Below are 49,132 nucleotides of genomic sequence, written 5' to 3'. Positions count from 1 at the left end.
CCTTCTCCATTTGCGGGCTTCCCCGGCACTCCGGTCTGGGCTACAGCCCGGCTGACGCAACAGGCCCGGCCACGACAGGAATGCAGCACCCCGACACCGCAAACGCGCCGCTTCTCCTCGGCATCGACACGGGCGGTACCTACACCGACGCGGTTCTTTACGACGAGGCCGCGGGTGTGATGGCCAAGGCCAAGGCGCTGACCACGCGGCACGACCTTGCCGTGGGGATTGCCAGAGCGGTGGACAAGGTGCTGGCCCCCGGAACCGGGGGGCGCGGGATCGGCCTCGTCTCCATGTCGACCACGCTGGCCACCAATGCGCTGGTAGAAGGCCAGGGCGGGCGCGTGGGGCTGGTGATGATCGGTTTCGAGGAGGCCGATCTGGCACGCGACGGACTGCGTCAGGCGCTCGGGCGGGACCCCGTGCTCTTCCTTGCCGGCGGGCATGACGGTCTGGGCAACGAGCGCCCGCTCGACACCGCGCCGCTGGCACCGTGGCTGGAGAAGGTCGCGCCGGCCGTCACCGCCTTCGCGATCTGCGCCTACTTCGCCGTGCGCGATCCGGCGCACGAACAGGCCGTCGCCACGACCATCCGCGCGCGGACCGGCCTGCCGGTGACCGCCAGCCACGAGTTGTCGGTCCGGCTCGGCGGGCCGCGCCGTGCCCTCACGACGCTTTTGAATGCCCGCCTGATCGCGCTCATCGATCGCCTGATCGCCTCGGCGGGCGGCTTTCTGGAGACGCGCGGCATCACCGCGCCGCTGATGGTCGTACGCGGAGACGGGGCGCTGGTTTCGGCCGATCTCGCCCGTGTCCGGCCCATCGAGACCATCCTGTCCGGTCCGGCGGCAAGTCTCGTCGGCGCACACCACCTGACCGGAATCGATGAGGCGGTCGTGGCCGATATCGGCGGCACAACGACGGACGTGGCGCTGCTCTTTAAGGGGCGGCCGCGCCTCGACCCGCAAGGCGCCATGGTGGGCGGTTACCGCACCATGGTGGAGGCGGTGGCCATGCGCACCTTCGGCCTGGGCGGCGATTCGGAGGTTTCGCTGGAAAACGGCACGCTGGATCCCGTCCTGCGCCTCGGCCCGCGCCGCCTCGTGCCCTTGTCGCTGGCGGAGACGCTCTTTCCCGGCGCCGTGTTGCCGCAACTGGAGCGCCAGCTCCGGCGCGGGCAGCCGGCGCGCCTCGACGGCCGGTTCGCCTTCTCGACCGGATTGCCGGAGCGTTACGCGGCGGGTTTGAGTGCCAGCGAAGCGCGGCTTTATGCCCGCCTGGGCCCGGCGCCGCTGCCGCTCGACACCGTTCTGGGAGGGGGCACGGAATTGGCCGTTCTGGAGCGGCTCGTCGCCCGCGGATTGGTTCAGACATCCGGCTTTACGCCGTCGGATGCCGCCCATGTGACGGGAGGGCAGGAGGGCTGGGAAATTGCGGCCGCGCGCGTCGGCGCGGCCCTTTTTGCGCGGCGGCCGGATGGGCGCGGGCGTGCGTTGGAAAGCGATGCCGATGCTCTTTGTGCGCGCGTCCTGCGTCTGCTCGAGCGCCGTTCGGTGGAGGCGGTGCTGGAGACAGCCTTCGTGGAGGACGGCCTGGAGGGCGCGGTTTCGGTGGCGCATCCCCTGGTCGTCAGGGCGCTCGATAAACGGGAGGGCGTGGCGCGCCTTTCGCTGACGTTGGACAGGCCGGTGATCGGGCTCGGGGCCTCGGCGCCGCTGCATTATGCCGCGCTGGGGAAGCACCTTGGAACGGAATGCATCCTGCCTCGCCATCTGGACGTCGCCAGCGCCATCGGCGCGGTGGCCGGCCAGGTGCGGGTTACGGTCGAGGCCGAGGTCGTGCAGCCGCAGGAAGGGCTTTTCCGCGTCTCCGTGGGATCGGAGACGGGCACCTTCCCGACGGAAGAGGACGCCCTCTCCTTCGCCGAAGAAGAGGCGCGCGCGCAGGCTGCCGCCCGCGCGGCGGCAAGCGGCGCCGAAACACCGGTGTTGCATTCGCAACGCCGGGTGCAGGCGGTCGAGGCGGAGGGCCGGCGCCTTTTTCTCGGGGCCACGATCGAAGCTGTCGCGACAGGGCGCCCGCGCACCGCCTGCGGCGATTGACCGCACGTCGCCGGCGTGATCAAACCGCGCCCAAGTGAATCGAGTGGAGATGTACTGATGAGTGATCGCGTCGAGATTCACGGGCTGAAGATTGCCCGAGAGCTCTACGATTTTGCCATGAAGGAGGCCTTGCCTGGCACGGGCGTCGAAGCGGACGGCTTCTGGAAAAGCCTCGCCGCGATCGTTGACGCGCTCACGCCGGAAAACCGCGCGTTGCTTGAAAGGCGTGACCAACTGCAGGCGACGCTCGATGCCTGGTACCGTGAAAACGGCCTGCCCGCCGATGCGGCGTCCCACGAAGCCTTCCTGCGCGAGATCGGCTACCTGCTGCCGGAAGGCCCGGGTTTCAGCGTCACGACGGAGAATGTCGATCCGGAGATCGCCGAGGTCGCCGGCCCCCAGCTCGTCGTGCCGTTGATAAACGCGCGCTATGCGCTGAATGCGGCGAACGCCCGCTGGGGCTCGCTCTACGATGCGCTCTACGGCACGGACGTCATTGCCGAAAGCGACGGGGCGGAACGGGGCAGGGGGTACAACCCGAAGCGCGGCGAGAAGGTGGTCGCCTGGGCACGCGCCTTCCTCGACGAATGCGCACCGCTTGAAGGCGCACGCTGGGCGGATGCGATCGGCCTTGCCGTCGAGGACGGAAAGCTGGTCGTGAAGACCGCGACGGGGCGTGCCGGCTTGCAAGAGCCGGCCCGGTTCGCCGGCTACGAAGGCGAGCGCGAGGCGCCGTCCGGGATCGTTCTTCGGCGCAACGGTCTGCATGCGCGCGTCGTCGTCGACCGTGACCACCCCATCGGCCGGACCGACAGTGCCGGCATCGCCGACGTGGCCCTGGAATCGGCGCTGACGACCATCATGGATTGCGAGGATTCCATCGCCGCCGTCGATGCGGAAGACAAGGTGCTGGCCTACCGCAACTGGCTGGGCCTGATGAAGGGCGATCTGGCAGCCGAGGTGCGCAAGGGAGACGAGATCTTCACCCGCCGGCTCAACCCTGATCTGTCCTACCGCGCGCCGGACGGTGGCGAACGCATGCTCAAGGGCCGTGCGCTCATGCTGGTGCGCAATGTCGGCCACCTGATGACCAGCCCGGCGATCCTCGACCGCGACGGCAACGAGGCGCCGGAGGGCATCGTGGACGCCATGTTCACCGCCATGATCGCGCTGCACGACATCGGCTCCGGGGGTCGCCACTTGAACAGCCGCACCGGGTCGATCTACATCGTCCAGCCGAAGATGCACGGCCCCGAGGAGGTCGCCTTCACGGTCGACCTCTTCGGCCGCGTCGAGGATGCGCTCGGGCTATCGCGCAATACACTGAAGATGGGCCTCATGGACGAGGAGCGGCGCACCACCGTCAACCTCGCGGAATGCATCCGCGCCGCCTCCGAACGCGTGGTCTTCATCAACACGGGCTTCCTCGACCGTACCGGCGACGAGATCCACACCTCCATGGAGGCCGGGCCGATGATCCGCAAGAACGACATGAAGTCCTCCGCCTGGATCGCCGCCTATGAGGACTGGAACGTCGATGTCGGGCTAAAATGCGGGCTTTCCGGCCGGGCGCAGATCGGCAAGGGCATGTGGGCGATGCCCGACAGGATGGCGGCCATGCTGGAGCAGAAGATCGGCCAGCCGCAAGCCGGCGCCAACACCGCCTGGGTGCCCTCGCCCACGGCGGCCACGCTGCACGCCACGCACTATCACAAGGTGGACGTGAAGGCCGTTCAGGAAAAGCTGAAGGGCCGCCCGCGTGCCAGCCTTTCCGACCTCCTGTCCGTGCCGGTCGCCACACGGCCGAACTGGGCCGCGGACGAGATCAAGCAGGAGCTCGACAACAACGCGCAGGGAATCCTCGGTTATGTGGTGCGCTGGATCGACCAGGGGATCGGCTGCTCCAAGGTGCCGGACATCAATGATGTCGGCCTGATGGAGGACCGCGCTACCCTGCGCATCTCCTCCCAGCACATCGCCAACTGGCTGCACCACGGCGTGGTGACCCCTGAGCAGGTGATGAACACGATGAAGCGCATGGCCGAAGTCGTCGACCGGCAGAACGCCGGCGACCCCAACTACACGCCCATGGCGCCGGATTTCGACGCCTCCATCGCCTTCCAGGCGGCTTGCGACCTCGTCTTCAAGGGCCGCGAGCAGCCGAACGGCTACACCGAGCCGGTGCTGCATGCACGCCGGCTGGAGAAGAAGGAGCGGGACCGGGCCAGGTAGAGTTATGCTTGTCCGAGATAGCGCTTCTGCTTTAATACGGCTGTCCCATGAAAATCCTGGCCATCGATACCGCTGCCTCGCTCTGCGCGGCCTGTGTTTACGATAGCGACGCCCGAGCGGAAGCCGGGCGCGCCGTCATCGACCTGGGCAAAGGCCACGCCGAGCACGTCATGCGCGTCATCGGGGAGGCGCTGCAGGCGGCGGACACCGCCTACGACGCGGTGGACGCGGTCGCGGTGTCGGTCGGCCCCGGCTCCTTCACCGGCGTGCGCGTGGGCGTGGCGGCGGCACGCGGGCTTGCATTGGCGCTGAAGATACCCGCCATCGGCGTGACCACGCTCGAGGCGCTCGCGGTCGAGGCGCAGGACTCCTTTCCAGGCCGCCCCGTCCTGGTCGTGGTAGGCAACCGGCCCGACAGCCTCGCCGCCGCACTTTACGACGCCACCGGCGCTTGCACCCAAGCGCCTGCGCTTGCCTCTCTGGACCGGCTGGCGGAGAGCGCGCGTGCTGCTCGGCCCGTTCTGGCCGGCAATGCGGCGCCCCTCGTGGCCGAAGCCGCCGCGGGCGATGTCGACCTGGGTCCGCAGCGCGCGACGGCGGATATCGGCGTCTATGCCCGGATCGCCGCCGGTCGACCGGCGGGTGAAAGTCCGAGGCCCCTTTATCTGCGCGCGCCCGACGCCAGGCCGCAGACAGCCTATGCCCTGCCCCTGAAAGAACGCTGATGGCCGCGTCGTTTTTCCCCTTCCGCCGCCGGAGCTACACGGTGCGCGCGCTGGAAAGCGCCGACAGCGAAGCGCTTGCGGCGCTGCACATGGAGGATTTCACCCGCCCCTGGACGGAAGATGAATTCACCGCCCTTCTCGGGGAGGGGGCGGTCTTCGGCTTTGCCGCGGTGGAGGAGGGCGCCCCCGGCACGAAACCCTGCGGTTTTGTCCTGGCGCGCATGGCTGCGGGCGAAGCCGAGATTCTCACGCTGGCTGTCGGCCACGCCTATCGTCGCCGTGGACTCGGCTACATGCTGATGGATGCGGTCCTGCGCCATCTTCATGCCGAACGCGCCGAGGCGCTGTTCCTCGAGGTGGACGAGACCAACCACCCGGCGATCGCCCTTTACCGCCGGCTCGGCTTCCGCGAGGTGGGCCGTCGTCCGGAGTACTACGAGCACAAGGCCTCGGGCCGGACGGCAGCGCTGGTGATGCGCCGCGATTTGCGGTAGGAATACCCGTGTCCATTGGAAAATTCCTCCGCTTTGTGAAGTATCCGGCGATACTTCTGCTCGTTGCCGTCTACACGTTGCCCCTGATGCTGATACAGGAGATTGCGTTGCGCACCGGCTGGTGGAGTGATCGCATCGCCCCGCGGCTGTGGCACCGGCTGACGTTGAGGCTTCTGGGCATACGCGTTCATGTGCGAGGCGGGGTAATGCCGGAGCGGCCGCTGCTGATCGTGGCGAACCACGTGTCCTGGACCGACATTCTGGTTCTCGGGGCGCTCGACGGCGTCCATTTCGTCGCCAAGGCGGAGGTGCGGGACTGGCCGGTGATGGGGACGTTCGCACGGCTGCAGCGTTCGGTCTTCGTGGAGCGCGAGCGCAGGCGCGCTTCGCCCGGCCAGGTGCGCGAGATCGCCGCGCGGCTCGCCGACGGCGATCCGATGGTCCTGTTCGCCGAGGGCACGACCGGCGACGGCAACCGCGTGCTGCCCTTCAAGACCAGTCTCTTCGGCGCCGCGCAGGCGGCGCTCGCCGCACTTCGGTCCGAACGGGTGCTGGTGCAGCCCGTCGCCATAGCCTATATGCGCCGCAATGGTCTCCTGCTCGACCTGCGCGAGCGTGCCGATATCGCCTGGATCGGCGATATGGCGTTGCTGCCGCACCTCAAGATCCTGCTTGCCGCGGGCACGGTGGACGTCGAGGTGTGCTTCGGCGAACCCATTCCCTTCTCTGCGGGATCGGACCGCAAGACGGTCGCGCGCAGGGCAGAGAAGGCGGTGCGCGCCATGCTGGTCGGCGCGCTTCGCCGGCGGGAGGCGGAAACTGAATCGGACGAAGGGCAAAAACCAGCTGTTTTTTGACCCGCAAAAACGTTAGGAAACCGGCATGGAACAGAACACGGCGCCGGAGATTATGAGCGGCAAGGAAACGCCCGGGACGGGCACGGTCGACACCGCTACCAAGAAGGTCTTCGTGAAGACCTATGGCTGCCAGATGAACGTATACGATTCCCAGCGCATGACCGACGCGCTGGCGGCGGACGGCTACTGCGCAACGGATGTCATCGAGGATGCCGACCTCGTACTTCTCAACACCTGCCACATTCGCGAGAAAGCGGCCGAGAAGGTTTATTCGGAGCTCGGGCGCATTCGCCAGTTGAAGGAAGAGCGCGCCAAAGACGGGCGCGAGACGCTGATCGGCGTGTCGGGCTGTGTCGCCCAGGCCGAGGGGCGCGAGATCCTGCGCCGCGCGCCGGCGGTCGATCTCGTCATCGGGCCGCAGACCTATCATCGCCTTCCCGCCGTGGTGAAGCGCGCCAGGGGCGGCGAGAAGATTGTCGAGACCGAATACGCCATCGAGGACAAGTTCGCGCATCTGCCGCACCCGGAAGGCCGGATAGTGAGGAGCCGGGGCGTCACCGCCTTCCTCACCGTACAGGAAGGCTGCGACAAGTTCTGCACCTTCTGCGTTGTGCCCTATACGCGCGGCGCGGAGGTATCTCGCCCGGTGTCGCAGATCGTGGCCGAGGCGGAGCGCCTGGCCGCATCCGGCGTGCGCGAGGTGACGCTGCTCGGCCAGAACGTGAACGCCTGGCACGGCGAGGGTGTGGACGGGCGCGAATGGGGGCTCGGCGAGCTGCTGTTCCGGCTGGCCGAAATTCCCGGCATCGACCGGCTGCGCTACACCACGAGCCACCCGCGCGACATGGATGACGCGCTGATCGCCGCCCATCGCGACCTCGACAAGCTGATGCCCTATCTGCACCTGCCGGTGCAGGCCGGCTCCGACCGAATCCTGAAGGCCATGAACCGCCGGCATACGGCGGAGGAGTATCTGCGCCTCATCGAGCGCATCCGCGCCGCCCGCCCGGACATCGCCATGTCGGGCGACTTCATCGTCGGCTTCCCCGGAGAGACGGAGGAGGATTTTGCGGAGACCATGCGCCTCGTGCGCGCGGTCGGCTATGCGCAGGCCTTCTCCTTCAAGTATTCGCCGCGGCCGGGCACGCCCGGCGCCGATATGGCCGATCACGTGCCCGAAGCCGTGAAGGGCGAGCGCCTGCAGCGCCTGCAGGCGCTTCTCACCGAACAGCAGCGCGATTTCGCCCGAAGCCTCGTCGGCACCGAGATCGACCTGCTTCTGGAGAAGCCCGGCCGCGAGGCCGGCCAGCTCGTCGGCCGTTCGCCCTGGCTGCAGCCGGTGATTGTTGATGACGCGGCGGGCAGAATCGGCGACATTGTGAAGGTGCGGATCGCGCGGGCCGGACCCAACAGCCTGTTTGCCGATCCTGTTGGTGAGATCGGCGCGCCGGAACGTGCCGAGGCCACAAAGGGGGTGTACGTTTGAACGCGGGCATGGAGCTGCGGAATGCGCCCTCCGGGGCCTCGGACATGGCACACATCGTGCTGACCTTCGACAACAACAAACTCGCCGGGGCGCTTTACGGTCCGTTTGACGAGAATCTGGCGCGTATCGAGCAGAAGCTCGGCGTCGACATCAACTCGAAGGGCAATCAGCTTTCCATCAAGGGCGAGACGACGGCGGCCGAGCAGGCCCGCCGCGCCCTCGACTATCTCTACGGGCTGGTGCAGGGCGGCACGGAGCTGTCCGCCTCCGAAGTCGACGGCGCGGTGCGTCTTGCGCAGGCGGCGGACGACCAGTTGAGCCTGCCCACCCTGGAATCGAAGGGCAAGCTTGCCGCCGCGCAGATTTCCACGCGCAAGCGCACCGTCTATGCCCGCTCGGCCAACCAGGACGCCTATATGCGCGCCCTGGAGCGCGCGGAACTCGTTTTCGGCATCGGCCCGGCCGGCACAGGCAAGACCTTCCTGGCCGTTGCCTACGCCGCCATGCTGCTCGAGCGCGGCATGGTGGAACGCATCGTCCTGTCGCGGCCGGCGGTGGAAGCGGGCGAACGGCTCGGCTTCCTTCCCGGCGATATGCGCGAGAAGGTCGACCCCTATCTGCGCCCGCTCTATGACGCGCTCTACGACATGATCCCGGCCGACAAGGTCGAGCGCGCGCTCGCCGCCGACGTCATCGAGATTGCCCCGCTCGCCTTCATGCGCGGGCGCACGCTCAACAATGCCGTGGTGATCCTCGACGAGGCGCAGAACACCACGCCGATGCAGATGAAGATGTTCCTGACCCGCCTCGGCGAGAACGGACGCATGATCGTCACCGGCGACCCCAGCCAGATCGACCTGCCGCCCAACACGAAATCCGGCCTTGTCGAGGCCCTGCAGGTGCTGAAGGACATCGAGGGGATCGTCACCGTGCGCTTCAACGAAAAGGACGTGGTCCGCCATCCGTTGGTGGCGGCGATCGTCGAGGCTTATGACCGCAAGGCCCCAAGCACGCCGCCGGCGGCCCGGAAAGATGGATAATCGAGACGCCGCGGCCGGTACTGCGCTCGCCATCGACATGACCATCGAAGCGGGCGGCTGGCCGCCCGAGGAGGCGTTGGGCGAGCTGGCGCGGCGCGCGGTGGCCGCGGCCTCGGCCGTGACCAAGATGGACACGCCGCACACGCTCGGCATTCTCTTTACGGAAGACGAGGAGATCCGCGCTCTGAACGCCCGTTTCCGCGGCAAGGACAAGCCGACCAACGTGCTGTCCTTCCCCGCACCCGACAATGCCGGCCTGCCGGGCGGGCCCCCGCATCTGGGCGACATCGCGCTTGCCTATGGGACGGTTGTCCGCGAGGCCCGGGCGGAGGGGAAGCCCTTCGATCATCATCTTAGCCATCTCATCGTTCACGGCTTTCTGCATCTCGTGGGCTATGATCACGAGACGGATCGGGAGGCGGACGAGATGGAGGAACTCGAACGCGCTGTTCTCAAGGGCCTTGCCATCGCCGATCCCTATGCCTAATTGTGTGGTGCAAACGACTGAAAGACGATGACTGACACTTCAATGATCGCCGTCGGCGAGCCGCCGGACGGCGAAAGCGGATCCCCTGCGGAGGGGGAAGAGGGGTCGAGTAGACCGCCGCAGCGCGCTCAAGCAGGTCCATCGCTGTTCAACCGGCTGGCCGCCTTCTTGGGTTTGCGCAACGGCACCTCCCTGCGCGAGGATCTTGCCGACGCGCTTCACGAACACACCGCCGATACGACCTCCTTCTCGCCTGGCGAGCGGGCGATGCTGCAGAACATCCTGCGCCTGCGCGAATTGCGCGTGGAGGATGTTATGGTTGCGCGCGCCGAGATTCAGGCGGTGGACCTGTCGACCAGGCTGGGTGACCTTCTCAACATTTTCGAACGTGGTGCGCACTCGCGCATGCCCGTCTACGCGGAATCGCTCGACGATCCGCGCGGCATGGTGCACATCCGCGACGTGGTGGGCCATCTCATCCGCGCAGCGCGCCAGAAGAAGGGACGTGGCAACCGCAAAACCGAAGCCAACGCGCCGCTCCTTCTGGGTGACGTCGATCTCGACCGCCCCATCGAGGAGCTCAACATCGTGCGTCCGCTCCTCTTCGTGCCGCCTTCCATGCTGGCCTCCGACCTGATGGCGCGGATGCAGGCCGGCCGCATTCAGATGGCGCTTGTCATCGACGAATATGGCGGCACGGACGGACTCGTCTCCTTGGAGGACATCGTCGAGATGGTCATCGGCGACATCGAGGACGAGCACGACGAGAACGAACCGATGATCGAGAAGACCGGCGACGGCATTTTCCTCGTCGACGCGAGGGCGGAGATCGAGGATGTGGCCAAGGCGATCGGCGACGGCTTCGGCCCCGGCGAGCACGCCGAGGACGTGGATACGATCGGCGGCATGATCTTCAACACGCTCGGTCGTGTGCCGGCGCGCGGCGAGGTGGTGCAGGCGATCCCCGGCTTCGAGTTCCATGTGATCGACGCCGATCCCCGCCGCGTCAAGCGCGTGCGGATCGTCCAGGGCCGGACGGCGGAACGTCGCCGCCGCATCCTGAAGCCGGTGGAGCGGCAGTAGAGCTTCGCGCTTCTTTGTCGCGTATGGGATCCCGCCGGCACCCGCGCCCTTTGAGATCGGTCCGGGCCCGAAATTTCCCGATCGGCTAAGAAAGCCTGCGACGGCACGTTTGGAGCGGGCGGCGCCGGCTGGTAAGTCTACTCACCTGATTCGGGGTGCGGGTGTCCTGATGGAGCGGTTTGCCGGTCGAGTGATCCTGCTTTGGGGGTGGCAGCGGCGGCTTGCCGCCGTCTTCGCCGGCGCGGTAGCGGCGCTCGGCCTTGCGCCTGTCGACTTTCCCGCGGCCGGGTTCATCGCCTTCCCCATGCTGGTCTGGCTGCTGGACGGCGCGGTGGGGACAGGTGGCCGGGCAAGCCAGTTTCTCTCCGCCTTCGCAACCGGCTGGTGGTTCGGCTTCGGTTATTTCCTGGCCGGTCTATGGTGGATCGGCGCCGCCTTCATCGGTCCGCAAGGATCTGCCGGATGGGCACTGCCGCTCGCCGTCCTCGGCGTGCCGGCGCTGCTCGCCGTCTTCCATGGTCTTGCCGCGCTTGCCACACGGCTGTTGTGGAGCGATGGCGCCGGGCGCATCGGCGCGCTCGCCTTCGGCTTCGGTGCGGCCGAGTGGCTTCGTGCGATGCTGTCTCCGGGACTGGCATGGAATGTTGTCGGCTTTGTCGCGATGCCTGTTCCGCTTTTCATGCAGGCAGCGCAACTCGTGGGCGTTTTCGGCGTCACCAGCCTGGCCGTCTACGTGTTCTCCGCACCCGCCCTTCTTGCCGCCGGCCGTGGCGCGCGGCTGGGGCTTGGCCTTGCCGTTCTGCTTTCCGCCGCCTTTTTCGGCTACGGTTATCTGAATCTCGCCACCGCGCCGCAGCCTGAGCGCTTCGTCCCGGTCCGTATCGTGCAGGCCGGTGCGCGCGACGGCGATTTCGAGCAAGTCTTCGCGGCCTATCGAACGCTTACCGCCGCCCCTGGCCCGGACGGCGCGAGCCCGCGTCTGATCCTGTGGCCGGAACTGGCGATCCCCGCGGTCCTTGCCGACCGGCCCGATATCCTCGCGGCGTTGGGAGAGACACTGGGCGAGGGTGAGGTCCTGCTCGCCGGCGCCATGCGCGACGAGGAGGGCGAGACCGGTGCGCGCCGGCTCTACGATTCCGTCGTGGTGGTGGAAAGCAGCGGCGCGATCGCAGATGCTGCGGACAGGGTGCATTTCCCGCCGTCTGCGATTTTTCTGAAGCGCCCGGCCGGCATTGAGGCGGAAGTGCCGCAGCCGTTCTCCGGCGGAAACGGTGGAGATCTGCTGTCCCTGCCGGAAGAGATGACGGCCATACCGCTTATCGGCAGTGAAGCCGTGGTCCCCGGCATCGCCGCTGTGACGGAAGGCCGGGCCGATCTCATCGTCAACCCGGCGGATTTTTCTCGTTTTACGGGAACGCCGGGTCCCGGCCAGTACCTGCGCCATGCCCAGTTGCGCGCGGTGGAGGCCGGTCTGCCGTTGCTGTTGGCGACCCCTGACGGTATTTCCGCTGCCGTCGATGCCCGCGGCCGAATCATAGATGCTTTTTCAGCCGGTCGCGGCGTGCTCGACGTGTCGTTGCCTTTGGAGCGATCGTATTTTTTTGAAAGAGAAAACTTTGTTATGGGGGATATCAAGCAGCGCGGGCTTACATTTGTCATTTTTTTTGGCATGCTCACGCTGCTGTTAAACATACGCGGCCGCTCGAATTGACAACACGAGACCGGCCTCCACATAAGAGTAGGCGGCTCAATCCTGCATGGTTGTTGGGGAGGCGATCCCTCAAGGGCATGGCCTTTACAAACTTGGAATTGAAGCCGTACGTGAGGGACAGATGAACAACAACAAGAAGAGGCCGAATCCGATCGATGTTCATGTTGGAAGCAGAATAAGGCTCCGTCGGAACATGCTCGGTATCAGCCAGGAGAAGCTGGGCGAGAGCCTTGGCATCACTTTCCAGCAGATCCAGAAATACGAGAAGGGCACCAACCGTGTCGGCGCCAGCCGGCTGCAGGCAATCGCTTCGATCCTCAATGCACCGGTGTCGTTCTTCTTCGAGGGGGCTCCGGGCGAGGACGGCGCTCCGGGTTTCGGAGAGGAGGGCTCGACATTCGTCACGGATTTCCTGAGCACATCCGAGGGCATCCAGCTCAACCGTGCGTTCGTGAAGATCAGCGATCCCAAGGTGCGGCGCCGGGTCCTGGACCTGGTGAAGGCCTTGGCGACGGAGGCTGCCGACAACGAATGATCCCGGATGGCGTGTCAGACGCCTTGTAAGGTTCAAGCGAAGGGGGCCTGCCACGGGCGACCAAATTTCTTGACCAATTCTGTGGCGACCGGCTAACAAGGTTTTCGCCAGATTGCCGAATGCCGGTTTTTTCTCAGTGGGGTCACCCGTGGCGCGCAAGAACTATCTCTTCACAAGTGAATCGGTTTCCGAAGGTCATCCGGACAAGGTCTGCGACCGCATCTCGGATGAGATTGTCGATCTCGTCTACCGTGAGGCGAGGAAGGAAGGTATGGATCCGTGGAAGGTCCGCGTTGCCTGCGAGACGCTGGCCACCACCAACCGCGTCGTCATCGCCGGCGAGGTGCGCGTGCCGCAGAGCCTGCTCAAGCGGGACAAGGACGGTAACATTCTCAAGGACAAGTTCGGCAATCCCCTCATCAACCCGTCCAAATTCCGTTCGGCTGCGCGCCGCGCGATCCGTTCCATCGGCTACGAGCAGGACGGTTTCCACTGGAAGAACGCCAAGGTGGACGTGCTTTTGCACGGCCAGTCGCCGGACATCGGCCAGGGCGTCGACAGCGCCGCCGACCGGCAGGGCGAGGAAGGCGCGGGCGACCAGGGCATCATGTTCGGCTACGCCTGCCGCGAGACGCCGGATCTCATGCCGGCACCGATCTACTATGCCCATCGCATCCTTCAGCTTCTCGCCGAGGCGCGCAAGGCAGGGGTCGGCGATGCGGCCAAGCTCGGCCCGGACGCCAAGAGTCAGGTGACCGTGCGCTACGCCGACGGCAAACCGGTGGCCGCCACCGAGATCGTGCTGTCCACCCAGCATCTCGATCCTTCCTGGGACAGCAAGAAGGTGCGTGAGGTGGTGGAGCCCTATATCCGCGAGGCGCTGTCGAGCGGCGGGCTTGCGGTCGACGATAACTGCCACTGGTACATCAATCCCACCGGCAAGTTCGTGGTCGGCGGGCCGGACGGTGATGCCGGGCTGACCGGCCGTAAGATCATCGTCGACACCTATGGCGGCGCGGCACCCCATGGCGGGGGCGCGTTCTCCGGCAAGGACACGACCAAGGTGGATCGCTCGGCCGCCTACGCCGCGCGCTACCTGGCCAAGAATGTCGTTGCGGCCGGCCTCGCCGACCGCTGCACGATTCAGCTTTCCTACGCCATTGGCGTTGCCCAGCCCCTTTCGGTCTATGTCGACCTGCACGGGACGGGCCGCGTCACGGAGGAGGAGGTGGAAATCGCCATCCGCCAGGCAATGGATCTTTCGCCGTCCGGAATCCGGCGCCATCTCGACCTGAACCGCCCCGTCTATGCCAAGACCGCAGCCTACGGCCATTTCGGCCGCAAGCCGGGGCGCGACGGTTCCTTCTCCTGGGAGCGGCTGGATTTGGCCAAGTCGTTGAAGCAGGCGCTGGCCGCCGCGGCCTGACCCTTCGCAGCCGATGCAATGACCGCCGACCACCCGGAACGCAGCACGGAGGCGTTTTTCGGGCGCCGCCGCGGCAAGCGGCTGCGTCCGCGTCAGCACGCCCTGTTGGAAACCGTGCTGCCGCGCCTGCGGCTAAATCTGGATGATGAAGCACCGGCGGACGTCCGTGCGCTTTTCGCGCGTCCGGTCCGCGATGTCCGGCTGGAGATCGGCTTCGGCGGCGGCGAGCATCTGATGGCGGAGATCGAACGAGCCCCCGAAACGGGCATGATCGGTGTCGAGCCCTTCGTCAACGGCATGGCCAAGCTGCTCTCCGCCCTGGGTGAAGAAATCCCGGCCAATCTTCGCCTCTACGACGACGATGCCACGGCACTGTTGGATTGGCTGCCTGAAGCCAGCCTGTCGGGGATCGACCTGCTCTATCCCGATCCCTGGCCCAAAAAGAAGCACTGGAAGCGCCGCTTTGTGAGCGCCGCCAATCTCGACCGCTTCGCCCGTGTCATGAGGCCGGGGGCGAAATTCCGCTTCGCGTCCGATATCGACAGCTACGTCAACTGGACGCTGATCCATTGCCGCGCCCATCCCGCCTTCCTCTGGCAGGCCGCCAGCGCCGAGGACTGGCATGAACCCTATCCCGCGTGGCCGGGAACGCGGTATGAGGGGAAAGCCGTGCGCGAAGGGCGCAAGCCGGCTTATCTCACCTTCCTGCGGCGCTGATCAGTAGCGGCTCATCTGCCGGAAACGTTCCGCGTCGATGCCGAGGCGTGCCAGGTCGCTGGCGCGGGCCGGCCGGCGGTCACGCACCGCGGCGGAAACCGCGATGGCGCTGCCGAGAGTCTCGAAGAACTCACCCACACCCCTTACGAAATGTCCTCTACGCATGTCTGTGCTCCTTTATTGTGCGCTGCAGCGTAATTAAGCAATCCGGAGCCCGCGCGGTAGTGCCGATACGGCAGGCCAGCCATGCATTTGTGCAGCGCAACAGCCACCGACGGGCATCGTGCTTGAAATGGCGGGCCGTCTCGTCTATATGCTTTCTGAAATTCTTGGTCGTAAGGCGAAGAGTGGGTCCCACCGGTCCCGCTCTTTTTTGTTAGCCTTGGGCCCATCGAGACGGGATAGCCGATGCAGGACGATCGCATCATTCAGGAGACGGGCATCGAAGCGCGCGTGGCGGGCATCGTCATGCCGGTGCTCGATGCGCTCGGCTACCGGCTGGTGCGCGTCCGCCTGTCCGCGCAGGACGGGCTGACGCTGCAGATCATGGCGGAGCGCCCGGACGGCACCATGTCGGTGGAAGACTGCGAGGAGGCAAGCCGCGCCATCTCGCCCGCGCTCGACGTCGAGGATCCGATCGACAGCGCCTATCAGTTGGAGATATCCTCGCCGGGCATCGACCGTCCGCTCGTGCGGCAAGCCGATTTCGAGGTTGCCGTCGGTCATCTGGCGAAGATCGAGACCTCGGTGATGGTCGGTGGGCGCAAGCGTTTCCGTGGCGAGATCTCGGGCTGCGCGGACGGCGTGCTGACGATCGATCTCGAGAAGGCAGAGGACGGCGAAGCGTCGGCGGAGATCCCGCTGGAAGCGATCGGCCAGGCCAAGCTGGTGCTGACCGATGCGCTGATCCGCGAGGCGCTGAAGAAGGAAAAGGAAGAGCGCCGCCAGCGCAAGAAGGCGCGGCGACGCGGCGGCGAGGCCGAGGGCGAGGAATAGCGCAGCCCGCTTCCGTTCGTTTCGGCGGGCTGCGGCGAACGAGACTTTTATGTACGGCCGGCGCGGCATCGCGCGGCTTCATGTCCAGGGAGACGAAAATGGCAGTCAGTGCAAACAGGCTGGAGCTCTTGCAGATCGCCGACGCGGTGGCGCGCGAGAAGTCCATCGACAAGGAGATCGTCATTACCGCCATGGCCGATGCGATCCAGAAGGCGGCGCGCTCGCGCTACGGACAGGAGACGAACATTCGCGCCGACATCAACCCGAAGACCGGCGAGATGAAGCTTCAGCGCCTGATGGAGGTCGTCGAGGACGTGGAGGAGCCGGCGCGGCAGATACCACTTTCGCTGGCGCGCGGGCGCAACCCGGACGCCCAGATCGGAGACTTTCTCGCCGAGCAGCTCCCGCCGATGGATTTCGGCCGCATCGCCGCACAGTCGGCCAAGCAGGTGATCGTGCAGAAGGTGCGCGAGGCCGAGCGCGACCGCCAGTACGACGAATACAAGGATCGCATTGGCGAGATCGTCAACGGCACGGTCAAGCGCGTCGAATACGGCAACGTCATTGTCGATCTCGGCCGCGGCGAGGCGATCATCCGCCGCGACGAGATGATCCCGCGCGAGATTTTCAAATATGGCGACCGCGTGCGTGCCTATGTCTACGACGTGCGCCGCGAACAGCGCGGGCCGCAGATCTTCCTGTCGCGCACGCATCCCCAGTTCATGGCAAAGCTCTTCACCATGGAGGTGCCGGAGATCTATGACGGCATCATCGAGATCAAGTCGGTGGCCCGCGACCCGGGCAGCCGCGCCAAGATCGCCGTGATCTCGCACGACTCCTCGATCGATCCCGTCGGCGCCTGCGTGGGCATGCGCGGCAGCCGCGTCCAGGCCGTGGTCGGCGAGTTGCAGGGTGAGAAGATCGATATCATCCCCTGGAACGAGAATGCGGCGAGCTTCATCGTCAACGCGCTGCAGCCGGCCGAGGTCGCCAAGGTGGTGCTCGACGAGGATGCCGAGCGCATCGAGGTGGTGGTGCCCGACGACCAGCTTTCGCTCGCCATCGGCCGGCGCGGCCAGAACGTGCGGCTCGCCTCGCAGCTCACCGGCTGGGACATCGACATCCTGACCGAGGAAGAGGAATCGAGCCGCCGTCAGAAGGAGTTCAGCGATCGGTCGAATCTCTTCATGGACGCGCTCAACGTCGACGAGATGGTAGGGCAGGTGCTGGCCTCGGAAGGCTTCACCAGTGTCGAGGAACTGGCCTACGTGGAAGCGGACGAAATCGCGGCCGTCGAGGGCTTCGACCAAGAGACCGCAGCGGAGATCCAGGCGCGGGCGCGCGAATATCTGGAGCGCGTCGAGGAAGAGCAGGATGCCAGGCGCAAGGAACTGGGCGTTGCCGACGAGTTGCGTGAGATTCCCGGCATCACCACCGCGATGATGGTGGCGTTGGGCGAGAGCGAGGACGGTGTGAAGACCATCGAGGATTTCGCCGGCTACGCGGCAGACGATCTCGTCGGCTGGCGGGAACGCAAGGACGGCGAGAACAAGTTCTTCCCCGGCGTGCTTTCCAATTTCGACGTCAGCAGGGCCGAGGCTGAACAGATGGTCGTCGCCGCGCGCCTGAAGGCGGGCTGGATCACCGAGGAGGACCTGAAGGCGGACCAAGCCGAGGCGGAGGAGACCGCCGGCGAGGCGACGGAAGCCTGAAATGGCTGACCGCGCGACAACGGGTCTTGTGAAACGCGATGAACGACCGCACATGTATCGTGACGCGCAAGACGCGGGAACCGGAGGAGTTGATCCGGTTCGTCGCGGGGCCGGATGGTGCCGTCGTACCGGACCTGAAGCGGAAGCTGCCGGGCCGGGGCTGTTGGGTCGGCGCTGAGAAGGGTCTGGTCGAAAAGGCGGTCGCCAGGGATCTCTTCAAGCGGGCGCTCAAGGCGCCCGTGAGCGCGCCGCCGGACCTGGCCGAAAGGGTCGATGCCCTGATGGTTTCCGGCGCTTTGGGCACGCTCGGCCTTGCGCGCAAGGCCGGAGCCGTGGCATTGGGTGCGACGAAGGTGGAAGCCGCGGTGCGCGGCGGCAAGGCCGTTGCGGTGCTGCATGCGGCCGAAGCATCGCAGGACGGCATCCGCAAGATTACGGCCGCGCGGAGAGCGGCAGCCCATGTCGGTGGCGAAAAGGTGCCGGCATTCAAACTCTTTTCGGAAGCCGAAATGAGTTTGGCATTGGGGGCGACAAATGTGATACATGCTGCCGTGCTCGACCGGGGGCCGGGCGAGGCAGCGCTGAAACGTCTAGTGACGCTCGCCGCCTTTCGGGGCATTGCTCCGGATATTCCGGCGTCGGGTGCGGCAGACGCCGCAGAGGATATGGAATGACTGATACGAAGACTGGTGACGACAAGACGCTGAGCGTCAACACGAAGAAGACGCTGACGCTGAAACGGCCGGGGCTCGAGCAGGGCACGGTGCGCCAGAATTTTTCGCATGGGCGCACGAAATCGGTCGTTGTCGAAACCAAGAAGCGCAAGTTCTCACGGCCCGACGAGCGCACCGACCAGGCGCCCCCCCCGCCCGCGGCACCTGCGAAGCCGCAGGCCCCGGCGCCGGCCCAGCAGGCGCCCGCACGAGAGGCCCCGGCACGCGAGGCGCGCAGGCCGCAGCCGGCCCAGGGCCGCTCCGGCGTGGTGCTGAACGAACTCTCCAATGAAGAGATGGAAGCGCGCCGCCGGGCCCTGCAGGATTCCAGGGTGCGGGAGGCGGAAGAGCGCCAGCGCGCCGCCGAGGAGGCCAAGCGCCGCGCCGAGGAGGAAGAGCGCCGCCGCCTGGAGCGCGAGGAATCCGCCCGCCGCCAGGCGGAGGAGGAGGCGCGCCTGAAGGCGGAGGCCGAGGCGCGCCAGCGTTCCGAGGAAGAAGCGCGCCGCCGCGCCCCGACGACCGGGACACCAGCGCCCGTCGAGGAGACGACGAGCGAAGAGGAGCGCGGCCGCCGCACCCCTGCAAAGCGTGGCAGCGCGGCGCCCAAGCCCGAGGCGCCGGCCCGTCCGGCCAAGCCGCGCGGTGAGGAGCCGCGCCGGCGCGGCAAGCTGACCCTCAATTCCGCGCTTTCCGACGAGGAGACCCGCAGCCGCTCGCTGTCCGCGATGCGCCGCCGTCAGGAGAAGTTCAAGCGCTCGCAGCACCAGGAGCCGCGCGAGAAGATCATGCGCGAGGTGGTCATTCCCGAGACGATCACCATCCAGGAACTGGCCGGCCGCATGGCCGAGCGCGCCGTCGACGTCGTGAAATACTTCATGAAGCAGGGCCAGATGATGAAGCCCGGCGACGTGATCGACGCCGATATGGCGGAACTCGTGGTCGTTGAATTTGGCCATACCGCCAAGCGCGTGGCCGAGTCGGATGTGGAGGAAGGTCTTTTCGACATCGCCGACAAGTCCGAGGACCTCCAGCCGCGGCCGCCGGTGGTTACCATCATGGGCCATGTCGACCACGGCAAGACCTCCCTGCTCGACGCCATCCGCCATGCCAACGTGGTCTCCGGCGAGGCCGGCGGGATCACCCAGCACATCGGCGCCTACCAGGTGGAGCAGGATGGCCAGGCGATCACCTTCATCGACACGCCGGGCCATGCCGCCTTCACCGCCATGCGCGCCCGCGGCGCCCAGGCGACGGATATCGCCGTCCTGGTGGTCGCCGCCGACGATAGCGTGATGCCGCAGACGATCGAGTCCATCAATCATGCCAAGGCGGCTGGTGTGCCGATCATCGTGGCCATCAACAAGATCGACAAACCGGAAGCCGACGCCCAGAAAGTGCGCACGGAGCTTCTCCAGCACGAGGTCTTCGTGGAATCGATGGGCGGCGACGTGCTGGACGTCGAGGTTTCCGCCGTCAAGGGCACCAATCTCGACAAGCTTTTGGAGGCAGTTCTCCTCCAGGCCGAGATCCTGGAGCTCAAGGCCAATCCGGAGCGCACCGCCGAAGGCGTGGTCATCGAGGCCAAGCTCGACCGGGGCCGCGGTTCCGTGGCTACGGTGCTGGTGCAGGCCGGAACGCTGAAGCCCGGTGACATCATCGTCGCCGGCAACGAGTGGGGCCGCGTGCGCGCGCTGGTCAACGAGCGTGGCGAGCAGGTCAAGGAGGCGGGGCCGTCCACGCCGGTGGAAATCCTCGGTCTTCAGGGCACGCCGCAGGCCGGCGACCGTTTCGCGGTGGTCGAGAACGAGGCGCGCGCCCGCGAGATCTCCGAATACCGCCAGCGCAAGGCACGTGAGCGTGCCGTGGCGCGTCAGGCCGGAAGCCGCGGCTCACTCGAGCAGATGATGTCGCAGCTCCAGTCGAGCGGCATGAAGGAATTCCCGCTCATCATCAAGGGTGACGTGCAGGGCTCCATCGAGGCCATTGTCGCCGCGCTCGAAAAGCTGGGGACGGACGAGGTGCGTGCGCGCATCGTTCATTCCGGCGCGGGCGCGATCACCGAGAGCGACGTCACGCTGGCCGAGACCTCGGAGGCCGCCATCATCGGCTTCAACGTCCGCGCCAACAAGCAGGCGCGCGATGCGGCCGAACAGTCGGGCGTCGAAATTCGCTACTACAACATTATCTACGACCTGGTGGACGACATCAAGGCGGCCATGTCCGGCCTGCTTTCGCCCGAACGGCGCGAGACGTTCCTCGGCAATGCCGAGATCCTCGAGGTCTTCAATATCACGAAGGTCGGCAAGGTGGCCGGCTGCCGTGTCACCGAAGGCAAGGTCGAGCGCGGTGCCGGCGTGCGCCTCATCCGCGACAATGTCGTGATCCACGAGGGCAAGCTGAAGACGCTCAAGCGCTTCAAGGACGAGGTGTCGGAAGTGCCCGGCGGCCAGGAATGCGGCATGGCCTTCGAGAACTACGAGGACATCCGCGTCGGCGACGTCATCGAGGCCTACCGCGTTGAGATGGTGACGCGGACGCTGTAAAGGGACGAGACGGGTAACGCTTTCACCGTCATCCGGCTCAGGAGGAGGGTGAAGGCGCGGCAAACCTCACGGCAAGCTTCGGCGTAAATGTATAGGCGCAGACACGAGCCCTCGGGGTGAGCCCGTCGAACCGCGACGGCATATGACGGGCACATCCTGAATGAACCTTTTGCAAAGCGTCGATGCGCGTGTCGGCGCAATCTTTTTCCAAGAGACGAGCCATGGCTACTTCCGCCCCGTCACAACGACAGCTTCGCGTCGGTGAGCAGGCCCGCCACGCGTTGGCGGAAATCCTCCAGCGCGGTGATGTGCGCGATCCGCAGGTTGAAGGCGTGGTCATATCGGTTTCCGAGGTGCGCATGTCCCCGGACCTGAAGATTGCCACTGCTTTCGTTTCACCGCTCGGCGTCGAGGAGAAGGAAACGGTCGTCGATGCCCTCAACCGCAACGCACGCTTCATTCGCGGGCGCGCCGCGCCCGCGCTCAGACAGTTGAAATACATGCCCGAATTCCGTTTTCGCCTGGACACGAGTTTCGAGAATTTCGAGAAGATCGACAAGCTTTTGAAATCACCGCAAGTAGCGCGGGATCTGGACAAGGATGACGATGGGAATGATGAAGGGTAGCCGCTTCTTGAGGGGGCTTGCCTGATGGCGCGCCGGGGAAAGAAGAAGGGCAGGCCCGTTTCCGGGTGGCTGGTGCTGGACAAGCCCGCCGGGTTGGGCTCGACCGAGGCCGTCTCCAAGGTGAAGTGGCTTTTCAAGGCGCAGAAGGCGGGCCATGCTGGCACGCTCGACCCGCTTGCCTCCGGCATGCTGCCCATCGCCCTGGGAGAGGCGACCAAGACGGTGCCTTATGTGATGGAAGGCGCCAAGGTCTACCGCTTCACCGTCGCTTGGGGCGAGGAACGCTCGACGGACGACCTGGAAGGGCCGGTGGTCAAAAGCTCGGAAAAGCGTCCATCGGAGGCCGAGATCCGGGCGCTGCTGCCTCGCTACACCGGTCTCATCATGCAGACTCCCCCACAGTTTTCCGCCGTGAAGATCGGCGGCGAGCGCGCCTACGATCTGGCGCGCGGAGGGGAGACGGTGGAAATCGCCGCCCGCGAGGTGGAAATCGGCCGGCTCGACATCGTCGAGATGCCCGAATCCGGACGCACCGTGCTGGAGGTCGAGTGCGGGAAGGGAACCTATGTGCGCTCCATCGCCCGTGACTTGGGGCGCGATCTCGGTTGCTACGGCCACGTGGCCGACCTGCGGCGCACGGAGGTCTATCCCTTCGAAGCGGAACAACTCGTTACAATGAAGGCGCTTGAGGAAGCGGCCGCGGAAGCGACCGACGAGGAGGAGCGCTTTGCTGCACTCGACGGCTGTCTGATGGATATCGCCGCCGCCCTCGACGGCCTTCCGGAGGTGGTCTTGAGCGATGATGCGGCGGCGCGCATCCGCCTTGGAAATCCGGTGATCGTGCGCGGACGGGACGCGCCGGTGGAAGCGCCCGAGGCCTGGGCCAGCGCGCGCGGCCGGTTGGTGGCGATCGGCATGGTCGAGGCAGGCAAGTTCAAGCCGAAACGCGTTTTCGGTCAATAAACGCTTCGCATCGCGTGCGGCGCTTCAGGTACTTGCAACGCTTGCCCGACTTTAGCATTGAAGCAATGATGCGGGTTGGACAGGCACATGGCCAGGCAAGACGTGGAAACGGATGAGAGCGCTCCCTATGCGGCGCCGGGCGGATTCGCCCAGCGGCTGCGTGCCGGACTGACCAGTCCGAAGCCGATCAGCTTTTTTCTGTTTCTGTTCATTGCTGCAACCATCATCCCCGCCTTCGCCATTTCGATCGTCTTGCTGCAGCGCAACGATGCGGCGCAGAGGGAGGTGGTCAACACCCTTACGGAAGCCATGGCGAGTTCGGTCGCGGAGGCGGTCGATCGCGAACTGAGCGGAATGTTGACCACGCTCAGGGTGCTTTCCACCACGCCGACGCTGGCGGCGGACAATATTCCGGATTTCTACGACCGTGCAAAACTGGCGCTCGCGGGCACCGGATCCTATCTGATCCTGCTCGACGAGAATCTGGGCCAGATGCTGAATACACGAGTGCCGTATGGTACCGAGCTCGATCCTACCTCGGACCCGAGGTCTGCACAGACGGCGCTCGACTCGCGCGCGGCCACGATCTCGGGCGTCTTCTTCGGCCGTACGTCGAGCAAATGGGTGTTCAACGTCATTCTGCCCTATCTGGTCGATAACCGTGAGCCGCGCTTACTGGTAATGACTCGCGATGTGGTGTCCCTGGCCAACACCCTTTCCCAGCAGATGCTCCGCGGTGGCTGGAACGCCTCCCTGATCGACCGCGATGGCACCGTGATCGTCTCCTCCTATCTCTCCTCCGATATTGGCAAGCCCTTTTTCCTCGACATCGACAGCAACGTGTCACCGCAGATTGCCCGGCCCCGTGAGCCGGAGGAGGGCAATTTCCAGGAGGACACCTATGTCGCCATTGTCGAGGAATCGGATCTCAGCGGCTGGAAAGTGGTCGTGTGGGCGCCGAGCTCCTCCGTCGAGGAGCCGATGCGACGTTCGCTGCGCCTGCTCCTGGGCGGCAGCCTGATCATCATCGCCATCGGCATGGCGGCGGCATGGTTCCTGGGCCGCCAGATCGCCAAGCCGGTGCGCCGTCTGGCGGACGACGCGCGGCGCCTGGGCGCCGGCGAGCCGGTCAAGGCGGCGATCTATCCCATTGCCGAGGTGACCACCGTCTCGGCGGCTCTGGCCGAAGCGGCGGGGGACAGGAAGCAGGCCGAGAACGAGATCCGGCTTCTCATGCGCGAAGTGGCGCACCGGGCCAAGAACCAGCTCACCGTCGTCGCGTCCATGGCCAAGCAGACGGCACGCAATGCCCGCTCGCTGCCGACCTTCCTCGATTCCTTCCAGAAGCGGCTCTATGGCCTGGCGCGCTCGACCGACCTCTTGATCGCCGGCGGCGCGACCGGCGTGGAACTGCGCGAGCTTCTGCTGGCACAGATCGAGCCGTTCAGACCCGACGACGCCAAGCGGCTGGAGCTTTCCGGTCCGCACTTCCGGCTGGCCAGCCAGGCCGCCCAGACGATCGGCCTTGCGATTCACGAACTGGCCACCAACGCCTCGAAATACGGCGCGTTCGCAACCAGGAGCGGCCGGCTTTCGATCTCCTGGCGCGTGGAGGATGAGAAGCTGGTTATCCACTGGCGGGAGCATCTCGCTCGCCTCAGCCGACGCCGTCCGGTGAAGTTCGGCTTTGGAACCGAGATCATCGAACGGATGCTCGGCGGTACGCTTGACGCCGAGATCGAGCGCACCTTCCACCGTGACGGTCTGGAGTGCGTTTTCAGGATTCCGGTCGAGCGCGTGCTGCCGGATCGCGCCCACCGCGCTCCCGACGCCGGGTACTGACCCGATTGCGCTTTTGGCTGGCAATCCCCCCCACAATGCACTATATGCGCGGCGGTATCGTGTGCTCAGCCGCGCGATGGCAACGGCCCTGGCTGGACGACATCCCGGCCATGGGCGGCAAGTTCCTCGAATGACAGAAAGGATGTTTCGATGTCGATTACTGCCGAGCGCAAGCAGGAGCTTTTGAAGGAATTCGCGACCGCGAGCGGCGACACCGGTTCGCCGGAAGTCCAGGTCGCCATCCTGACCGAGCGCATCAAGAACCTGACCGAGCACTTCAAGGACCACAAGAAGGACAACCATTCCCGCCGTGGTCTGCTCAAGCTCGTCTCGCAGCGCCGCCGTCTCCTCGACTACGTGAAGAGGAAGGACGAGAGCCGCTACAAGACGTTGATCGAGCGGCTCGGGGTGCGTCGTTAGTTTCGGCCGGCGGGCTCCTCGGGGCCCGCCGCCGTTTATCGCCCGGCGCCGAGGCGCGGGCGAATGCCTCTGGATAAGGAGGCGCACGACGGACAGGTCATGGGGCAGGATTGCAGGATGCTTGTCGCGCCGGAGCGGCGCGAACCCAAGCTTCCCGTTGTCTTGCCCATGGCTCGTCCCGAATGAAAGCGAGCAAGGATCCGCATGCCGGAAGCGGCGTGAGGACCTTCGGTTAACAAGGACAAGACATGTTCAATCAGCACAAAGTGGAAATCGAGTGGGGTGGGCGTCCGCTCACCCTGGAGACGGGCAAGATCGCCCGCCAGGCGGACGGTGCGGTGCTCGCCACCTACGGAGAGACGGTGGTTCTGGCCACGGTCGTTTCGGCGAAGGAGCCCAAGCCGGGCCTCGACTTCTTCCCGCTCACCGTCAACTATCAGGAGAAGACCTTCGCCGCCGGCAAGATCCCGGGCGGCTTTTTCAAGCGTGAAGGACGTCCGAGCGAGAAGGAGACGCTGACGTCGCGCCTGATCGACCGGCCGATCCGTCCGCTCTTCGTCGACGGCTACAAGAACGACACGCAGGTCGTCCTGACCGTGCTGCAGCACGATCTGGAGAACGATCCCGACATCGTGGCCATGGTCGCGGCGTCCGCCGCCCTGACGCTTTCCGGCGTCCCCTTCATGGGGCCGATCGGTGCCGCGCGCGTCGGCTATATCGGCGGCGAGTACGTGCTCAATCCGCATATCGACGAGATGGAGGAGACCAAGCTCGATCTCGTGGTCGCTGGCACGCAGGACGCCGTCCTGATGGTGGAATCGGAGGCACATCAGCTTCCCGAGGACGTCATGCTGGGCGCGGTCATGTTCGGCCACAAGAGCTTCCAGTCCGTCATCGACGCGATCATCAAGCTGGCCGAGGTAGCGGCGAAGGAGCCGCGCGAGTTCCTCCCCGAGGATCTTTCCGAGCTCGAGGGCGAGATGCTGAAGGTCGTCGAGAACGACCTGCGCGAGGCCTACAAGATCACCGACAAGCAGGCCCGTTATGCGGCCGTCGACGCGGCCAAGACCAAGGTGAAGGAGACCTTCCTTCCCGAGGACGCCGAGGAGACGAAGTGGACACCGGAGCAGGTTTCCACCGTCTTCAAGGCGCTCCAGGCCAAGATCGTGCGCTGGAATATTCTCGACACCGGCGGCCGAATCGACGGGCGCGACCTGAAGACCGTGCGTCCCATCTCGGCGGAAGTCGGCGTCTTCCCGCGCACCCACGGTTCCGCCATCTTTACCCGCGGCGAGACGCAGGCCATGGTGGTCGCCACGCTCGGCACCGGGGAGGACGAGCAGTATGTCGACGCGCTGACCGGCACCTACAAGGAAACGTTCCTCCTGCACTACAACTTCCCGCCCTATTCGGTGGGCGAGACGGGCCGCATGGGTTCGCCCGGCCGGCGCGAGATCGGTCACGGCAAGCTCGCCTGGCGCGCCGTTCATCCGCTCCTGCCGACCCCGGAGCAGTTCCCCTATACGCTTCGCGTGGTCTCGGAGATCACCGAGTCGAACGGCTCCTCTTCCATGGCCACCGTCTGCGGCACCTCGCTGGCGCTGATGGATGCGGGCGTGCCGCTCGCTAAGCCCGTCGCCGGCATCGCCATGGGCCTCATCAAGGAAGACGACCGCTTTGCCGTCCTCTCCGATATCCTGGGCGACGAGGACCATCTCGGCGACATGGACTTCAAGGTCGCCGGTACGGATGACGGTATCACCTCGCTGCAGATGGACATCAAGATCACCGGCATCACCGAGGAGATCATGAAGGTCGCCCTCGACCAGGCCAAGGACGGGCGCCTGCACATTCTCGGCGAGATGTCCAAAGCGCTGTCGGAGAGCCGCGGTGAGCTGGGCGAATTCGCCCCGCGCATCGAGGTGATGCAGATCCCGACCGACAAGATCCGCGATGTGATCGGCACGGGCGGCAAGATCATCCGCGAGATTGTCGAAAAGACCGGCGCCAAGATCAACATCGACGACGACGGCACGGTCAAGATCGCCTCCTCCAACGGCAAGGAGATCGAGGCCGCCCGCAAGTGGATCCACTCCATCACCGCCGAGCCGGAGGTGGGCGAGATCTATGAGGGCACCGTCGTGAAAACCGCCGACTTCGGCGCCTTCGTCAACTTCTTCGGCCCCAAGGACGGCCTGGTGCACATCTCGCAGCTCGCGCCCGAGCGCGTGCAGAAGACCACCGACGTCGTCAAGGAAGGCGATAAGGTCTTCGTCAAGCTGATGGGCTTCGACGAGCGCGGCAAGGTGCGCCTGTCCATGAAGGTCGTGGATCAGGAGACGGGCAAGGAAATCGCGCGCGAGAAGAAGGAAGCGACGGAAGAGGCCGAGGGCTGATCCCTTCGCATTCGCTCTATTGAAAAACGGGCGTGGCCATGCCGCGCCCGTTTTTCTTTGTCCTGCAACGATGCTTGGGCATTCAGGTCACGGCATGACCGGCAGACGAAGGCTGGCGCCTTTTCGACATTTCGCCTTGTCCTGGACTGCCGTCGGTGAGGGAGACTTGCAATATCTATCAGCTGGCGCCGGTCCCACTTTTCCTGGAATTGATCTATAGAACCTCCCATGAACGAAGCGCTTCCCACCCTCCTCTTCCCCTTCGATCGCGGCATGCTCGATGCACCGGCAGCGGGCGAGCGCGTGCTTTTCGTCGGGGCGCGGGCGGGGCTCCATCTGCCCGACGGCTTTGCCGCCGCGTTCCATCTCGTGCAAGGCTTCCGGTCGGACTATCTGGCGCTGGAGCGGGCCGGCTTCACCGTCACGCCGGAAGCGGAACACGAGGGCTACGACGCCGCAATCCTGCTTATGACCCGGCATCGCCGCGGGAATGAAAAGGCCCTTGCGGAGACGCTGCAGCGTGTGAAACCTGGCGGGCTGATCGTCGCGGCAGGCACGAAGAAGGATGGTGCGGCGAGCTTCCGTAGACGCATGGCCGGGTTTATGCCGCTGGAGGACCATGCCGCAAAGCATCACGGCATCGTCTTCTGGCTGAGGCGTCCGGACGAATTGTCTCCGGCGGTGACCGAAGCGCTGGCGCCTGCCGGAGCTTCCGCCGCCGCTGGCTTCGAGACGGCCCCGGGCGGCTTCTCGGAGGATGGCATAGACGCAGGCTCACGCCTTTTGGCCGACAACCTGCCGGACGACCTTTCAGGCGACGTCGCCGACTTCGCCGCCGGCTGGGGCTATCTTGCCACGCGCGTGGCTGGGCGTTTCGCACCCCGCTCGCTCGACCTCTACGAAGCGCATTTCGCCTCGCTGGAGGCGGCGAAACGGAATATGGTGGCCCATACGCCCGGCCGCCCCTGCGGCTTCTTCTGGCAAGATCTTCTGGGGGAACCGGTCGAGCGCCGTTATGACGCGATCGTCATGAACCCGCCCTTTCACACCGGCCGCGCGGCGGAGCCCGGCGTTGGCGGCCGCATGATCGCCGTCGCGGCCGGGGCGCTGAGGCCCGGCGGCAGGCTGTTCCTCGTCGCCAACCGTCCGCTGCCCTACGAGGCGGCGATGGAAAGCGCCTTTCCACGCCACGGCGAAATCTGCCGCGACGCCACGTTCAAGGTGCTGTGGGGGCGGCGGTAGAGGCGGCCGTTCAGTCGCAATGCGAAATATGCGCTATGAGCGGTGCCAAGCGCCCTCGCCCTTCGACAAGCTCAGGATGAGGGCTATTGTGACGGGCTCACCGTGAGGGCTGTTGCGAGGGGCTCGCCGTGAGAGCCTGTTGAGGTGTCCGCACAAGCATGCCAGTAGCCCTCATCCTGAGCTTGTCGAAGGGCGAGCGCGCTTGGCGGTTACTTCTCCGCCTCTGCCTCCTCGGCTACCTCGCCGGACTGCTTCAACTCGTCCAGCGTGGGCATCGACACGATGTTGTAGCCCGAATCCACATAGTGGATTTCCCCCGTCACGCCGGACGAAAGGTCCGACAAGAGGTAGAGCGCCGAGCCGCCGATCTCGTCGATCGAGACGGTGCGGCGCAGCGGCGAGTTGCGGCTCTGATAGGTGAACATGTGCCGTGCGTCGGAGATGCCGGCGCCGGCCAGCGTGCGCACGGGCCCTGCCGAGATGGCGTTCACGCGGATGCCGCGCGGGCCGTAATCGTTGGCCAGATACCGCACGCTCGCCTCGAGCCCCGCCTTGGCCACGCCCATCACATTGTAGTTCGGCATGACTCGCACGGAGCCGGCATAGGTGAGGGTCAGCAGGCTGCCGCCCTTGTCCATCATCGCCGCCGCATGCCGCGCGACTTCCGTGAAGGAGTAGCAGGAGATCACCATGGTGCGGATGAAGTTCTCCCGCGTGGTGTTCGCGTAGAGGCCCTTGAGCTCGTTACGGTCGGAGAAGCCGATCGCGTGCACCAGGAAGTCCAGCGATCCCCACTCATTCGCCAGCGTCTCGAACACATTGTCGATCGTGGCGCTGTCTTCCACGTCGCAAGGCAGGAGCAGCTTGGAGCCGGTCTGCTCTGCGAGCGGTTTGACGCGCCGGCCGAATGCCTCGCCCTGATAGGTGAAGGCCAGTTCCGCCCCGTGCTGGGCAAGCCTTTTTGCGATCCCCCAGGCGATCGAGTGGTTGTTGGCGACCCCCATGACGAGGCCGCGCTTGCCCTTCATGAAACCTTCCATCGCCCGTTCCTTCAGTCTGCGTAACGCTGGAAAACGAGCGTCGCGTTGGTGCCGCCGAAGCCGAAGGAGTTCGAAAGCACCGTGTCTATCTTGGCGTTGTCGATGCGCTTGCGCACGATCGGTACACCTTCAAATTCGGGATCCAGTTCCTCGATGTGCGCGCTCTCGCCGATGAAGCCTTCCCGCATCATCAAGAGCGCGTAGATCGACTCCTGCACCCCCGCCGCGCCGAGCGAATGGCCGGTGAGCGACTTGGTCGAGGCGATGTGGGGCATCCCGTCTCCGAAGATCTCGCGGATCGCCTCCACCTCGCGCGAATCCCCCACTTCCGTGGCGGTGCCGTGGGTGTTGATGTAGTCGACCTTGCCGTTCACGGTGGACAGCGCTTGGCGCATGCAGCGCACGGCGCCCTCGCCCGAGGGGGCCACCATGTCGAAGCCGTCGGAGGTGGCGCCGTAGCCCGTGAGCTCGCCATAGATCTTGGCGCCGCGCGCCTTGGCATGCTCCAGCTCTTCCAGGACCAGAACGCCCGCGCCGCCGGCGATCACAAAGCCGTCGCGGTTGACGTCATAGGCGCGCGAGGCCTTGTCGGGCGTGTCGTTGAACTTGGACGACATGGCGCCCATGGCATCGAACAGGTTCGACATGGTCCAGTCGAGATCCTCGTGTCCTCCGGCGAAGACCATGTCCTGCTTGCCCCACTGGATGAGTTCGGCGGCGTTGCCGATGCAGTGCGCCGAGGTCGAGCAGGCCGACGTGATCGTATAGTTCACGCCGTGGATCTTGAACCAGGTCGCGAGTGTTGCCGAAGCCGTGGACGACATGGCTTTCGGCACGGCGAAGGGGCCGATGCGCTTCGGCGAGCCCTTCTCGCGGGTCGTGTCGGCCGCCTCTACGATGGTGCGTGTCGACGGCCCGCCGGACCCCATGATGATGCCGGTGCGCTCATTGGTGACGTCTTTCTCTTCCAGCCCGGCGTCGGCGATGGCCTGCTCCATCGCGACATGGTTCCAGGCGCCGCCCTTGGAGAGAAAGCGCATGGCGCGCCGGTCGACCAGTTCCGTCGGGTCGAGCGTCGGCGCGCCCCAGACTCTGCATCGGAAGCCGTGCTCGGCGAACGCCTCTGAATAGCTGATGCCCGACTTGGCATCGCGCAGCGAGGCCTTGACCTCCTCGGCATTGTTGCCGATCGACGAAACGATACCGAGGCCGGTGACTACGACGCGTCTCATGTCGCTCTCCCTGGGGCTTTGAGGCTGGTCGCCCGCATCTGTTGAAAGTGCCGCGGCCTATGCCGCATCCTGCTTGAACAGACCGACCCGCAGGTCGGAAGCCTTGTATATGGTCTCGCCGTCAGCCTTTAGCCAACCGTCGCCGATGCCGAGCACGAGGCGGCCGCGCATCACGCGCTTGAAGTCGACGCCGTATTCCACGCGCTTGACATCCGGCGTGACCATGCCGCTGAACTTGACCTCTCCGGTGGAGATGGCGCGCCCCTTGCCGGGTTCGCCGAGCCAGCCGAGGAAGAACCCGGTCATTTGCCACATGGCGTCGAGGCCGAGACAGCCCGGCATCACCGGGTCGCCGATGAAGTGGCAGTCGAAGAACCACAGGTCGGGCTTCACGTCGAGCTCGGCCCGGATATAGCCCTTGCCGAATTCACCGCCCTCAACCTGCACATCGGTGATGCGGTCGAACATGAGCATGGGCGGTGCCGGAAGCTGCGCATTGCCCGGGCCGAACAGCTCGCCGCGGGCACAGGCCAGGAGGTCTTCGTAATTGTAGCTGGATTTCGTCTGCGCCATGTAGTCTCATTCTCATTCGCCGCCCTGCCGGGCCGTTTGGTCGTGTCTCCCTATCACAGCTTGTTTGCGGTAGGAAACAGGATCGCGCCATTATCCGGCGCCCGAATCGCGTGCTCTTGTGCACGGAGGCTCTATTGATCGCTTTTGCGTCCCGGAATATATGTGGGGCAGGCAAATGGCGTTCCTGATGCCGTTTGGACGAGATGACCATAAGGGCAGGAAAGGTTTCCTTGACCGCTTTACGGACCCAACCGAACGGTGCCACGCTTGAGAAGCGCGTGCGCGAGGCGGGCCTGCGCCCCACGCGCCAGCGCGTCGCCTTGGCGCAGCTTCTGTTCGCGGAGGGCGACCGCCACATCTCGGCGGAGGAACTGCACGAGGAAGCGCTGGGGGCCGGCGTCCGCGTTTCCCTGGCCACCGTCTACAACACCCTGCACCAGTTCACCGAGGCAGGCATGCTGCGCATCCTGCCGGTCGAAGGCTCGAAAACCTATTTCGACACCAATACCTCCGACCACCATCATTTCTTCCTGGAAGGCGAGAACCGCCTCGTCGACATTCCGGAAGGACCGGTGAGCGTGTCGAACCTGCCTGCCCCGCCCGACGGCATGGAGATCGCCCATGTCGACATCATGGTGCGGCTGCGCCCGCGCAGGCGGTAAGTCCCGGGCGCGGCAGCGTTCAGGCTTCTGTCCTCGGCTGGATGTGCTTCAGGCACAAGCTGGGTGGAAAAGCCGCTATTCCTCTATGATTTCGTCGGGATAAACCCCCCAGAGCGTGGCCTGGCGGATCCAGCCGGTGTGTCTGTTGAAATCCATGCGGCACCATTTTCCGTCGCATTCGCGCACCTCGCCGATCGCGCCGGGCTCCACTTCGGCCACCCGCTGCGCGTCCTCCCGCGGCCTCGCCAGGAGCGGCAGCGTCGTCGCCTTGCCCTTGAACCAGGGCGCGACGATGCCCGTGCGCCGGCCGGATAGGAGCGCCTGGTTGATCCAGCCTTCCGCCCCGTCGGCATCGCGCACCTGCCGCCAGTTGTCATACTCCTGGATGATCTCCATCGGCAGGCCGCTTTTCGTATAGAGCCATTTCACGGCGTAGCTGGTCCCCGGACCCACGCGCATGTTGACTCGCCCCGACTTGAGGCTGACGAAGCGCGGCAGCGGCAGGCCGCTGGGACCGCGCTCGGCCGCTCGCGCCTCATTCGCCGCCACGGGCGGGGCGCCGGACACGACAATGGCCACCATGGATATCAGCACAAACACAAACCAGGCACGGGCCCAACGCGGCATACGAATACTCCCAGGCGAGATGGGCTGCGCGGGTGGATGAGAAGCCCGACGCACCCCCGCAAAACGTGCGTTTTGCCTTTTTCTTTGTCTTCGCAGCGCCCGCTTGGTAGACACGAGGCCGTGGCCATAATGCGGGAGCCGCCTTGGCCCGCAGTGTCGCCGGTCTTGGTTAAAGAGGTCTCAACGGGAGGGGCGGTACGAGGTGCCGATGACCAGCAGGAAAAAGCCACTCGTCGTCATTACGCGCAAGCTGCCCGACCAGGTCGAGACACGCATGCGGGAGCTTTTCGACGCGCGGCTGAACATCGACGACAGGCCGATGAGCCAGCCGGAGCTGGTCGCCGCGGTCAAGGAGGCGGATGTCTTGGTGCCCACCATCACCGACAGCATCGATGCCGCCCTCGTCGCCCAGGCGGGCGAGCAGCTCAAGCTGATCGCCAACTACGGAAACGGTGTCGACAATATCGACGTGCCGGCGGCGGCGGAAAAGGGAATCACCGTCACCAACACGCCCAATGTGCTCACCGAGGACACGGCCGACATGACCATGGCGCTGATGCTGGCCGTGCCGCGGCGGCTGACCGAAGGCGCGGCGGTGCTCACCGACGACGGCAAGTGGGCAGGCTGGTCGCCCACCTGGATGCTCGGCCGGCGCATCTGGGGCAAACGGCTCGGCATTGTCGGCATGGGCCGCATCGGCACGGCCGTGGCGCGCCGCGCCAAGGCCTTCGGCATTTCCATCCACTACCACAACCGCCACCGCGTGGCGCCGATGATCGAGGACGAGCTGGAGGCCACCTATTGGGACAGCCTCGACCAGATGCTCGCCCGCATGGACATCATCTCCGTCAACTGCCCCTCAACGCCGGCGACCTTTCACCTTCTGTCGGCGCGGCGGCTGGCGCTGATGCAGCCCTCCGCCTACGTCGTAAACACCGCCCGCGGCGACGTGGTCGACGAGGATGCGCTCATTCAGATGATCGAGGAGGGCAAGCTGGCCGGCGCCGGCCTCGACGTCTTCGAGCACGAGCCGGCGGTCAACCCGAAGCTGGTGCGCCTGGCGGCCAATGGCAAGGTGGTCATCCTCCCGCATATGGGCTCGGCCACGATCGAAGGCCGCATCGACATGGGTGAGAAGGTAATCATCAACATCCGCACCTTCTTCGACGGCCATCGCCCGCCCGACCGCGTGCTGCCGCGCAAGATTTGACCGGACACGAATGCGCTATTGCTTCCCGATCGCCGCTTCCAGCACCGAGTAGATACGCGGGTCCGACGACTGCGCGACATTGAAGCGCATGTAGTTCCTTGCGGATTGTGAAAGGGAAAAGACATTGCCGGGGGCGAGCACGACGCCTTCGGCAAGGGCGCTCCGTGCGATATCCGCCGCGTCCAAAGCGCCTGGGAGGCGGCACCAGAGGAACATGCCCGCCCTCGGCTCGATCCATGGCGTCACGCCGATCGATTCGAGGCGTGCGCGCGTCAGCGCCATCGCGCGCGACAGGCTGGCCCTCAGCCCGTCAATGTGCTTGCGGTAGGTGCCGTCCTGCAGAATGGCGAGAACGAGTTCTGAAGACATGTGCCCGCCGCCGAAGGATGTGGCGATCTTCAGGTCGACCAGCCGCTCGATCCAGTCGCGCCGCGCGGTCACGTATCCGCAGCGTACGGATGCCGACAGGGTCTTCGAGAAGCTGCCGATATGCACGACCCGCTCCAGGCCGTCGAAGGCGGCAAGCCGTGGCGAGGGCTCGTACTCGAAGTCGGAGAATATGTCGTCCTCGACAACGGTCAGGTCGTGCTCTTCCGCGAGCTTGAGAAGCCGGTGCGCGGCAAGGGGCGAGAGCGTCGCGCCGGTCGGGTTGTGGAGCGCCGAATTGGTGATGTACAGGCGCGGTTTGTGCTCAGCCAGCGTCCGCCCGAAAGCCTCCATGTCCGGTCCCGACGGCGTGTAGGGGACGCCGACGATCTTCGCCCGGTGGGCGCGCAAAAGAGCGTGGAAATTGAAGTAGCAGGGGTCGTCGACGGCGACTGTATCGCCCGGCTCGATCAAGAGACGGCATAGCAGATCGATGGCCTGTGTGCCCGATTCCGTCAGCATGATCTGGTCCGGCGCGGCTTCGATGCCGTGCTCGCCCATCCTGCGGGCGAGCAGCCGGCGCAAGGATGCGAGCCCGAGCGGCGTTCCGTAGTCGGTCAGCATCGCGTCGTCGCTGCGGGCAAGGCGGCGCAGAGCACGCCGGATGGCCGCTTCCGGCATCCACGATGCAGGCAGCCACCCGCAACCGGGCTTCAGGATTCCATCCCCGGCTTCGAGCGATTGCCGCGAGACCCAGAATGGATCGACCGAACGGTCGAGCCGGGGGCCGATCTCCACAAGGGACAATGGGGTCGGTTGGGAGGTGACGAAAAAGCCCGAGCCGCGCCGCGAGGTGATGGCACCTTCGGCGATCAGCCGATCATAGGCTTCGACGACGGTGGATTTGGACACCCGCATGGTTTCGGCAAGGCGGCGAATGGACGGTAGCTTCGCACCCGGCAGCAGCGCGCGTGAGGAGATCCGCCGCCGGATCGTCCCCATCACGTGCTCCACCAGTGTCCCGCCCCCACCTTCGGGCGTTGACTCGTCTTCGTTCTGTACTGCTCTCATGACCATGACAGTTCATCAGGATTGTCATGCATTTTCACTGGCAAGTTCCATCAGCGCAACCGATACAAGATCAAAAAGAGGGGTGCGATGGACAAGTTGGTAAGTGGATGGGGCAATGGGCTGCTCGGTGTGTTGATCTTCAGCGGATCGCTCCCGGCGACCCGCGTTGCGGTTGCCGATTTCGATCCGGTGTTTCTCACCGCGGCAAGGGCGGCTGTGGCTGGGCTCCTGGCGGCGATGCTGTTGCTTGCCTTTCGGCAGAAGCGGCCTCAGCGGGGCGATCTCGGCGCACTGGGCGTAGTGGCGCTTGGCGTGGTTGTGGGCTTTCCCCTGCTGACGGCGATTGCCCTTCAGCACATGACGTCGGCGCGCTCTATCGTCTTCATCGGCCTTCTGCCGCTTGCGACAGCCATGTTCGGCGTACTGCGTGGCGGTGAAAGACCGCGCCTCGCTTTTTGGCTGTTCTCGGGAATGGGCAGCGCGCTTGTCGTCGGGTTTGCCTTCAGCGTCGGGGCAGACGCGACGACTTCGGGCGACCTTCTGATGCTCGCCGCCATCCTCGTGTGCGGACTTGGCTATGCGGAAGGCGCGAAGCTTTCCCGCAGGCTCGGCGGCTGGCAGGTCATATCCTGGGCACTGGTGCTGTCGCTGCCGGTGATGCTGGTTCTCGCCTGTTCGCTCATGCCGGCCTCCTGGCAAGGCATCGGCGGGCCGGCATGGTTGGGCCTGGTCTATGTCTCGCTTTTCAGCATGCTGATCGGCTTCGTATTCTGGTACCGCGGCCTCGCGCAGGGCGGCATCGCCTCCGTTGGCCAGTTGCAATTGCTTCAGCCCTTTTTCGGCCTGGCGCTGGCTGCAACGCTGCTGCATGAGACCGTCAGCCTATCGATGCTCGTGACGACCGTCGCCGTGATCCTGTGCGTCATGGCCGCCAGACGATTTGCCAATTAGGGCAGAAGAAATGAAGACCGGTCTCCCGCCCGCAATTGCGCAGAAGCAGATCGGGCCGGGTCAGAAACCGGCTTTATGTCTGCCGAAGCGGATCGTCTCGAAGCGTGCCGACAGCGCATCGTACATCAGGAGCCGCCCGACCAGCGGCTCGCCGATGCCGGTGATGAGCTTGATGACCTCCATCGCCTGCAGCGAGCCCATGACGCCGGTCAGCGCGCCGACGATACCGGCCTCCGCGCAGGACGGCACGACGCCTTCGGGCGGCGGGTTGGGAAAGAGGTCGCGATAGCCGGGCAGGGCAGTGCCGTCAGCACGCCTTTCATACGGCTTGAGCACCGTAAGCGAACCGTCGAAGCGGCCCACCGCCGCCGTCACCAGCGGCCGGCTTTCCGCCGCACAGGCATCCGCCAGCGCGTAGCGCGCGGAGAAATTGTCCGATCCGTCCACCACCACGTCGTAGTCGGCGACGAGCGGCCGCGCATTCGCCGCGTCCAGCCGTGTCAGATGAGTCTCGACCGCCGCATGCGGGTTCAGCCGCCCGATCGCCATACGGGCGCTGTCCACCTTGGCCGCGCCGACCGAACCGGTGTCATGGATGACCTGGCGCTGCAGATTGGACAGCGAGACCCGGTCGTCGTCGACGATGCCGAGCGTCCCCACGCCGGCCGCCGCCAGATAGGCCAGGACCGGTGCGCCGAGGCCGCCCGCGCCGAGCACCAGAACGCGCGCACGTTTCAGCTTCTGCTGTCCCGCGCCGCCGATCTCCGGCAGCACGATATGGCGCGCATAGCGTTCCAGTTCCTCGGCGGAAAGGGCAGGGGAAATTTCATTCATGCGTAGACCATAGCGCGCCGATCGCGTCTTGTCAGGCGCCGGCCGGCATGATCGTTCCGCCCGCCACCGTGAGGAACTGGGCGCGCCCCTCGATGCTGGAAAAAAGCGAGGCTTCCGTGCCGGTCATGAAGGCCTGACAGTTCAACTCCTCAAGGATGTCGAACAGGGCAGCGCGCCTTCCGGCGTCGAAATGGGCGGCGATTTCGTCGAGAAGCAGGATCGGCGCCGTGCCCGAAAGCTCCGCCGTCAGGCGCGCATGGGCGAGCACGAGGCCGACGAGCAGCGCCTTCTGCTCGCCGGTGGAGCAGTTTTCGGCCGGCATGTCCTTCGGCGCGTGGCGCACGCGCAGCTCGCTGCGGTGCGGCCCTTCGAGCGCTCGGCCGGCCGCCCGGTCGCGCGAGCGCTGTTCGCAAAGGCGCGTGCGGAAGTCTTCCTCCACGTCGACCGCCGGGCTCGTCTCCAACCCTTCCTCGACGCTGCCGGCCAAGGCGATCCGCGCCTTTGGAAAGGGCGTGTCGGAGGGCAGCCGCTCGATCATGGCCGAAAGCAGCCGCACCATCTCCGTTCGCGCGGCGGCGATCGCCACGCCCGTCTCCGCCATCTGCGCCTCGATGGCGGAAAACCAGGCATCGTCGCGCACCTCGTCGGCGAAGAGCCGGTTGCGCGCCCGCATGGCCTTTTCGTAGTCGAGCGCCCGCCGTCCGTGCGTCGGGTCGATCGCCAGCACGAGGCGGTCGAGGAAGCGCCGCCGGTCGGCGGCGGGTCCGGTGAACAGCGCGTCCATGGCTGGCGTGAGCCACATCACCCGGACCCATTCGAGCATCGCTTCGGCGCTGCGCGCCGTCTCGCCGTTGATGCGCACGCGGCGGGCCGATTCGGCGCCTTCGCCGGCCGTACCCGTGCCGATGCGGCAGGTCCCGAGCGGCCCCGCGATCTCGGTATGGACGGCGAACCCGTCCGTGCTGCCGATCCGGGTCACGTCATCCAGCGTGGCGCGGCGCAGCCCACGGCCAGGCGACAGGAAGGAGACCGCCTCCAGGAGGTTGGTCTTGCCGGCCCCGTTTTCGCCCGTCAGCACGACCGCGCCGGGCTCAAGTCCCAGCGAAAGGCTCGCGTAGTTACGGAAGTTCGCAAGCTGCAGCTTCGTTATGTGAACCTGCGCCGGGTGCCCGCTCGACCCGGCGGAAGCGGATTCTGCCGTGGTCACACCCGCATCGGCATCAGGACGTAGAGCGTGTGCTCGTCTGCCGTGTCCTGAATGATGGTGGGAGAGCCGGCGTCCGCCAGCAGGAACCGGACCTCGCCGCCGGAAAGCTGCGCGGCGACATCGAGAAGGTAGCGGGCATTGAAGCCGATCTCGATGGGCTCCGCGTCATAGCCGGCCGGGATTTCCTCGGTCGCGCTGCCGGAATCGGGATTGTTGACCGTCAGCGTCACCTGGCCTTCGGCAATCGCCAGCTTGACGGCACGGCCGCGCTCGGACGAGACGGTCGAGACGCGGTCCACCGCGGCGGAGAAGCTTTGCCGGTCGATGACGAGTTGCTTGTCGTTGCCGGCGGGGATAACGCGCTGATAATCCGGGAAGGTGCCGTCGATCAGCTTCGAGGTCAGCACCACGCTGCCGATGGTGAAGCGGATCTTGGTCTCGGAAAGCTCCACCGTCACCGCCACGTCCGGGGCGTCCACCAGCTTCTGCAGTTCGCCGACAGTCTTGCGCGGGATGATGACGCCCGGCATGCCTTCGGCGCCCGCCGGCGCCTCGATCTCGGCGCGGGCCAGGCGGTGCCCGTCCGTCGCCACGGCGCGAAGCTTGAGCGCACCGTCATCCTCCAGCGTGTGGAGATAGATGCCGTTCAGGTAATAGCGGGTCTCTTCGGTCGAAATGGCAAACTGAGTCTTGTCGATCAGGCCGCTCAGCGCTTCCGAATCCATGCGGAAGATGTGCGAGAACTGGCCGGCGGTGAGCGCTGGGAAGTCCGCCTGCGGCAGACATTGCAGGCGGAAGGTCGATCGCCCGGAAATCACCGATACGGCATTGCCGCTCTCGTCCATCTTCAGCATCACCTCGGCGCCGTCGGGCAGCTTGCGCACGATGTCGTAGAGCAGATGCGCCGGCACGGTCGTTGCGCCCGCCTGCTCGATATTCGCCGCGGTCGCTTCCGTAACCTCGAGATCGAGGTCGGTCGCCTTCATCTCCAGACTTGCGCCGTTGGAGGACAGGAGCACGTTGGACAGGATGGGAATGGTGTTGCGCCGTTCCACCACCCGGTGCACGTGGCCCAGGGACTTCAGAAGATTGGAGCGTTCAAGAACTACACGCATGACCGGTGATTCTCGCCTGGATGAAAGGTCACGGCATGGGAACATGCCTGTCACGGCTCGAAGGCCGGATTCGCAGCAAACTGACAGGAAATCAGCGTGAAAGGCAAGCCCGCGGAACGCTTGGAGCCGTTTTCCGCGGGCTTTCTGGGGAAAATGGCTCCGCAAGAACCGTTGCGGTGCCTGGCGCATCGGCCCGAAAACCGGAATCGGTTTCTCGGAAAGCACGATGCACGGATTTAAACTCTACAGCGTCCTTCAGGCCTGCTCGTTGATGAGGCGCTTTAGAAGCTCGATTTCCTGGGCCAGCTGCTTGTCGCCGCCGGATATCCCCTCGATCTTGCGCACCGCATGCAACACCGTCGTATGATCCCGCCCGCCGAAACGGCGGCCGATCTCCGGCAGCGAACGCGGCGTCAGCACCTTGGCCAGGTACATGGCCACCTGGCGCGGCTTGACGATCGTGCGCGTCCGCCGATTGGACAGGAGCTCCGTCTTGGAGACGTTGTAGTGGCGGGCGACGATGCGCTGGATGTCCTCGATGCGCACGCGCCGCGGCTCGCCGGTGCGGCAGATCGGCCCGAGGATCTCGTCGATGCGCTCCAGCGTGATCTGCGGCTCGAAGGAATGGCGGAAGATGAGCTGGTTGAAGGCGCCTTCCAACTCGCGGCCGCTCCCCGTAACCGCGCGCGCCACGTGTTCGAGGACCTCCTCGGGGATGTTCAGCGACTGGTCTTCCGCCTTGGCGGCGCCGAGACGCTGCTTCAGCATGGACACCCGCATGTCGTAGTCAGGCGGCCCGATTTCCAGCGACACACCGCCATTGAGGCGCGACTTCACGCGCGGTTCGAGCGATTCAAGCTCCGAGGCCGGGCGGTCGGCGGCCACCACCACCTGGCGGGCGCTGTCGAGCAGCATGTTCAGGAGATGGCAGAACTCGTTCTGGATCGACTTGCCCTGCAGGAACTGCATGTCGTCGATGATGAGCAGGTCGATATCGCGCAACTGCTCCTTCAGGGTCAGGGCGTTGTTGTCGCGAATGGCTGTGGCGAAGCGCCACATGAAATATTCCGCCGTCAGGTAGACCACACGCGATTGCGGCCGGCGCTTGAGGGATGCCGCGGCGATGGCTTGCAGGAGATGCGTCTTGCCCAGCCCGACAGAGGCGTGGAGGAAGAGCGGGTTGAAGCGGATGGCGCCCGCGTCGGACTCCGCCACCGTACGTGCTGCCGCGCAGGCCACCCGGTTGGATGTGCCCTCGACGAAGGAATCGAACGTATAGCGGCCATCGAGCGGAGAGCCGAGTATGCTCGGCCGTCCTGCCGGTTCCGCGCGCCCTGCTGACGCCGCGCCGGCACGTGTCCCGCCGTTTATGCTGCTGGCGCCTGTGCCCTGGGACTGGCTGGTCACCCGGCGTGTGGGCGCCGGCGTTGCCTTGGTCGGGGCCACCGCTCGGCGGGTGGCCGTGCGCACGACGATCTCGACCTTCAGGACGGAACTGTCCTCCGCCTGCCACAACTCGGTTATGAGATCCAGATAGTGGCCGTTGATCCAGGCGCGCAGGAAGGCGGTGGGGACTGAAATGCGGACGATGCCCTTCGAGACCTCCGCCAGCTTCATTCGCCCGAACCAGCTTGAATAGACCTCCGTGCCCAAACGGGCCTTCAACTGGGCCCTGACACGGTCGAATGCAGCGCTGGGCTCACTGCAATCGTCTCCTTTATCCCCCTGGGTTGCGGGATTTTGAAAAGAGAAAGCTCCCTCGACTTCCCTTTCGACGCCGCTTTGCATCCTCGTTTCCCTGTTAAAATGCTTCTGATTATTCAAACGGGCTCGCTTAATCGACATGCGTACAACCTGATACTGCCCGTCCGTTTGTTGCCAATGTTCAAGCGGGTTCCTGCGCCGGCACCTCCTTTCCCTTTTTTGCCCCCCATGGGCCAAGGTTGGTTTCACAGACACAGCCATCATGCTTCCGGCGTGTAGGCCAGAGCAGTTCCTGATTGCAGCGATGACGAATCCGCGGATCCCTCACAACTCGCTTGGGCACAAGCGTAGCGGCGCGCGAAAAAAACGCGCGGCACATATTGCCTTTTTGGCTTGGTTTTATAGGCCTGCGCCTGCCCTTGCGATGAACAGACATTACCGAAATCCGCGTGGAAAGGGCAAGGGCACGGCTAACCCTTTTTTCACGAATTGGCCTGCGCAAAAGCCTTCGATACGCGGCCTCGAACGGCGCAAAAACGCTTAAGCTGTTTTGATTCAAGAGGCTTTTCACGGGTGCTCTGGAGCGCCCGTTCCCGGAAAAAAAATCCAAAAAAAATGCTTGACATCAGGAGGCGGAACAGGTCCTTCGCATGACAAGTGTCGCCTGTGGATAAACTATTACAAGAGACTGATAATATTGGATAATTCCTTCCACGGCTCAAGGGGCGTCCGGACTTCTATGACAGTTTTCCTAGGCGCTTGAAAAAATGATGCCGGCAAATGAAAAAGCGCGCGTGGCCGGCGGCCCCCACGTCTCGTCCAACACATTGTCCGGCAAAGAAAAACCCGGCCCCGCGAGGGACCGGGTGGATGGTTGTCGCTGGAAGGCTGTTCAGGCGTTCAGCATCTTCACGCGCCGGGCAAGCCGCGAAACTTTCCGCGAGGCGGCATTCTTGTGCAGGGCGCCCTTGGTAGCCGCGCGCATCAGTTCCGGTTCGGCGGCGCGTAGTGCGTTTTCGGCTGCGCCCTTGTCGCCTGAGGCCAACGCCTCTTCGACCTTGCGCACATAGGTGCGCACGCGCGAACGGCGGCTCTTGTTGATCGCGGTCCGGCGGGCGATCTTGCGCACCGCCTTTTTGGCCGAAGGTGTATTGGCCATCTGTCCTCTCTCGTTTCAGCTGTTCCCGCCACGAATCCCGTTCAGAACAGGGAATCCGAGGCAAAAAATAAAAGGGCAGCCGACGGGCCACCTCAGTCGAGGCGGCTTATAATTCAGCCTGCCCGGCGCGTCAACGCCAAACAGTCGCTAGCGGTTCTTGAACTGCGGGGAGCGTTTTTCGAGGAAAGCCCTCATGCCTTCCTCCTGGTCGTCGAGCGCGAACATGGACTGGAACATGCGCCGTTCGAAGCGGAGGCCTTCGCCGAGAGCCGTTTCATAGGCGCGGTTGACCGCTTCCTTGGTCATCATGACGGCCGGCATGGAGAACTCGGCGATCTTGTCGGCGGTCTTGAGCGTCTCCTCGATCAGCTCGCCCGTGGGCAGCACGCGCGCGACGAGGCCGCAACGCTCCGCCTCCGCCGCTTCGATCATGCGCCCGGTCAGGCACATTTCCATCGCCTTCGATTTCCCGATGATGCGTGCCAGGCGCTGTGTTCCGCCCATGCCGGGCATGATGCCCAGGGTGATCTCGGGCTGGCCGAACTTGGCGGTGTCGGCGGCGAGGATGAAATCGCACATCATGGCCAGTTCGCACCCGCCGCCGAGCGCATAGCCGGCCACTGCGGCGATCACCGGTTTGCGCACGCGGGTGAAACGCTCCCAACCGGCCAGGTAGTTCTCCATATAGGCGTCGACATAGGACTTGTCCTGCATCTCCTTGATGTCGGCGCCGGCGGCAAAGGCCTTCTCCGAGCCGGTGATCACGATGACGCCGACTCTGGCGTCGGCGTCGAAGGCCTCCGTTGCGGTGACCAGTTCCTCGAGCATCTTGGCGTTGAGCGCGTTCAGCGCCTTGGGACGGTTGAGCGTGATCAGCCCGACGCGCCCCCGCGTCTCCACCAATATGGTCTCGTGCGCCATGAACGTCGCTCCTTCTTCTGGTCCGGCCCGGCAGTTAACCTAGCGCTGGCAGGCCGGGCAATAGAAAGTCGAGCGCCCGCCCTGAACGATGCGGCGCACCGTGCCGCTGCAGCCCTCCTTTCGGCATGCTTCGCCCGCGCGGTCATAGACGTTGAAGCTGTGCTGAAAATAGCCGAGAGATCCGTCGGCCTGCACGTAGTCGCGCAGCGACGAGCCTCCGGCCCGCACGGCCTCGGCAATCACCGTTCGGATGGCTTCGGCCAGGCGCTCGCAGCGCCCGGTCGACCCGCCACCCCTGGTCGCAAGGGTCGTCGCGCCGCGCCGCGGCGACAGCCCGGCGCGCCACAGCGCCTCGCAGACATAGATGTTGCCGAGCCCGGCAACGACGCGCTGGTCCATGAGCGCGGCCTTGAGCGGCGTGCGCCTGCCGGCGAGAAGCGAAGCCAGCAGGGTTCCGTCCAGTGCGTTCCCCGTCGGTTCCACGCCCAGTCCAGCCAGAAGCGGATGGCTTTCCAGGTCCGCCTCGCGCGCAAGCAGCATGAAGCCGAAGCGGCGCGGATCGTTGTAGACGACGCGCACCGGCGGGCCGCCGTCCTTCCCGAGATGGAACACCACATGGTCGTGCTTGTCGTTCTTGGAGCGCGGATGGTGAAACACGCCGGGCAGCGCGGCAGCGTCCTCCGCCTCGATGCGGAACGAGCCCGACATGCCGAGATGGCAGATGAGAACCGCACCGTCTTCCAGATGCATCAGGAGATATTTCGCCCGCCGGCCGAGCGCCGTCACGGCGAGGCCTGCCAGCCGTTCCGAAAGGCTCGCGGGGAGTGGGAAGCGCAGGTCCGGCCGCCTCTGCTCCACCTTGAGGACGCGCGCGCCCTCCATCACGGGCTCCAGTCCCCGGCGGACCGTCTCGACCTCGGGCAATTCAGGCATCGGCCACCGGTGGGAAAGCATGGCCGTGACGGCCCGGCGCAAGCCCAAGATGCGCCGCGACGGTCTCGCCGATATCGGCATAGGTGGCTCCAAGACCGATCGGGCCGGTGCCCAGCCCGGGGCCCGTGATCAGGATGGGGACGCGCTCGCGCGTATGATCGGTGCCGCGCCAGGTGGGGTCGCAGCCGTGATCGGCGGTGAGGACCAGCATGTCGCCCGGCTCAAGCCGTGCGAGCGCCTCCGGCAGGCGGCGGTCGAACGCTTCCAGCGCGGCCGCATAGCCGGCGACGTCGCGCCTGTGGCCGTAGAGCATGTCGAAATCCACAAAGTTGGTGAAGACGAGGTCGCCCTCCCCGGCCGCGTTCATGGCCTCCAGCGTCGCGTCGAACAGCGCCATGTTGCCGGCGGCCTTGCGCACCTCCGATACCCCCTGATGGGCGAAGATGTCGCCGATCTTGCCGACGGCGAGGACCCGTCCGCCTGCCAAGACCACGCGGTCGAGCAGGGTCGGCTCGGGCGGCGGCACGGCATAGTCGCGCCGATTCGCCGTGCGCTGGAAGCTCTCGGCGTTCTCGCCCGTAAAAGGGCGTGCGATCACACGGCCGATCCTGTAAGGGTCGACGAGCCGCCGCGCGATTTCGCACAATCCACAAAGGCGCTCGAGGCCGAAATGCGACTCGTGCGCGGCAATCTGGAATACCGAATCCGCCGAGGTGTAGCAGATGGGCTTTCCCGTGCGCACATGCTCCTCGCCCAACTGTGCGATGATCTCGGTGCCGGAGGCGTGGCAATTGCCGAGAATGCCGGGCAGGCCGCCTTCCGCGACCAGGCGGTCCGTCAGATCCGCCGGAAAGGTGGGCACGGTCTCTGGGAAATAGCCCCATTCGAAGGGCACCGGCACCCCGGCGATCTCCCAATGGCCGGAGGGCGTGTCCTTGCCGGAGGATTTTTCGTCCGCCGCGCCGTAGAAGCCTGAAGGCGCGGGCGCCGTGGGCACCTCCCTGCCGGCCGCGAGCGCGGCTGCATGGTCGAGCCCGAGAGCCCGCAGATGCGGCAGTTCGAGCGGGCCTTGCCGGACTCCCGCCCGATCGGCCTCCCCCGCAGCGCAGGCCGCCAGAATATGGCCGTAGGTGTCCGCGCCCGTATCGCCGAAGCGTTCGGCATCGGCGGCGTGGCCGATGCCGAAGGAATCGAGAACGAAAAGGAAGGCGCGCGCCATGGGCCTGCTCCGGATTGCAGTCCAGACATAGGCGCGCCGGTGCGGCTTGGCAATTGTATCACGCGCGTGCAGGCCGCCGGCGGCCGCCTGCCGGGCATGAGCGTCTCAGCAGTCGCCGCAGGGAATGATCGAGCTGACGCGCGGCTGCTGGTAATACCGCTCGCCCAACATGTCGAGTTCGTCGAGGGCGGCCAGATGAAGTCCCTGCTTGGCCGCGGGCGACCAGGCGATGATCGGCTGATAGCCGAGGCTGGCTTCGGAACGGACGAGAAAGGTGCCGGGCGTCTTCAGGGCTTGCGGGATCTCGGTAATGGCGCCCGGCTTTTCCGCACGCTCGGCGACACCATCGGTATAGCGGCGCGACCAAAGGACCACGGCCTTGGGCGTGCTGTCGTTCGTCACCTCGATGGCGGTCACCGTGATGGTCGGCGCGCTGCGCCGGTAGGGCTCGAGCGTGGCGCCGCTGATGCTCATGATGGCGTCCAACTCGCCGGGCGTGACTTTCGGCTGCTGGGCCACGAGGTCGCCCACCTGGATCGCCACGCGGCCGAGCTTCTTGTTCACTTCGATCGCCTCGGCGAACTCCAGCGCCAATATATAGATACCGAGGAGAACGGGGACGGCGATGGCGAATTCGATCGCCGCGATGCCCCGCGTCTCGGAGCGAAAGCGCCGCAGGAGCGAAAAGAGGCGATTGTTCTTGATGCCGGTCATCGTCGTCGCCTCCCTGCTTCTAGTTGAAGGGCTCGTTCTGCCAGGTTGTGGTGGCGAAGAGCAGCTTCTTGCCGTCACGCTTGCCCGAGAGCACGTCGTGCAGGAACGACATGAGAATCGGCCACCCGTAGGAGACCCGCAGCACGTTCTTCGACAGCGCGTCGCCCGGATCGACCTCCGGAGAGGAGGGGACAATCTCACTGCGAAGCGCGTTCGCCGCATCGCGGAAGGTGTCGAACTGGCGCAGATCCACGCTGAGCGCGGGGCAGTCGCTGGGGAACAGAACGGTCATGCGCACGCAGATCAGATCGTGCAGCTTCTCCTCGTTCATGTCGTCCGCCTTGAGCTGGCCGGTGCGGAACTGGCGGGCGATATCGTCCGTCGCATTGGTCATCAGCTGCTGGGCGGCGAAGGCGATGCAGCTCTCCAGAAGCGCGAACACGACGAGGAAGAACACGGGCGCCAGGATGACGAACTCGATGGCGACCGCGCCTTTCCGCTCGCGGCAGAAGCGGCGTAGGAGACCTCCCGGCGTCAGCCGATTGGTCGGTTTCTTCTCTTTCGGATTCCTCATGCCCACCCCGATGCCTGACGGCGACGGCGGGCACCATAGCTGATGTCGGTTGCCTTCCTGTTTGCGCGGTCGTTCAAATTGCCGGTTTTGCGGTCACCGGCCGGAAACCTTTCCGCGCTAGCGCCCCATCTCACGCTCGGAGATCAGCTCCGCTTCGGACTTGTAGGCGCCTTCGCAATACGGGGTGCACGACAATGTCTGCACGTCGGACCGGCGGTAGACACGCACGGAATTCACCGACTGCCGCGAGACCACGATCTGCTCGTCGACCACCGGCTGGCCCGCGGCATCGAAAACGACGAGGTTCGTCACGCCGAAGCCCTTGCCGGTCAGGACGATGGTGGAAGAGTCCTGCACCGCCGCGTCGGCAATGTCCGCATTGCCGATCACCACGGTGTCGGCCGGCCGTGCGAGCTTGATGATCCGCGCCTGGTTCATCACCACATGGATGCCGTCTTCGGCCTGCGCGGCAAGCGGAAGAAGCACCAGGGCCGCAAGCCCCGCCGCAATCGCTTTCGTATAACGCGAGAAGTACATGCCCGCCATTGATCCAGGCCCCATTTATTCGCCTGCATGGTGCGCGCGAATGGTGAATCGAGCGTTAAACCGAGGGGCATCCGCCTGCTTGGGCAGGTAACGCGACTTTCGGAAGAATATTTAAAAATTTAACTTATATTATACTGCCATTTACCAGGACTTATGGAGTAGCTGCGAAAGATTTCGGTAATCCTGTTTCTTAAGCGCATTGAAAGAGCTCGCAGCACATCCTCCCGCCATTCCGACCGGGGGGCTTAAGAAATCCGGCGGAAGTGCTGTCAATCGGAGCTGAAGGAGTTCTCCAATGTCCAAGCTTATCGCTCGCTTCAAGAACGACGAGTCCGGCGCCACCGCCATCGAATACGGCCTGCTTGCCGCGCTGATCGCTGTCGCCGTTATCGCCGGCGCTGGCCTGTTGGGTCAGGGTATCGAGGATTCGTTCCAAGAACTTGGGGACAATCTCAAGGCCCACACGGAGAAAACAGCGCCTGCAGATTAATTCCTGCGGTTTGCGCCGCGAAAGGGGTCGTTTGCGTTCTGCGAACGACCCTTCTCGGTTTGAGTGTTGTTTGACAACTGTTCGGAACCTGGAAGGTCGCGTAAGTAGTTATGCTCGAAGCGTCAGTATTCGTCATCTTCCCCTTCTGCATGGCCTTTGCGGCGGTCTCCGACATGGTGTCGATGACCATCGCCAACCGCATATCCCTCATCCTCGTGGCGGCCTTTGTCGTGCTCGCGCCGCTTACCGGTATGCCTTGGCTGGCGGTCGGCATGCATCTTGCCGCGGGCATGGCGGTGCTCACGGTCACGTTCACGCTCTTCGCCATCGGCGGCATGGGCGGGGGCGACGCCAAGCTGATGGCGGCGACGGCGGTGTGGTTCGGCTTCGGCATCGGTCTCGCCGATTATCTGGTGACATCCGCGCTTGCCGGCGGGGCGCTCACCCTGGCGCTGTTGATGTTCCGCAAGTCCCCACTTGCCATGCTGGCCGGCAACAATACCTTGTTGCGGCATTTTGCCGACGAAAAAGCCGGCATTCCCTACGGTGTCGCCCTCGGCCTCGGCGGGCTTCTCGCCTACGGCGAGTCGCCACTGATGCAATGGGCGCTCGCCCGCCTCGCCGGCTAATCATCCGCATCTGAAGAGAAAGCCGCGGCGGAACGTCCACCGCGGCCATTCACGTCAGCATTCGCCGGGCCGGATGAGGCGATACTCGGCGGCCCGCGCCTCGCAGGCGTTTCCGAAAGTGCGCACACGATCGCCGCGGCGCGCACAGACGGGCGCATATTCGCGCGTGCACGCCTGCGGCGGACGCCCGCCATCCGGCGGCCGGCCGGGGCTGCTCTGGCGGCACTCGCCGGGGTGGACCGGTCGGAAACCCGCAGCCCGCGCTGTGCACGCATTGCCGAAGGTGCGGCTGCGGCCGTCGCGCCGCGCGCAGACGGGCGCATATTCGCGCGTGCATGCCTGCGGCGGACGCCCGCCATTCGGTGGCCTATCGGGGCTGCTCTGGCGGCATTCCCCGGGATGAACCGGCCGGAAACCCTCGGCTTGCGCCATGCAGGCATTGCCGAAGGTGCGGCGGCGGTCGCCGCGCGCCGCGCAGACGGGCTCGTATTGCTGCGTACAGAACTGCGGCCGGTCGGGGCGCGGCGGGCGCGGTCGCTCCTCCTCGACGGCCACGGTGCAGCTCGACAGGAAAGCCACGGCGAAAGCCATGGCCCCCAACGGTTTGATGATGTTCACGAAACCCTCCTCTCAGCGTTGCATACCCTCTCCAAATTCGCCGCCCAGCGTTCCGTTCCTCTTCTTCCGGCGGGCGGCTTACCTCAACTGGCGTGCCAAATCCCCGTCCGGAAAGCAGGTGGCCGGCCGGCCGTTCTTCTCCTGCCAGGCGCCGATGGAGCGGCGCGTCTTGAAGCCGGCGAGCCCGTCGGCGCCGCCGACGTCGTGCCCCTGCCGCTCGAGCGCGCGTTGCATTGCGGCGATCTGGGCGCGGCTGACGCCGTCGATCGGCTGCCAGCCGGCCGCGAACCGGATGTCCCCGTACATGATCCGGTCGCCGGCATGGCCGACGAAGAGCGCGTAGAGATCGCTCTCGTTATAGTCCTTCAGCCGGTAGAAATTCGGCGTGA

The 49,132-nt window shown here is 65.4% G+C and carries 47 protein-coding genes (1 of these 47 cut by a window edge); 28 read left to right on the top strand and 19 right to left on the bottom strand.

The features are described 5' to 3' along the window. The first annotated feature begins 80 nt into the window (after window positions 1-80). The 13 genes from SIN08_RS23515 to SIN08_RS23455 all read left to right on the top strand — a co-directional run bounded on the left by SIN08_RS23515 (window position 81) and on the right by SIN08_RS23455 (window position 14,895). On the top strand, window positions 81-2,102 hold the full coding sequence (locus tag SIN08_RS23515) for a hydantoinase/oxoprolinase family protein (protein ID WP_322454046.1): 2,022 nt from the start codon (window positions 81-83) through the stop codon (window positions 2,100-2,102). A 57-nt stretch (window positions 2,103-2,159) separates the two neighbouring features. Then, a complete protein-coding gene (locus SIN08_RS23510) occupies window positions 2,160-4,334 on the top strand; it encodes a malate synthase G (RefSeq protein WP_322454045.1) in 2,175 nt (724 codons plus the stop codon). 47 nt (window positions 4,335-4,381) lie between these two features. Next, window positions 4,382-5,059, top strand: a complete 678-nt coding sequence (gene tsaB, locus SIN08_RS23505) for a tRNA (adenosine(37)-N6)-threonylcarbamoyltransferase complex dimerization subunit type 1 TsaB (protein WP_322454044.1) — start codon at window positions 4,382-4,384, stop codon at window positions 5,057-5,059. Next, the gene (gene rimI, locus SIN08_RS23500) at window positions 5,059-5,553 is read left to right on the top strand and encodes a ribosomal protein S18-alanine N-acetyltransferase (RefSeq protein ID WP_322454043.1); all 495 of its coding nucleotides are present in this window, start codon (window positions 5,059-5,061) and stop codon (window positions 5,551-5,553) included. The genes tsaB and rimI overlap by 1 nt, the downstream gene beginning before the upstream one ends. A gap of 8 nt (window positions 5,554-5,561) precedes the next feature. Then, complete coding sequence (locus SIN08_RS23495; protein WP_416208126.1) at window positions 5,562-6,410, top strand: lysophospholipid acyltransferase family protein; 849 nt, start codon at window positions 5,562-5,564, stop codon at window positions 6,408-6,410. A gap of 52 nt (window positions 6,411-6,462) precedes the next feature. After that, window positions 6,463-7,896: a tRNA (N6-isopentenyl adenosine(37)-C2)-methylthiotransferase MiaB gene (gene miaB, locus SIN08_RS23490; RefSeq protein ID WP_322454074.1), complete on the top strand. Its 1,434-nt coding sequence runs from the start codon at window positions 6,463-6,465 to the stop codon at window positions 7,894-7,896. A gap of 44 nt (window positions 7,897-7,940) precedes the next feature. Beyond that, on the top strand, window positions 7,941-8,936 hold the full coding sequence (locus SIN08_RS23485; protein WP_322454042.1) for a PhoH family protein: 996 nt from the start codon (window positions 7,941-7,943) through the stop codon (window positions 8,934-8,936). Continuing rightward, window positions 8,929-9,423, top strand: a complete 495-nt coding sequence (gene ybeY, locus SIN08_RS23480) for an rRNA maturation RNase YbeY (RefSeq protein ID WP_322454041.1) — start codon at window positions 8,929-8,931, stop codon at window positions 9,421-9,423. The genes SIN08_RS23485 and ybeY overlap by 8 nt, the downstream gene beginning before the upstream one ends. A gap of 27 nt (window positions 9,424-9,450) precedes the next feature. After that, on the top strand, window positions 9,451-10,506 hold the full coding sequence (locus SIN08_RS23475) for a hemolysin family protein (RefSeq protein WP_322454040.1): 1,056 nt from the start codon (window positions 9,451-9,453) through the stop codon (window positions 10,504-10,506). A 169-nt stretch (window positions 10,507-10,675) separates the two neighbouring features. Then, entirely contained in the window at window positions 10,676-12,217 is a 1,542-nt protein-coding gene (gene lnt / locus SIN08_RS23470; protein ID WP_322454039.1) for an apolipoprotein N-acyltransferase, read from the top strand. A 121-nt stretch (window positions 12,218-12,338) separates the two neighbouring features. Then, the gene (locus SIN08_RS23465; protein WP_322454038.1) at window positions 12,339-12,752 is read left to right on the top strand and encodes a helix-turn-helix domain-containing protein; all 414 of its coding nucleotides are present in this window, start codon (window positions 12,339-12,341) and stop codon (window positions 12,750-12,752) included. Between the two features lie 148 nt (window positions 12,753-12,900). Continuing rightward, window positions 12,901-14,178 (top strand): methionine adenosyltransferase, encoded by a 1,278-nt coding sequence (gene metK / locus SIN08_RS23460; RefSeq protein ID WP_322454037.1) that lies wholly within the window; start codon window positions 12,901-12,903, stop codon window positions 14,176-14,178. 18 nt (window positions 14,179-14,196) lie between these two features. Beyond that, window positions 14,197-14,895 (top strand): tRNA (guanosine(46)-N(7))-methyltransferase TrmB, encoded by a 699-nt coding sequence (locus tag SIN08_RS23455; protein WP_322454036.1) that lies wholly within the window; start codon window positions 14,197-14,199, stop codon window positions 14,893-14,895. Here SIN08_RS23455 and SIN08_RS23450 read toward each other — a convergent pair whose 3' ends face one another. After that, the gene (locus SIN08_RS23450; RefSeq protein WP_322454035.1) at window positions 14,896-15,060 is read right to left on the bottom strand and encodes a hypothetical protein; all 165 of its coding nucleotides are present in this window, start codon (window positions 15,058-15,060) and stop codon (window positions 14,896-14,898) included. A 243-nt stretch (window positions 15,061-15,303) separates the two neighbouring features. Between SIN08_RS23450 and rimP the strand changes: the two genes are divergently transcribed. The 10 genes from rimP (at window position 15,304) to SIN08_RS23400 (ending at window position 28,348) form a co-directional block, all read left to right on the top strand. After that, entirely contained in the window at window positions 15,304-15,891 is a 588-nt protein-coding gene (gene rimP, locus SIN08_RS23445) for a ribosome maturation factor RimP (RefSeq protein ID WP_322454034.1), read from the top strand. A 98-nt stretch (window positions 15,892-15,989) separates the two neighbouring features. After that, complete coding sequence (gene nusA, locus SIN08_RS23440; protein WP_322454033.1) at window positions 15,990-17,603, top strand: transcription termination factor NusA; 1,614 nt, start codon at window positions 15,990-15,992, stop codon at window positions 17,601-17,603. A 38-nt stretch (window positions 17,604-17,641) separates the two neighbouring features. Then, window positions 17,642-18,277 (top strand): RNA-binding protein, encoded by a 636-nt coding sequence (locus SIN08_RS23435; protein ID WP_322454032.1) that lies wholly within the window; start codon window positions 17,642-17,644, stop codon window positions 18,275-18,277. Beyond that, window positions 18,274-20,859 carry a translation initiation factor IF-2 gene (gene infB, locus SIN08_RS23430; RefSeq protein ID WP_322454031.1) on the top strand — a complete coding sequence of 862 codons (2,586 nt, stop codon included), beginning with the start codon at window positions 18,274-18,276 and terminating at the stop codon, window positions 20,857-20,859. The genes SIN08_RS23435 and infB overlap by 4 nt, the downstream gene beginning before the upstream one ends. A gap of 221 nt (window positions 20,860-21,080) precedes the next feature. Then, on the top strand, window positions 21,081-21,485 hold the full coding sequence (gene rbfA, locus SIN08_RS23425; protein WP_322454073.1) for a 30S ribosome-binding factor RbfA: 405 nt from the start codon (window positions 21,081-21,083) through the stop codon (window positions 21,483-21,485). A gap of 24 nt (window positions 21,486-21,509) precedes the next feature. After that, window positions 21,510-22,448, top strand: a complete 939-nt coding sequence (truB, locus tag SIN08_RS23420) for a tRNA pseudouridine(55) synthase TruB (RefSeq protein ID WP_322454030.1) — start codon at window positions 21,510-21,512, stop codon at window positions 22,446-22,448. 87 nt (window positions 22,449-22,535) lie between these two features. Further along, window positions 22,536-24,290 (top strand): sensor histidine kinase, encoded by a 1,755-nt coding sequence (locus tag SIN08_RS23415; protein ID WP_322454029.1) that lies wholly within the window; start codon window positions 22,536-22,538, stop codon window positions 24,288-24,290. Between the two features lie 42 nt (window positions 24,291-24,332). Next, window positions 24,333-24,710 (top strand): 30S ribosomal protein S15, encoded by a 378-nt coding sequence (gene rpsO / locus SIN08_RS23410; protein WP_322454072.1) that lies wholly within the window; start codon window positions 24,333-24,335, stop codon window positions 24,708-24,710. Between the two features lie 248 nt (window positions 24,711-24,958). Beyond that, a complete protein-coding gene (pnp, locus tag SIN08_RS23405; protein WP_322454028.1) occupies window positions 24,959-27,106 on the top strand; it encodes a polyribonucleotide nucleotidyltransferase in 2,148 nt (715 codons plus the stop codon). A gap of 228 nt (window positions 27,107-27,334) precedes the next feature. Continuing rightward, on the top strand, window positions 27,335-28,348 hold the full coding sequence (locus SIN08_RS23400) for a class I SAM-dependent methyltransferase (RefSeq protein ID WP_322454027.1): 1,014 nt from the start codon (window positions 27,335-27,337) through the stop codon (window positions 28,346-28,348). 209 nt (window positions 28,349-28,557) lie between these two features. Here SIN08_RS23400 and fabI read toward each other — a convergent pair whose 3' ends face one another. Genes fabI through fabA form a run of 3 tightly spaced genes read right to left on the bottom strand, consistent with a single transcriptional unit; the run spans window position 28,558 to window position 31,193 of the window. Next, a complete protein-coding gene (gene fabI, locus SIN08_RS23395; protein WP_322454026.1) occupies window positions 28,558-29,388 on the bottom strand; it encodes an enoyl-ACP reductase FabI in 831 nt (276 codons plus the stop codon). 11 nt (window positions 29,389-29,399) lie between these two features. After that, window positions 29,400-30,620: a beta-ketoacyl-ACP synthase I gene (gene fabB, locus SIN08_RS23390; protein WP_322454024.1), complete on the bottom strand. Its 1,221-nt coding sequence runs from the start codon at window positions 30,618-30,620 to the stop codon at window positions 29,400-29,402. A 57-nt stretch (window positions 30,621-30,677) separates the two neighbouring features. Next, the gene (gene fabA / locus SIN08_RS23385) at window positions 30,678-31,193 is read right to left on the bottom strand and encodes a 3-hydroxyacyl-[acyl-carrier-protein] dehydratase FabA (protein ID WP_322454023.1); all 516 of its coding nucleotides are present in this window, start codon (window positions 31,191-31,193) and stop codon (window positions 30,678-30,680) included. A 230-nt stretch (window positions 31,194-31,423) separates the two neighbouring features. Between fabA and irrA the strand changes: the two genes are divergently transcribed. Continuing rightward, complete coding sequence (gene irrA, locus SIN08_RS23380; RefSeq protein WP_322454022.1) at window positions 31,424-31,855, top strand: iron response transcriptional regulator IrrA; 432 nt, start codon at window positions 31,424-31,426, stop codon at window positions 31,853-31,855. 75 nt (window positions 31,856-31,930) lie between these two features. Here the strand turns inward: irrA and SIN08_RS23375 are convergent, their stop codons facing one another. After that, a complete protein-coding gene (locus tag SIN08_RS23375) occupies window positions 31,931-32,482 on the bottom strand; it encodes an SH3 domain-containing protein (RefSeq protein WP_322454021.1) in 552 nt (183 codons plus the stop codon). 208 nt (window positions 32,483-32,690) lie between these two features. Here SIN08_RS23375 and SIN08_RS23370 point away from each other — a divergent pair, with 208 nt between their 5' ends. Then, a complete protein-coding gene (locus SIN08_RS23370; RefSeq protein WP_322454020.1) occupies window positions 32,691-33,692 on the top strand; it encodes a 2-hydroxyacid dehydrogenase in 1,002 nt (333 codons plus the stop codon). A gap of 15 nt (window positions 33,693-33,707) precedes the next feature. Here the strand turns inward: SIN08_RS23370 and SIN08_RS23365 are convergent, their stop codons facing one another. Continuing rightward, a complete protein-coding gene (locus SIN08_RS23365) occupies window positions 33,708-35,135 on the bottom strand; it encodes a PLP-dependent aminotransferase family protein (protein ID WP_322454019.1) in 1,428 nt (475 codons plus the stop codon). Between the two features lie 81 nt (window positions 35,136-35,216). Here SIN08_RS23365 and SIN08_RS23360 point away from each other — a divergent pair, with 81 nt between their 5' ends. Continuing rightward, a complete protein-coding gene (locus SIN08_RS23360; RefSeq protein ID WP_322454018.1) occupies window positions 35,217-36,080 on the top strand; it encodes a DMT family transporter in 864 nt (287 codons plus the stop codon). Window positions 36,081-36,140: 60 nt separating this feature from the next. On the opposite strand, the gene SIN08_RS23355 is transcribed toward SIN08_RS23360, so the two are convergent. The 11 genes from SIN08_RS23355 to SIN08_RS23305 all read right to left on the bottom strand — a co-directional run bounded on the left by SIN08_RS23355 (window position 36,141) and on the right by SIN08_RS23305 (window position 47,021). Continuing rightward, the gene (locus tag SIN08_RS23355) at window positions 36,141-36,914 is read right to left on the bottom strand and encodes a molybdopterin-synthase adenylyltransferase MoeB (RefSeq protein WP_322454017.1); all 774 of its coding nucleotides are present in this window, start codon (window positions 36,912-36,914) and stop codon (window positions 36,141-36,143) included. 31 nt (window positions 36,915-36,945) lie between these two features. Then, window positions 36,946-38,121, bottom strand: coding sequence for a DNA replication/repair protein RecF (gene recF, locus SIN08_RS23350; RefSeq protein ID WP_322454016.1), 1,176 nt, complete (start codon window positions 38,119-38,121; stop codon window positions 36,946-36,948). Beyond that, window positions 38,118-39,236 carry a DNA polymerase III subunit beta gene (gene dnaN, locus SIN08_RS23345; protein WP_322454015.1) on the bottom strand — a complete coding sequence of 373 codons (1,119 nt, stop codon included), beginning with the start codon at window positions 39,234-39,236 and terminating at the stop codon, window positions 38,118-38,120. Before dnaN ends, recF begins: the two co-directional genes overlap by 4 nt. Window positions 39,237-39,491: 255 nt before the next feature. After that, on the bottom strand, window positions 39,492-41,024 hold the full coding sequence (gene dnaA / locus SIN08_RS23340) for a chromosomal replication initiator protein DnaA (protein WP_322454014.1): 1,533 nt from the start codon (window positions 41,022-41,024) through the stop codon (window positions 39,492-39,494). An 808-nt stretch (window positions 41,025-41,832) separates the two neighbouring features. Continuing rightward, window positions 41,833-42,099: a 30S ribosomal protein S20 gene (rpsT, locus tag SIN08_RS23335; RefSeq protein WP_322454013.1), complete on the bottom strand. Its 267-nt coding sequence runs from the start codon at window positions 42,097-42,099 to the stop codon at window positions 41,833-41,835. Window positions 42,100-42,246: 147 nt separating this feature from the next. Then, entirely contained in the window at window positions 42,247-43,020 is a 774-nt protein-coding gene (locus SIN08_RS23330) for an enoyl-CoA hydratase (RefSeq protein WP_322454012.1), read from the bottom strand. 39 nt (window positions 43,021-43,059) lie between these two features. Continuing rightward, window positions 43,060-43,953, bottom strand: a complete 894-nt coding sequence (mutM, locus tag SIN08_RS23325) for a bifunctional DNA-formamidopyrimidine glycosylase/DNA-(apurinic or apyrimidinic site) lyase (protein WP_322454011.1) — start codon at window positions 43,951-43,953, stop codon at window positions 43,060-43,062. After that, a complete protein-coding gene (locus SIN08_RS23320; RefSeq protein WP_322454010.1) occupies window positions 43,946-45,172 on the bottom strand; it encodes a phosphopentomutase in 1,227 nt (408 codons plus the stop codon). Before SIN08_RS23320 ends, mutM begins: the two co-directional genes overlap by 8 nt. Before the next feature lie 105 nt (window positions 45,173-45,277). Next, window positions 45,278-45,886, bottom strand: coding sequence for a TadE/TadG family type IV pilus assembly protein (locus tag SIN08_RS23315; protein WP_322454009.1), 609 nt, complete (start codon window positions 45,884-45,886; stop codon window positions 45,278-45,280). 19 nt (window positions 45,887-45,905) lie between these two features. Beyond that, window positions 45,906-46,460 (bottom strand): TadE/TadG family type IV pilus assembly protein, encoded by a 555-nt coding sequence (locus tag SIN08_RS23310; RefSeq protein WP_322454008.1) that lies wholly within the window; start codon window positions 46,458-46,460, stop codon window positions 45,906-45,908. A gap of 117 nt (window positions 46,461-46,577) precedes the next feature. Continuing rightward, on the bottom strand, window positions 46,578-47,021 hold the full coding sequence (locus tag SIN08_RS23305) for a pilus assembly protein N-terminal domain-containing protein (RefSeq protein ID WP_416208125.1): 444 nt from the start codon (window positions 47,019-47,021) through the stop codon (window positions 46,578-46,580). Between the two features lie 280 nt (window positions 47,022-47,301). On the opposite strand from SIN08_RS23305, the gene SIN08_RS23300 reads away from it, so the two are divergent. Together SIN08_RS23300 and SIN08_RS23295 are read left to right on the top strand one after the other, a co-directional pair. Then, entirely contained in the window at window positions 47,302-47,496 is a 195-nt protein-coding gene (locus SIN08_RS23300) for a Flp family type IVb pilin (protein WP_322454007.1), read from the top strand. Between the two features lie 110 nt (window positions 47,497-47,606). After that, the gene (locus SIN08_RS23295) at window positions 47,607-48,125 is read left to right on the top strand and encodes a prepilin peptidase (protein ID WP_322454006.1); all 519 of its coding nucleotides are present in this window, start codon (window positions 47,607-47,609) and stop codon (window positions 48,123-48,125) included. A 54-nt stretch (window positions 48,126-48,179) separates the two neighbouring features. Here the strand turns inward: SIN08_RS23295 and SIN08_RS23290 are convergent, their stop codons facing one another. Both SIN08_RS23290 and SIN08_RS23285 read right to left on the bottom strand, forming a co-directional pair. Then, window positions 48,180-48,743, bottom strand: coding sequence for a Kazal-type serine protease inhibitor domain-containing protein (locus SIN08_RS23290; RefSeq protein ID WP_416208124.1), 564 nt, complete (start codon window positions 48,741-48,743; stop codon window positions 48,180-48,182). Window positions 48,744-48,821: 78 nt separating this feature from the next. Next, window positions 48,822-49,132, bottom strand: partial view of a lytic murein transglycosylase gene (locus SIN08_RS23285; protein ID WP_416208123.1) — the 3' end only. It continues 916 nt past the right edge of the window; only the last 311 of its 1,227 coding nucleotides appear in the window; its start codon lies off the right edge, out of view; the stop codon is at window positions 48,822-48,824.

Source organism: Chelativorans sp. M5D2P16, assembly GCF_034427935.1.
Classification (GTDB): Bacteria; Pseudomonadota; Alphaproteobacteria; order Rhizobiales; family Rhizobiaceae; genus Chelativorans.
Note: the sequence above shows the minus strand (reverse complement) of the source record. Positions and strands in the feature narration are given on the sequence as shown.

Excerpts from the sequence above, each read along its gene's own strand:
- rpsT (WP_322454013.1), bottom strand. The coding sequence starts at position 42,099 with ATGGCCAATACACCTTCGGCCAAAAAGGCGGTGCGCAAGATCGCCCGC.
- SIN08_RS23435 (WP_322454032.1), top strand. The coding sequence starts at position 17,642 with ATGAACGACCGCACATGTATCGTGACGCGCAAGACGCGGGAACCGGAG.
- nusA (WP_322454033.1), top strand. The coding sequence starts at position 15,990 with ATGGCAGTCAGTGCAAACAGGCTGGAGCTCTTGCAGATCGCCGACGCG.
- SIN08_RS23415 (WP_322454029.1), top strand. The coding sequence starts at position 22,536 with ATGGCCAGGCAAGACGTGGAAACGGATGAGAGCGCTCCCTATGCGGCG.
- SIN08_RS23330 (WP_322454012.1), bottom strand. The coding sequence starts at position 43,020 with ATGGCGCACGAGACCATATTGGTGGAGACGCGGGGGCGCGTCGGGCTG.
- fabA (WP_322454023.1), bottom strand. The coding sequence starts at position 31,193 with ATGGCGCAGACGAAATCCAGCTACAATTACGAAGACCTCCTGGCCTGT.
- SIN08_RS23375 (WP_322454021.1), bottom strand. The coding sequence starts at position 32,482 with ATGCCGCGTTGGGCCCGTGCCTGGTTTGTGTTTGTGCTGATATCCATG.
- SIN08_RS23315 (WP_322454009.1), bottom strand. The coding sequence starts at position 45,886 with ATGACCGGCATCAAGAACAATCGCCTCTTTTCGCTCCTGCGGCGCTTT.
- SIN08_RS23365 (WP_322454019.1), bottom strand. The coding sequence starts at position 35,135 with ATGGTCATGAGAGCAGTACAGAACGAAGACGAGTCAACGCCCGAAGGT.
- SIN08_RS23465 (WP_322454038.1), top strand. The coding sequence starts at position 12,339 with ATGAACAACAACAAGAAGAGGCCGAATCCGATCGATGTTCATGTTGGA.
- SIN08_RS23400 (WP_322454027.1), top strand. The coding sequence starts at position 27,335 with ATGAACGAAGCGCTTCCCACCCTCCTCTTCCCCTTCGATCGCGGCATG.
- rimP (WP_322454034.1), top strand. The coding sequence starts at position 15,304 with ATGCAGGACGATCGCATCATTCAGGAGACGGGCATCGAAGCGCGCGTG.
- dnaA (WP_322454014.1), bottom strand. The coding sequence starts at position 41,024 with ATGCAAAGCGGCGTCGAAAGGGAAGTCGAGGGAGCTTTCTCTTTTCAA.
- lnt (WP_322454039.1), top strand. The coding sequence starts at position 10,676 with ATGGAGCGGTTTGCCGGTCGAGTGATCCTGCTTTGGGGGTGGCAGCGG.
- SIN08_RS23295 (WP_322454006.1), top strand. The coding sequence starts at position 47,607 with ATGCTCGAAGCGTCAGTATTCGTCATCTTCCCCTTCTGCATGGCCTTT.
- SIN08_RS23305 (WP_416208125.1), bottom strand. The coding sequence starts at position 47,021 with ATGGGGCCTGGATCAATGGCGGGCATGTACTTCTCGCGTTATACGAAA.
- tsaB (WP_322454044.1), top strand. The coding sequence starts at position 4,382 with ATGAAAATCCTGGCCATCGATACCGCTGCCTCGCTCTGCGCGGCCTGT.
- SIN08_RS23300 (WP_322454007.1), top strand. The coding sequence starts at position 47,302 with ATGTCCAAGCTTATCGCTCGCTTCAAGAACGACGAGTCCGGCGCCACC.
- SIN08_RS23510 (WP_322454045.1), top strand. The coding sequence starts at position 2,160 with ATGAGTGATCGCGTCGAGATTCACGGGCTGAAGATTGCCCGAGAGCTC.
- fabI (WP_322454026.1), bottom strand. The coding sequence starts at position 29,388 with ATGGAAGGTTTCATGAAGGGCAAGCGCGGCCTCGTCATGGGGGTCGCC.
- mutM (WP_322454011.1), bottom strand. The coding sequence starts at position 43,953 with ATGCCTGAATTGCCCGAGGTCGAGACGGTCCGCCGGGGACTGGAGCCC.
- SIN08_RS23475 (WP_322454040.1), top strand. The coding sequence starts at position 9,451 with ATGACTGACACTTCAATGATCGCCGTCGGCGAGCCGCCGGACGGCGAA.
- SIN08_RS23485 (WP_322454042.1), top strand. The coding sequence starts at position 7,941 with ATGGCACACATCGTGCTGACCTTCGACAACAACAAACTCGCCGGGGCG.
- infB (WP_322454031.1), top strand. The coding sequence starts at position 18,274 with ATGACTGATACGAAGACTGGTGACGACAAGACGCTGAGCGTCAACACG.
- rbfA (WP_322454073.1), top strand. The coding sequence starts at position 21,081 with ATGGCTACTTCCGCCCCGTCACAACGACAGCTTCGCGTCGGTGAGCAG.
- SIN08_RS23310 (WP_322454008.1), bottom strand. The coding sequence starts at position 46,460 with ATGAGGAATCCGAAAGAGAAGAAACCGACCAATCGGCTGACGCCGGGA.
- SIN08_RS23455 (WP_322454036.1), top strand. The coding sequence starts at position 14,197 with ATGACCGCCGACCACCCGGAACGCAGCACGGAGGCGTTTTTCGGGCGC.
- SIN08_RS23355 (WP_322454017.1), bottom strand. The coding sequence starts at position 36,914 with ATGAATGAAATTTCCCCTGCCCTTTCCGCCGAGGAACTGGAACGCTAT.
- rimI (WP_322454043.1), top strand. The coding sequence starts at position 5,059 with ATGGCCGCGTCGTTTTTCCCCTTCCGCCGCCGGAGCTACACGGTGCGC.
- SIN08_RS23360 (WP_322454018.1), top strand. The coding sequence starts at position 35,217 with ATGGACAAGTTGGTAAGTGGATGGGGCAATGGGCTGCTCGGTGTGTTG.
- SIN08_RS23320 (WP_322454010.1), bottom strand. The coding sequence starts at position 45,172 with ATGGCGCGCGCCTTCCTTTTCGTTCTCGATTCCTTCGGCATCGGCCAC.
- dnaN (WP_322454015.1), bottom strand. The coding sequence starts at position 39,236 with ATGCGTGTAGTTCTTGAACGCTCCAATCTTCTGAAGTCCCTGGGCCAC.
- fabB (WP_322454024.1), bottom strand. The coding sequence starts at position 30,620 with ATGAGACGCGTCGTAGTCACCGGCCTCGGTATCGTTTCGTCGATCGGC.
- miaB (WP_322454074.1), top strand. The coding sequence starts at position 6,463 with ATGAGCGGCAAGGAAACGCCCGGGACGGGCACGGTCGACACCGCTACC.
- SIN08_RS23370 (WP_322454020.1), top strand. The coding sequence starts at position 32,691 with ATGACCAGCAGGAAAAAGCCACTCGTCGTCATTACGCGCAAGCTGCCC.
- ybeY (WP_322454041.1), top strand. The coding sequence starts at position 8,929 with ATGGATAATCGAGACGCCGCGGCCGGTACTGCGCTCGCCATCGACATG.
- SIN08_RS23450 (WP_322454035.1), bottom strand. The coding sequence starts at position 15,060 with ATGCGTAGAGGACATTTCGTAAGGGGTGTGGGTGAGTTCTTCGAGACT.
- SIN08_RS23515 (WP_322454046.1), top strand. The coding sequence starts at position 81 with ATGCAGCACCCCGACACCGCAAACGCGCCGCTTCTCCTCGGCATCGAC.
- pnp (WP_322454028.1), top strand. The coding sequence starts at position 24,959 with ATGTTCAATCAGCACAAAGTGGAAATCGAGTGGGGTGGGCGTCCGCTC.
- truB (WP_322454030.1), top strand. The coding sequence starts at position 21,510 with ATGGCGCGCCGGGGAAAGAAGAAGGGCAGGCCCGTTTCCGGGTGGCTG.